The sequence below is a fragment of the Sporosarcina sp. 6E9 genome (genome assembly GCF_017921835.1).
Taxonomy (GTDB): domain Bacteria; phylum Bacillota; class Bacilli; order Bacillales_A; family Planococcaceae; genus Sporosarcina.
In genome coordinates, this window is the sequence record NZ_JAGEMN010000003.1 from 1 (window position 1) to 57,671 (window position 57,671).

At 40.7% G+C, this 57,671-nt stretch carries 61 protein-coding genes, 6 tRNA genes and 1 rRNA gene (1 of these 68 running past the window's edge); 10 read left to right on the top strand and 58 right to left on the bottom strand.

Annotated features, from left to right (window positions below; translation table 11 throughout):
- The 22 genes from J4G36_RS12975 to acpS form a co-directional block, all read right to left on the bottom strand.
- Positions 1-597, bottom strand: a 16S ribosomal RNA gene (locus J4G36_RS12975); the annotation flags it as partial.
- A gap of 225 nt (positions 598-822) precedes the next feature.
- A tRNA-Gly gene (locus tag J4G36_RS12980) sits at positions 823-896 on the bottom strand.
- 12 nt (positions 897-908) lie between these two features.
- Positions 909-982 (bottom strand) — tRNA-Arg (locus J4G36_RS12985).
- Positions 983-1,025: 43 nt separating this feature from the next.
- A tRNA-Leu gene (locus J4G36_RS12990) sits at positions 1,026-1,112 on the bottom strand.
- 73 nt (positions 1,113-1,185) lie between these two features.
- A tRNA-Lys gene (locus tag J4G36_RS12995) sits at positions 1,186-1,258 on the bottom strand.
- Positions 1,259-1,299: 41 nt separating this feature from the next.
- Positions 1,300-1,374, bottom strand: a tRNA-Gln gene (locus J4G36_RS13000).
- A 308-nt stretch (positions 1,375-1,682) separates the two neighbouring features.
- Positions 1,683-1,754: transfer RNA gene (locus J4G36_RS13005), tRNA-Glu, on the bottom strand.
- A 181-nt stretch (positions 1,755-1,935) separates the two neighbouring features.
- On the bottom strand, positions 1,936-2,394 hold the full coding sequence (locus J4G36_RS13010) for a SprT family protein (protein ID WP_210470835.1): 459 nt from the start codon (positions 2,392-2,394) through the stop codon (positions 1,936-1,938).
- Between the two features lie 14 nt (positions 2,395-2,408).
- Entirely contained in the window at positions 2,409-4,598 is a 2,190-nt protein-coding gene (locus J4G36_RS13015) for a Tex family protein (RefSeq protein WP_210470836.1), read from the bottom strand.
- A gap of 30 nt (positions 4,599-4,628) precedes the next feature.
- Positions 4,629-5,225, bottom strand: a complete 597-nt coding sequence (locus J4G36_RS13020; protein WP_210470837.1) for a PP2C family serine/threonine-protein phosphatase — start codon at positions 5,223-5,225, stop codon at positions 4,629-4,631.
- Complete coding sequence (sigB, locus tag J4G36_RS13025) at positions 5,225-6,013, bottom strand: RNA polymerase sigma factor SigB (protein ID WP_210470838.1); 789 nt, start codon at positions 6,011-6,013, stop codon at positions 5,225-5,227. The genes J4G36_RS13020 and sigB overlap by 1 nt, the downstream gene beginning before the upstream one ends.
- Positions 5,991-6,458: an anti-sigma B factor RsbW gene (gene rsbW, locus J4G36_RS13030; protein WP_210470839.1), complete on the bottom strand. Its 468-nt coding sequence runs from the start codon at positions 6,456-6,458 to the stop codon at positions 5,991-5,993. The genes sigB and rsbW overlap by 23 nt, the downstream gene beginning before the upstream one ends.
- Positions 6,445-6,786, bottom strand: a complete 342-nt coding sequence (locus J4G36_RS13035; RefSeq protein ID WP_210470840.1) for an anti-sigma factor antagonist — start codon at positions 6,784-6,786, stop codon at positions 6,445-6,447. The genes rsbW and J4G36_RS13035 overlap by 14 nt, the downstream gene beginning before the upstream one ends.
- Before the next feature lie 71 nt (positions 6,787-6,857).
- Entirely contained in the window at positions 6,858-7,865 is a 1,008-nt protein-coding gene (locus J4G36_RS13040; RefSeq protein WP_210470841.1) for a PP2C family protein-serine/threonine phosphatase, read from the bottom strand.
- Between the two features lie 14 nt (positions 7,866-7,879).
- Positions 7,880-8,281: an anti-sigma regulatory factor gene (locus J4G36_RS13045; protein WP_210470842.1), complete on the bottom strand. Its 402-nt coding sequence runs from the start codon at positions 8,279-8,281 to the stop codon at positions 7,880-7,882.
- Between the two features lie 2 nt (positions 8,282-8,283).
- Positions 8,284-8,646, bottom strand: coding sequence for an STAS domain-containing protein (locus J4G36_RS13050; protein WP_210470843.1), 363 nt, complete (start codon positions 8,644-8,646; stop codon positions 8,284-8,286).
- Positions 8,643-9,473 (bottom strand): RsbT co-antagonist protein RsbRA, encoded by an 831-nt coding sequence (locus J4G36_RS13055; protein ID WP_210470844.1) that lies wholly within the window; start codon positions 9,471-9,473, stop codon positions 8,643-8,645. Before J4G36_RS13055 ends, J4G36_RS13050 begins: the two co-directional genes overlap by 4 nt.
- A gap of 146 nt (positions 9,474-9,619) precedes the next feature.
- On the bottom strand, positions 9,620-9,970 hold the full coding sequence (locus J4G36_RS13060) for a type II toxin-antitoxin system PemK/MazF family toxin (RefSeq protein WP_210470845.1): 351 nt from the start codon (positions 9,968-9,970) through the stop codon (positions 9,620-9,622).
- Positions 9,971-9,974: 4 nt separating this feature from the next.
- Complete coding sequence (locus J4G36_RS13065; protein ID WP_246880624.1) at positions 9,975-10,274, bottom strand: transcriptional regulator; 300 nt, start codon at positions 10,272-10,274, stop codon at positions 9,975-9,977.
- Positions 10,275-10,415: 141 nt separating this feature from the next.
- Positions 10,416-11,531: an alanine racemase gene (gene alr / locus J4G36_RS13070; protein ID WP_210470846.1), complete on the bottom strand. Its 1,116-nt coding sequence runs from the start codon at positions 11,529-11,531 to the stop codon at positions 10,416-10,418.
- A 66-nt stretch (positions 11,532-11,597) separates the two neighbouring features.
- Positions 11,598-12,614: a LolA family protein gene (locus tag J4G36_RS13075; RefSeq protein WP_210470847.1), complete on the bottom strand. Its 1,017-nt coding sequence runs from the start codon at positions 12,612-12,614 to the stop codon at positions 11,598-11,600.
- 58 nt (positions 12,615-12,672) lie between these two features.
- Positions 12,673-13,026, bottom strand: a complete 354-nt coding sequence (gene acpS / locus J4G36_RS13080) for a holo-ACP synthase (RefSeq protein ID WP_210470848.1) — start codon at positions 13,024-13,026, stop codon at positions 12,673-12,675.
- A gap of 65 nt (positions 13,027-13,091) precedes the next feature.
- On the opposite strand from acpS, the gene J4G36_RS13085 reads away from it, so the two are divergent.
- Positions 13,092-13,697 (top strand): rhomboid family intramembrane serine protease, encoded by a 606-nt coding sequence (locus J4G36_RS13085; RefSeq protein ID WP_210470849.1) that lies wholly within the window; start codon positions 13,092-13,094, stop codon positions 13,695-13,697.
- A gap of 33 nt (positions 13,698-13,730) precedes the next feature.
- Here J4G36_RS13085 and J4G36_RS13090 read toward each other — a convergent pair whose 3' ends face one another.
- The 6 genes from J4G36_RS13090 to J4G36_RS13115 all read right to left on the bottom strand — a co-directional run bounded on the left by J4G36_RS13090 (position 13,731) and on the right by J4G36_RS13115 (position 20,859).
- Positions 13,731-15,248, bottom strand: coding sequence for a PH domain-containing protein (locus J4G36_RS13090; RefSeq protein ID WP_246880614.1), 1,518 nt, complete (start codon positions 15,246-15,248; stop codon positions 13,731-13,733).
- The gene (locus J4G36_RS13095; protein WP_210470850.1) at positions 15,241-15,720 is read right to left on the bottom strand and encodes a PH domain-containing protein; all 480 of its coding nucleotides are present in this window, start codon (positions 15,718-15,720) and stop codon (positions 15,241-15,243) included. Before J4G36_RS13095 ends, J4G36_RS13090 begins: the two co-directional genes overlap by 8 nt.
- A gap of 138 nt (positions 15,721-15,858) precedes the next feature.
- Positions 15,859-17,364 (bottom strand): degradosome RNA helicase CshA, encoded by a 1,506-nt coding sequence (gene cshA / locus J4G36_RS13100; RefSeq protein WP_210470851.1) that lies wholly within the window; start codon positions 17,362-17,364, stop codon positions 15,859-15,861.
- 319 nt (positions 17,365-17,683) lie between these two features.
- Entirely contained in the window at positions 17,684-18,397 is a 714-nt protein-coding gene (locus J4G36_RS13105; protein ID WP_210470852.1) for an alpha/beta hydrolase, read from the bottom strand.
- Complete coding sequence (locus tag J4G36_RS13110) at positions 18,394-19,776, bottom strand: UDP-N-acetylmuramoyl-tripeptide--D-alanyl-D-alanine ligase (RefSeq protein ID WP_210470853.1); 1,383 nt, start codon at positions 19,774-19,776, stop codon at positions 18,394-18,396. Before J4G36_RS13110 ends, J4G36_RS13105 begins: the two co-directional genes overlap by 4 nt.
- 12 nt (positions 19,777-19,788) lie before the next feature.
- Entirely contained in the window at positions 19,789-20,859 is a 1,071-nt protein-coding gene (locus tag J4G36_RS13115; RefSeq protein WP_210470854.1) for a D-alanine--D-alanine ligase, read from the bottom strand.
- A gap of 185 nt (positions 20,860-21,044) precedes the next feature.
- On the opposite strand from J4G36_RS13115, the gene J4G36_RS13120 reads away from it, so the two are divergent.
- Positions 21,045-22,232, top strand: a complete 1,188-nt coding sequence (locus tag J4G36_RS13120) for an FtsW/RodA/SpoVE family cell cycle protein (RefSeq protein ID WP_210470855.1) — start codon at positions 21,045-21,047, stop codon at positions 22,230-22,232.
- A gap of 57 nt (positions 22,233-22,289) precedes the next feature.
- Here J4G36_RS13120 and J4G36_RS13125 read toward each other — a convergent pair whose 3' ends face one another.
- Positions 22,290-22,430 carry an Lmo0850 family protein gene (locus tag J4G36_RS13125; protein WP_210470856.1) on the bottom strand — a complete coding sequence of 47 codons (141 nt, stop codon included), beginning with the start codon at positions 22,428-22,430 and terminating at the stop codon, positions 22,290-22,292.
- A gap of 294 nt (positions 22,431-22,724) precedes the next feature.
- Between J4G36_RS13125 and J4G36_RS13130 the strand changes: the two genes are divergently transcribed.
- Complete coding sequence (locus J4G36_RS13130) at positions 22,725-23,885, top strand: MFS transporter (RefSeq protein WP_210470857.1); 1,161 nt, start codon at positions 22,725-22,727, stop codon at positions 23,883-23,885.
- Between the two features lie 37 nt (positions 23,886-23,922).
- On the opposite strand, the gene J4G36_RS13135 is transcribed toward J4G36_RS13130, so the two are convergent.
- From J4G36_RS13135 to J4G36_RS13145, 3 genes are read right to left on the bottom strand one after another with little or no spacing between them, the layout of a single operon-like run.
- On the bottom strand, positions 23,923-24,759 hold the full coding sequence (locus tag J4G36_RS13135) for a hypothetical protein (RefSeq protein ID WP_210470858.1): 837 nt from the start codon (positions 24,757-24,759) through the stop codon (positions 23,923-23,925).
- 4 nt (positions 24,760-24,763) lie between these two features.
- Entirely contained in the window at positions 24,764-26,035 is a 1,272-nt protein-coding gene (locus J4G36_RS13140; protein ID WP_210470859.1) for a S41 family peptidase, read from the bottom strand.
- Between the two features lie 15 nt (positions 26,036-26,050).
- Positions 26,051-27,352 carry an MFS transporter gene (locus tag J4G36_RS13145; RefSeq protein ID WP_210470860.1) on the bottom strand — a complete coding sequence of 434 codons (1,302 nt, stop codon included), beginning with the start codon at positions 27,350-27,352 and terminating at the stop codon, positions 26,051-26,053.
- Positions 27,353-27,463: 111 nt separating this feature from the next.
- Between J4G36_RS13145 and J4G36_RS13150 the strand changes: the two genes are divergently transcribed.
- A complete protein-coding gene (locus J4G36_RS13150) occupies positions 27,464-28,708 on the top strand; it encodes a helix-turn-helix domain-containing protein (protein ID WP_210470861.1) in 1,245 nt (414 codons plus the stop codon).
- A 168-nt stretch (positions 28,709-28,876) separates the two neighbouring features.
- On the opposite strand, the gene J4G36_RS13155 is transcribed toward J4G36_RS13150, so the two are convergent.
- Positions 28,877-30,265 carry an L-cystine transporter gene (locus J4G36_RS13155; RefSeq protein ID WP_210470862.1) on the bottom strand — a complete coding sequence of 463 codons (1,389 nt, stop codon included), beginning with the start codon at positions 30,263-30,265 and terminating at the stop codon, positions 28,877-28,879.
- A gap of 182 nt (positions 30,266-30,447) precedes the next feature.
- Between J4G36_RS13155 and cls the strand changes: the two genes are divergently transcribed.
- The gene (cls, locus tag J4G36_RS13160; protein ID WP_210470863.1) at positions 30,448-31,899 is read left to right on the top strand and encodes a cardiolipin synthase; all 1,452 of its coding nucleotides are present in this window, start codon (positions 30,448-30,450) and stop codon (positions 31,897-31,899) included.
- A 45-nt stretch (positions 31,900-31,944) separates the two neighbouring features.
- On the opposite strand, the gene J4G36_RS13165 is transcribed toward cls, so the two are convergent.
- From J4G36_RS13165 to J4G36_RS13185, 5 genes are all read right to left on the bottom strand, one after another.
- Positions 31,945-32,826, bottom strand: coding sequence for a M15 family metallopeptidase (locus J4G36_RS13165; RefSeq protein WP_210470864.1), 882 nt, complete (start codon positions 32,824-32,826; stop codon positions 31,945-31,947).
- 90 nt (positions 32,827-32,916) lie between these two features.
- A complete protein-coding gene (locus J4G36_RS13170) occupies positions 32,917-33,165 on the bottom strand; it encodes a hypothetical protein (protein WP_210470865.1) in 249 nt (82 codons plus the stop codon).
- Between the two features lie 54 nt (positions 33,166-33,219).
- The gene (gene yidC / locus J4G36_RS13175) at positions 33,220-34,092 is read right to left on the bottom strand and encodes a membrane protein insertase YidC (protein WP_210470866.1); all 873 of its coding nucleotides are present in this window, start codon (positions 34,090-34,092) and stop codon (positions 33,220-33,222) included.
- Positions 34,093-34,173: 81 nt separating this feature from the next.
- Positions 34,174-34,965: a helix-turn-helix domain-containing protein gene (locus J4G36_RS13180; RefSeq protein ID WP_210470867.1), complete on the bottom strand. Its 792-nt coding sequence runs from the start codon at positions 34,963-34,965 to the stop codon at positions 34,174-34,176.
- Between the two features lie 109 nt (positions 34,966-35,074).
- Positions 35,075-35,422, bottom strand: a complete 348-nt coding sequence (locus tag J4G36_RS13185; protein WP_210470868.1) for a hypothetical protein — start codon at positions 35,420-35,422, stop codon at positions 35,075-35,077.
- A gap of 178 nt (positions 35,423-35,600) precedes the next feature.
- Between J4G36_RS13185 and J4G36_RS13190 the strand changes: the two genes are divergently transcribed.
- Positions 35,601-36,086, top strand: coding sequence for a GNAT family N-acetyltransferase (locus J4G36_RS13190; protein ID WP_210470869.1), 486 nt, complete (start codon positions 35,601-35,603; stop codon positions 36,084-36,086).
- 41 nt (positions 36,087-36,127) lie between these two features.
- On the opposite strand, the gene J4G36_RS13195 is transcribed toward J4G36_RS13190, so the two are convergent.
- The 6 genes from J4G36_RS13195 to mntR form a co-directional block, all read right to left on the bottom strand.
- Positions 36,128-36,601 carry a DUF4064 domain-containing protein gene (locus J4G36_RS13195; RefSeq protein WP_210470870.1) on the bottom strand — a complete coding sequence of 158 codons (474 nt, stop codon included), beginning with the start codon at positions 36,599-36,601 and terminating at the stop codon, positions 36,128-36,130.
- Positions 36,602-36,737: 136 nt separating this feature from the next.
- Entirely contained in the window at positions 36,738-37,019 is a 282-nt protein-coding gene (locus J4G36_RS13200; RefSeq protein ID WP_210470871.1) for a GNAT family N-acetyltransferase, read from the bottom strand.
- Between the two features lie 22 nt (positions 37,020-37,041).
- Positions 37,042-38,007, bottom strand: coding sequence for a ring-cleaving dioxygenase (locus tag J4G36_RS13205; RefSeq protein ID WP_210470872.1), 966 nt, complete (start codon positions 38,005-38,007; stop codon positions 37,042-37,044).
- 273 nt (positions 38,008-38,280) lie between these two features.
- On the bottom strand, positions 38,281-39,168 hold the full coding sequence (locus J4G36_RS13210) for a DUF1002 domain-containing protein (protein WP_210470873.1): 888 nt from the start codon (positions 39,166-39,168) through the stop codon (positions 38,281-38,283).
- 63 nt (positions 39,169-39,231) lie between these two features.
- Positions 39,232-40,092 carry a CvfB family protein gene (locus J4G36_RS13215; protein WP_210470874.1) on the bottom strand — a complete coding sequence of 287 codons (861 nt, stop codon included), beginning with the start codon at positions 40,090-40,092 and terminating at the stop codon, positions 39,232-39,234.
- Positions 40,093-40,109: 17 nt separating this feature from the next.
- Positions 40,110-40,517, bottom strand: a complete 408-nt coding sequence (mntR, locus tag J4G36_RS13220; RefSeq protein ID WP_210470875.1) for a transcriptional regulator MntR — start codon at positions 40,515-40,517, stop codon at positions 40,110-40,112.
- A gap of 115 nt (positions 40,518-40,632) precedes the next feature.
- Here mntR and J4G36_RS13225 point away from each other — a divergent pair, with 115 nt between their 5' ends.
- Positions 40,633-40,794: a lmo0937 family membrane protein gene (locus tag J4G36_RS13225; protein WP_483315904.1), complete on the top strand. Its 162-nt coding sequence runs from the start codon at positions 40,633-40,635 to the stop codon at positions 40,792-40,794.
- A gap of 89 nt (positions 40,795-40,883) precedes the next feature.
- Here the strand turns inward: J4G36_RS13225 and J4G36_RS13230 are convergent, their stop codons facing one another.
- Genes J4G36_RS13230 through J4G36_RS13240 form a run of 3 tightly spaced genes read right to left on the bottom strand, consistent with a single transcriptional unit; the run spans position 40,884 to position 44,490 of the window.
- Positions 40,884-42,002, bottom strand: coding sequence for a GNAT family N-acetyltransferase (locus J4G36_RS13230; RefSeq protein ID WP_210470877.1), 1,119 nt, complete (start codon positions 42,000-42,002; stop codon positions 40,884-40,886).
- Positions 42,003-42,026: 24 nt separating this feature from the next.
- Positions 42,027-44,141 carry a heavy metal translocating P-type ATPase gene (locus J4G36_RS13235; protein ID WP_305792227.1) on the bottom strand — a complete coding sequence of 705 codons (2,115 nt, stop codon included), beginning with the start codon at positions 44,139-44,141 and terminating at the stop codon, positions 42,027-42,029.
- Positions 44,122-44,490, bottom strand: coding sequence for an ArsR/SmtB family transcription factor (locus J4G36_RS13240; protein ID WP_210471090.1), 369 nt, complete (start codon positions 44,488-44,490; stop codon positions 44,122-44,124). The genes J4G36_RS13235 and J4G36_RS13240 overlap by 20 nt, the downstream gene beginning before the upstream one ends.
- Positions 44,491-44,712: 222 nt before the next feature.
- Here J4G36_RS13240 and J4G36_RS13245 point away from each other — a divergent pair, with 222 nt between their 5' ends.
- On the top strand, positions 44,713-45,132 hold the full coding sequence (locus tag J4G36_RS13245) for a universal stress protein (protein ID WP_210470879.1): 420 nt from the start codon (positions 44,713-44,715) through the stop codon (positions 45,130-45,132).
- A gap of 67 nt (positions 45,133-45,199) precedes the next feature.
- On the opposite strand, the gene J4G36_RS13250 is transcribed toward J4G36_RS13245, so the two are convergent.
- The 8 genes from J4G36_RS13250 to J4G36_RS13285 all read right to left on the bottom strand — a co-directional run bounded on the left by J4G36_RS13250 (position 45,200) and on the right by J4G36_RS13285 (position 53,434).
- Positions 45,200-47,548, bottom strand: coding sequence for a penicillin acylase family protein (locus tag J4G36_RS13250; protein ID WP_210471091.1), 2,349 nt, complete (start codon positions 47,546-47,548; stop codon positions 45,200-45,202).
- A gap of 115 nt (positions 47,549-47,663) precedes the next feature.
- Positions 47,664-48,023 carry a Na+/H+ antiporter subunit G gene (locus J4G36_RS13255; RefSeq protein ID WP_210470880.1) on the bottom strand — a complete coding sequence of 120 codons (360 nt, stop codon included), beginning with the start codon at positions 48,021-48,023 and terminating at the stop codon, positions 47,664-47,666.
- Positions 48,001-48,285 (bottom strand): Na(+)/H(+) antiporter subunit F1, encoded by a 285-nt coding sequence (locus J4G36_RS13260; RefSeq protein WP_210470881.1) that lies wholly within the window; start codon positions 48,283-48,285, stop codon positions 48,001-48,003. Before J4G36_RS13260 ends, J4G36_RS13255 begins: the two co-directional genes overlap by 23 nt.
- On the bottom strand, positions 48,285-48,767 hold the full coding sequence (locus tag J4G36_RS13265; RefSeq protein WP_210470882.1) for a Na+/H+ antiporter subunit E: 483 nt from the start codon (positions 48,765-48,767) through the stop codon (positions 48,285-48,287). The genes J4G36_RS13260 and J4G36_RS13265 overlap by 1 nt, the downstream gene beginning before the upstream one ends.
- Before the next feature lie 22 nt (positions 48,768-48,789).
- Positions 48,790-50,274 carry a Na+/H+ antiporter subunit D gene (locus J4G36_RS13270; protein WP_210470883.1) on the bottom strand — a complete coding sequence of 495 codons (1,485 nt, stop codon included), beginning with the start codon at positions 50,272-50,274 and terminating at the stop codon, positions 48,790-48,792.
- A complete protein-coding gene (locus J4G36_RS13275) occupies positions 50,267-50,605 on the bottom strand; it encodes a Na(+)/H(+) antiporter subunit C (protein WP_210470884.1) in 339 nt (112 codons plus the stop codon). Before J4G36_RS13275 ends, J4G36_RS13270 begins: the two co-directional genes overlap by 8 nt.
- Positions 50,606-50,607: 2 nt before the next feature.
- Positions 50,608-51,030 (bottom strand): Na(+)/H(+) antiporter subunit B, encoded by a 423-nt coding sequence (locus J4G36_RS13280; protein ID WP_210470885.1) that lies wholly within the window; start codon positions 51,028-51,030, stop codon positions 50,608-50,610.
- On the bottom strand, positions 51,020-53,434 hold the full coding sequence (locus tag J4G36_RS13285) for a Na+/H+ antiporter subunit A (RefSeq protein ID WP_210470886.1): 2,415 nt from the start codon (positions 53,432-53,434) through the stop codon (positions 51,020-51,022). Before J4G36_RS13285 ends, J4G36_RS13280 begins: the two co-directional genes overlap by 11 nt.
- A gap of 315 nt (positions 53,435-53,749) precedes the next feature.
- Between J4G36_RS13285 and J4G36_RS13290 the strand changes: the two genes are divergently transcribed.
- Complete coding sequence (locus J4G36_RS13290) at positions 53,750-54,427, top strand: universal stress protein (protein WP_210470887.1); 678 nt, start codon at positions 53,750-53,752, stop codon at positions 54,425-54,427.
- A gap of 166 nt (positions 54,428-54,593) precedes the next feature.
- Here J4G36_RS13290 and J4G36_RS13295 read toward each other — a convergent pair whose 3' ends face one another.
- The 3 genes from J4G36_RS13295 to J4G36_RS13305 form a co-directional block, all read right to left on the bottom strand.
- Entirely contained in the window at positions 54,594-55,307 is a 714-nt protein-coding gene (locus J4G36_RS13295; RefSeq protein ID WP_210470888.1) for a YjjG family noncanonical pyrimidine nucleotidase, read from the bottom strand.
- 98 nt (positions 55,308-55,405) lie between these two features.
- Complete coding sequence (gene murB / locus J4G36_RS13300) at positions 55,406-56,332, bottom strand: UDP-N-acetylmuramate dehydrogenase (protein ID WP_210471092.1); 927 nt, start codon at positions 56,330-56,332, stop codon at positions 55,406-55,408.
- 370 nt (positions 56,333-56,702) lie between these two features.
- Positions 56,703-57,347, bottom strand: a complete 645-nt coding sequence (locus J4G36_RS13305; protein ID WP_210470889.1) for a DsbA family oxidoreductase — start codon at positions 57,345-57,347, stop codon at positions 56,703-56,705.
- A 95-nt stretch (positions 57,348-57,442) separates the two neighbouring features.
- Between J4G36_RS13305 and J4G36_RS13310 the strand changes: the two genes are divergently transcribed.
- Positions 57,443-57,671, top strand: the 5' portion of a protein-coding gene (locus tag J4G36_RS13310) for an FAD-dependent oxidoreductase (RefSeq protein ID WP_210470890.1). The gene runs 1,145 nt beyond the window's last position; the window shows 229 of its 1,374 coding nt (coding positions 1-229); its start codon is at positions 57,443-57,445; its stop codon lies beyond the right edge, outside the window.

The window sequence follows — 57,671 nt, forward strand, 5'->3', positions numbered from 1 at the left end:
CGCCTGCGCGCGCTTTACGCCCAATAATTCCGGACAACGCTTGCCACCTACGTATTACCGCGGCTGCTGGCACGTAGTTAGCCGTGGCTTTCTAATGAGGTACCGTCAAGGTACGGGCAGTTACTCCCGTACTTGTTCTTCCCTCACAACAGAGTTTTACGATCCGAAAACCTTCTTCACTCACGCGGCATTGCTCCATCAGACTTTCGTCCATTGTGGAAGATTCCCTACTGCTGCCTCCCGTAGGAGTCTGGGCCGTGTCTCAGTCCCAGTGTGGCCGATCACCCTCTCAGGTCGGCTACGCATCGTCGCCTTGGTAGGCCGTTATCCCACCAACTAGCTAATGCGCCGCGGGCCCATCCTGCAGTGACAGCGTAAGCCGTCTTTCAGAGTTTGTTCATGCGAACAAACTGATTATTCGGTATTAGCCCCGGTTTCCCGGAGTTATCCCCATCTGCAGGGCAGGTTGCCCACGTGTTACTCACCCATCCGCCGCTAACGTTTTAAGAAGCAAGCTTCTTAAAACGTTCGCTCGACTTGCATGTATTAGGCATGCCGCCAGCGTTCGTCCTGAGCCAGGATCAAACTCTCCATAATAGAGAAACTTGAATAGCTCGAGTTTCATTTTGCTGACTTTGAATCCGAAGATTCGTTTTGTTTCGATTTAACGAAACGTTATATCTTGACGTTTTGCTGTTCAGTTTTCAAGGTTCATTCACAATTATTTCTTCGCTGCGTTTCAACAGCAACTTCTCTAATTTAACATCCACACATCATAATGTCAACAACTATTTTCGAAGTTTGTATTTCTTTAATAAAATTTGGAGCGAGTGAAGGGAATCGAACCCTCATCATCAGCTTGGAAGGCTGAGGTTTTGCCATTAAACTACACTCGCATTATAAGTTAACGCGCCCGGAAGAATTCGAATCCACAACCTTCTGATCCGTAGTCAGACGCTCTATCCAATTGAGCTACGGGCGCTCTGTTAGAATCCTTAGCAAGGAAATAATGCATTTTACAATATTGGTGCGGTAAAGAGGATTTGAACCTCCACAGGGTTAACCCCTACTAGGCCCTCAACCTAGCGCGTCTGCCGTTCCGCCACTACCGCATTATTTTTGCGACAAACTTTATTATATAGCATACTAGCATTTTGTCAACAATTTTTTTCATCATAAGTGTGATGAGCCATACAGGATTCGAACCTGTGACCCTCTGATTAAAAGTCAGATGCTCTACCAACTGAGCTAATGGCTCTCGATTATATAATTAAACTCTCCATTATCCATTTGAAAACTTGGCTGGGGTAGCTGGATTCGAACCAACGAATAACGGAGTCAAAGTCCGTTGCCTTACCGCTTGGCTATACCCCAATACTTTTACAACTAAACAACAATTCTTATTGTGGTATGTTATCTCATTTCTATACTATAAAATAAATCTTTACTTTTTTCAAGGTCTTTTTCTAACACCCTCGAAAATATACCTCAATGCCTAAACTTCTTTTTGAACAAGTGATTTAAGGTGGAAACTATGAACGCAAAGGCGCGTTCAAGCTTCTTTTCCGGCAAACCTTTTTTCGATAAGACCCTCGAAAATATGCCTCCATGTCAAAACTTCATTTTGCCAGGTGATTCAAGGTAGCATTTTGAAAGCGAAGTGCGCTTTCAAAACACCTTAATGACCCCTACGGGATTCGAACCCGTGATACCGCCGTGAAAGGGCGGTGTCTTAACCGCTTGACCAAGGGGCCTATGTTTAAATAAATATAAATTAAACAGCTAATTCATTCTTGTAATATATCGTCTTCCTGAGCCGACCTTTTTTATTATAGACAGGTTATCGAGTTTCGTCAACCCTTTATTTAATATTCTTTGTAAAATCTTAGGAAACAATAGTTAGACCGCGTTTTAGACGGCCTAACTCTTTTCCATTCACCCTTCAAGTTGAATTGAAATAGCCCCAGAACATTTTCCGCATCGATATTTCTGGACATTGATTCTTCTTTTCCTTTTATATTTCAGTTTGCATGATTCGCATTCGTATATATAGAAGGAAGTTGATTTCTTATTTTGTGCCGCAAGTGGTTTACAAAATCTAGGGGAGGATGTTTCATGTAATAATTTTCGAAAATCCTCATCACGATGTTTATATCCCTTTCCTTCTAAATGTAGGTGATAATGACAAAGTTCGTGTTTGATCACCCCAACAAGTTCATTCATTCCATGAACTTTAAAAACTAATGGGTTAATTTCGATTGAATGGTCTGCAAGCATATAGCGACCACCCGTTGTGCGTAAACGCGGATTATGTGCCGCCTGATGAAGAAATGGTTTTTTAAATACGTCATTGGAAATTATCTTGACGGGTGTTTGTAATTCCTCATTCGTCATTTCACCCCCCCCATTTAATCGGTAGTCTTTTTAGGCGGTATCATCGTTAAGGCTATTCTGCCTTTTTCCCGATCAACTGCATCTACCCAAACGGTCACAATATCTCCGGAGGCAACAACATCTAATGGATGTTTGACAAATCCCTTTTTCATTTTAGAAATATGAACAAGTCCATCTTCGGTAACGCCAATGTCAACAAATGCACCGAAATCAACGACGTTTCTCACAGTCCCTTGCATTTCCAGTCCTTCGTAAAGATCTTTTGCATCAAGAATATCCGCCTTCAATAATGGTTGTGGATAATCGTCACGCGGATCCCTATTCGGTCTTTGCAAGGTTTCAACAATATCTTTCAAAGTAACTTCTCCGACTTCAAGCTCGGTTGTCAGTTCCTTAATATTTAGGTTAGATAGTGCTTCAGAAGTTTCCTTTGTCCCTAATGATTCTTTCTTTACTTGCGCCTTTTCCAGAATGAGTTCTGCTATCTTATAACTTTCGGGGTGAATTCCAGTAGAATCGAATGGATCCTTCGCCTCTGGAACACGCAAGAAACCAATAGCTTGCTCGTATGTTTTCGCACCTAAACGGGGAACTTTTTTCAGTTCGTTTCTTTTCGTGTAGAGACCATTCTCTTCCCTCGATTTCACGATGTTTTCCGCGACTGTTTTTGAAAGGCCCGCTACATATTGGAGTAGTGATGAAGATGCTGTATTAACGTTCACGCCAACCCTGTTAACCGCTGTTTCAACGACAAAAGTTAGGGATTCAGATAGTTTTCTCTTCGCGACGTCATGCTGGTATTGACCTACACCAACAGAACCTGGATCAATTTTAACAAGCTCGGATAATGGATCTTGTAGTCTTCGCGCGATTGATACAGCGCTTCTCTCTTCGACTTGAAGATTCGGAAATTCTTCTCTCGCCTGTTCAGATGCTGAATATACACTTGCTCCCGCTTCGTTTACAATAACGTATGAAACGCCAGCTCGTCCTTCTTTTAAACAATCCGCTATGAACATCTCTGTTTCACGGGATGCCGTTCCATTCCCAATTGCTATAATCGAAATTGGATATTTCTCTAATATATTGATAATCGCACGTTTCGATTTTTCTTTGTCCGGTTTTGGCGGATGCGGATAAATAACAGAGACTTCAAGAAGCTTTCCTGTTTCATCTACAACAGCAAGTTTACACCCAGAACGAAACGCCGGATCTACTCCAAGTACATAATTCCCTTTTAAAGGCGGCTGGAGTAAAAGGCTTTTCAGGTTTTCAGAAAACACATGAATTGCTTGTTCTTCCGCTTTTTCTGTTAGCGTCGCCCGAATTTCACGTTCTATTGAAGGGGCAATTAAACGTTTAAATGAATCTTGAATCGCTTCCTCTACTTCTGCTGCAGAAGGAGAATGCGACTTGCGAATTAATTCACGGGCCATAACACCGATAATTCGCTCTTCTGGAAAGGATACTGATAGCCGCAGAACACCCTCTTTTTCACCGCGGTTAAGCGCAAGTGTGCGATGAGGAACGATTCGTTTTAACGGTTCATCATACTCATAGTAGTTCCCGAAGACTTTTCTTTGATCATCTGCATCTTTTCGAACTGAAGATACAATTGAAGCATCCAACCACGCGATTTTTCTAATGGATTCCCGAATCGCAGCATCGTCGGCGATGTTTTCAGCAATAATGTCACGCGCACCAGCTAATGCATCTTCGATTGTTTCCACTTCTTTTTCTTCGTTAATGAATTGTTTTGCGAGTTCGTTCGGCTCTGTATCCGAAAATTTTAATAGTGATTCTGCGAGCGGTTCGAGCCCTTTTTCTTTCGCCATAGCTGCTCGCGTTCTTCTCTTTTGCATGTATGGGCGGTATAAATCTTCCACTCGTTGAAGGACAGTCGCCCCCTCAATTTTCTTTTTCAATTCATCGTTGAGTTTGCCTTGTTCTTCAATAATGCGCAGTACTTCTTCTTTTCTTTGCTCCAGGCCCTTCACGTATCCATAGGAGTCTTCGATTGCCTTAATTTGAACTTCATCTAAAGATCCAGTTGCTTCTTTACGGTACCTAGCAATAAACGGAACTGTATTTCCTTCTTCCAATAGTGCAATTACCTTTTCAGTTTGACTCACTGGAACAGCTGCCCTTGTTGCGGTCAGTTTTAAAATATGATTCAATACATTTCCCACCTTTCCTGCTGTCATCTATTTTAACACAAAAAAGCCTGCTTCCGTTTAATGAAGCAGACTTCCCGCTATGAATGTTGCATCGTCATCATGATTTATTGTTTCTATAACGTTTCGACTAAGTTGAGTCAGGCAACTCGTATTCTTCAACAATGCCTTTGGACTTGGTAATTGAATGCCATCAGAATGGAGAAAAAAGACGTCCCCTATATGATAATCATATTCCTGTGTATTCAACTTCTGTGGTTTCCCTGACAAATACCCCATTACCGGAAGTGGATAAATCATTTTCTCTCCGTCCTGCAGCATATAAAATCTAACGTTGCCTACGCAACTATATTGAATAACCTGGCTTTTATAATCTATTTTCACGATTGCAACTGCAGCACCGCGTTTTTGAATCATATATTCATTACATCTGCTAAGCAATTCATCAAGTGATTCATCATGATGATCTTTAATGACATTTGGAATTACCTCTGCCGATTGACGTGCAATTGGTCCGCTACCAAGCCCGTCCGCAATTGCACAAATGAAGTAATCGTCATCCGAATGTACAAAGTATGCATCGCCGGATTCTCTATTTCCTGACTTGGCCCTTTGATATATATTCAGTTCAACATGGTCATTGACAACTGTCTCCACTAAGACACCCCATCAGAAGTAGCCGATGATATAGCTTCTTGTAATTTCTTAATCGCTTTTCTTTGTAATCTGGAAACATGCATTTGTGATATGCCTAGTCGTTCGCCTGCTTCCTTTTGGCTTAATTGTTCAATATATGTATATTGAACAATTTGTTTTTCTCGTTCTGATAGTACGACGAGGGCATCCAAAACAAGCATCCGTTGATCGGTCGCCTCATATCCGTCATCAGTAGACCCGATCAGGTCGAATAATGTCACCGTTCCACCTTCTGAATCCGCATCCAAAGTATGATCCATTGATAAGGCTTGGTAACTTCTTCCCATTTCCATCGCTTCCAAGACATCGTCTTCGTCTATATCAAGATACTCGGCAATCTCATGAATTTGCGGGGAGCGTTGTAATTCAGTCGTCAACTTTTCGACTGTCGCTCTAATTTTCGGTCCTAGTTCTTTAATGCGTCTTGGGACATGAATCGCCCAAGTCTTATCGCGCATAAATCTTTTTATTTCACCAATAATCGTCGGAACAGCAAAGGCTTCAAAGCTTCGTCCAAAATCAGGATCATATCGTCTAATGGCACCTAGTAAACCTAGCATCCCAACCTGCACTAAATCTTCATGATAGGATTTACCATTTGAATATTTGTGAGCGAGTGATTGCACTAATCTTTCATAATGAAGTACTAAATTCGTCTGTGCTTCTTCATCATTTGTTTCTTGGCACACCCTTATCCATTGTAGAACCTCATCTTTAGTATCTGATCTAGGAGGTGACTGTTTCGACATCCTTATCCACCTGCTCTTCACCGAGATATTTTGTCATAAAGACTGTCACGCCCTCCTCGTGGTGTACTTTTACTTCATCCATCAATGTTTCCATTAAATAAAGACCTAATCCACCCTCTCGAAGGAATTCGACTTCTTCCAGTTCGTTGTATGGGCCAATATCTTTTTTCGTTTCTTCATAATTAAAGCTTTCACCGTGATCAGCTATCATAATTTCAATTTTATCTTCAAATAAAGCACATCCTACTACGACTTCACCATCCTTATCTTGATACGCATGTTGGACTGCATTTGTCACAGCTTCACTTGTTGCGATTTTCAAGTCTTCAATTTCGTCGTAGTTAAATCCAAGTCGGCTCGCGAGGCCAGATATTGTCAGTCGGGCAATCCCGATATATTGCGCTTTAGCAGGCACTCTTATTTCGACATAGTCATAGGGTTGCATCGAGACTTTCACCTACTCCCTTCTCGATATCAATAACTTCATCGAGACCCGTAATTTCAAATAACCGTTTAATCCGATCACTTACGCCGGTAATTTTCACATATCCATCGTTCGCTTTTAATCTTTTATAAAATCCTACGAAAACACCTAGTCCAGTACTATCTATATATGTCACGTCTATTAGATTTAATTCAGCTTGCAAGCCTGGTATGTCTTGCACTGTTGCTAGTTTCTCCTTTAATAACGGAGCCGTAAATGCATCGATTTCACCTGTAATATGAAAATGTTGAACGTGATCTTCCTTAGACATTTCTACTTTTAAGTTCATTTTCAACCCCCCGGATTACTTTTTATTTTTTAACCTAAAGGTTCTTTACCCTACCTGATACTTACTTAAACCTATTTTATTTCTTTTTTGAATATCACGATTGAAAAGTCATCATGTAGTTGGAAATTCTGCATTTCCCCAAGTTGCTGATAAACCGTATCTGCAATTTTTTGGGCTGGCTCATCTTTTACGGATTTTAAAATCCCTTTAATAACTTCATCATCAATAAATCCGTCTTCAGTTCTCGTTTCGGTTACACCATCCGTCATCATAGCTATGAAGTCGCCTTCATCTAAAACGACACTTCGTTCTTCGTAAATAACATTTGGATGTACGCCGAGCAGCAGGCCTTTTGCATCTAGCATAATAAAAGAATCAGTAGCCGCTTTGTATAATAGAACAGGTTCGTGACCTGCGGATGCATAGGAAAATAAAGAGCCTTCTACTTCATACTTTCCGTAGAACATTGAAATAAACATTGAATCATCAACACTTTCTTCAACAATTCTATTTACAACATCAAGAACGACACGCGGACTTGAATTTTGTCCACGCATATTATCCATTCCAAATTTAATCATGGACATGCAAAGGGCGGCAGGAATTCCTTTCCCGATAACATCTGCAACGGCAACACTTGCGTAGTTAGAATCGTCACTTAGAAAGTAAATATAATCTCCGCTCATTTGTTTAGCAGGTACAGTTAAAAATCCAATATCCAGTTCGCTAAATGTCGGAACCTTCGTTTTCAATAATGTATTTTGAACTTTTTCTGCGATTTTCATTTCGAGGTTTAGTTCCTCTTGTTTGCGAACTAAACTTTGATGCTCTTGTAGTGCAAGTCCATAATGGATCATCATTTCAATCAGGAAATCAAATGAATGCCAAAAGTCTTCAGGTGCGTCTTTGAACAACTCCATTAACGCTGACTTATGAATTCCGATGACTTCTTCTGGCGATATTTCTTTTTCGATAAAGCGTCTACTAAATTTCTGCCCCGCATATAAATCATTTTCACTTTTCGTGTTGATATATCGATTGACGATTGCTTTATACTGTTTTTCTACTTCTTTTGGCATTTACCCTCACCCCTTTAACGAAGCCATTTCACCGTGGTGATGGTGGTTCCAACACCTTGTTCAGACTGGACATTAAATTCATCCATAAGTCTTCGGACTCCCGGCATTCCCGCGCCTAGTCCACCCGATGTCGAATAACCATCATTCATCACTTTCCGAAGATCGGCAATTCCAGGTCCTTCATCCGATGCGATAATCGTCATTCCAGATTGGCCATTTTTAAAAATTCGTTCAATCTTAATATTACCTTTACCTGCATATAAATAGATATTACGGGCCAGTTCGCTTATCGCCGTCGTTATCCTTGCTTGGTCAACGGTGCCAAAACCAATATTTTTCGCTTCGTCCCGCCCAAGCTGACGTGCAGCTACAATGTCCCACTCTGTATATATATCTACAGACGATCGGCACTCCATATTCAGGCCTCCAATTCTATCTGAAGTTTATCCAGTCCGTTTTCCAAGTCTAGTGCTGTCAGGACGTTTTCCAAACGTATCCCAAGCTCTATCAGTGTTATTGCAACAGCTGGTTGGATTCCGGTAATTACTACTTTTGCCCCCATCAGACTAGACATATTAATCACATCGCCAAGTACTTTTGCGATGAACGAATCAATAAAATCAATTGGAGTTAAATCTATTAAAACACCACGTGCATTTTTCGAGTGCAATTTGTCCAAAAGGTCTTCCTGAAATTGAATTGCATTCTGATCATCCAGTTCCCATTGAATGGAAACAATTAAAATATCACCTAGTTTTAAAATCGGTATTCGCATATTCATAAGCTTTCTACCTCCACTATTTTGCGATTCGTGAGTTTGAGGGCTTCCTGCATCCCACGTTGCAAAGTGCTTGTAGTTGTGAAATTATCCAATTCAATTCCAAGGGCGACAATTGTCTGAGCGATTTCTGGGCGTATTCCGACAAGCATGCATTTCGCGCCAATTAATCGGACGGCATCCGCAGCTTGTATGATATGATGAGCAACCATTGTATCAACAACGGGAACGCCTGTTATGTCGAGTAAAACAACCTCAGCACGCTGTTTCACCACACCTTCCAGAATGTTTTCCATGATTAATTTTGCGCGCTCAGTATCGATTGTGCCAACAAGCGGCATGACCGATATTTTTTCAAATACAGGAATCAGCGATGCAGAAAGTTCTTGTAGTGCAATTCTTTGTAATTTCACAGTACGTTCCCATTCAATAGCATAGGCATCGATAATACTATCGCGAAGGGGCGATATCCATTTGCTGAAAGTCCTCATATAATCTCTAGCATTTGACTCATCAATGACACCGTGTTCTTCCATCATCTCAAACGTAGCGTCTGAAAAGTTCTCGATAGATTTGTTGACAAATTTTATCGACCAACCAAAACGAACCACTTTCTCCGTGAAATCTACTAGTTTTTCAGAGTTAATCGATCCGGTATTTTGAAGATTAGAAGTCATTAATTCCGCAAATTCTTTGCTTGTCTTGTCAATTAGCTCGTCCGGCATAAAATGAAAAAAGCGTTCTTCCTCAACATCTTTCATACGACACGCCCATTTTTCAAGAATGCTATCAATATTTTCGTGAATGAAGTTTTCCATTATGTTATTCATGTTCAGTTATTGCTCCTCCCTTATCTCTTAAAAGTATTAATTTCTTCTATTGTAACGAATAAATAATGAAAACACACTCTTTTAGCCAACAATAAAAAACATCACAGACAGAGTCGCTGTGATGTTCTTGTTTACTATATGTATTGTTAAAATTTGACGAGGCCGAAGCTCACTTCTAGCGCTTCATCGACCTGTTCCATCAAAAATTCATCTAGATGTGTGATTCTATCGGTTAGCCTCGACTTGTCGATTGTACGGACTTGTTCGAGCAGGATCACCGAATCCCGCTCGAAATGATAGCGTTCCGCATCAATTTCAACATGTGTTGGCAATTTTGCTTTTTGGATTTGCGCTGTAATAGCCGCAATGATAACTGTCGGACTAAATCGGTTTCCAATATCATTTTGGATTACAAGTACAGGTCTTGTTCCACCCTGTTCTGAACCCACGACTGGCGACAGATCTGCAAAAAAGACGTCTCCACGTTTTATTGCCAACTTCTCATCCTCCGCTAACGAGACGTTCCATCGTATGCTGTGCTTCAAACTCAACATGCAAGCATTCTGTGGCAATTTTTAAGTTGATTTGCGACATTTCGACATAACCCTTTATCATCGCTTCGCGAATCGTATCCGGTTCGTAATCAGATTCATATCTTTTTGTCGAAATATAAACAAAACCACCACGCTCCGGCTCCTGATGGACGACCGTATGTTCATTTTCATTCAACATTCGTTTCGGAATCTTTACAATGACTTCTCTCATGCTCTTTTTTGCACGCAATGTCAGCACCTCCAACAACCCGTTCACTAGTTTACCTACCAATCCATCATAGCATCATTCGTCGACATTGAGAAGACATAGATACAAATAGATTGACAGGAAACTTCAAGTTTCGTGGTTTGTTGTCGAAAGCTGTCACTTATTATCGCGTTAAAGAGTTTAGTTATATACTCTTGGAATTCTTTTGGATAAGGAAACCGCTATTTCATATGGAATAGTGTCTAATCGTTCCGCCCACTCTTCCATGTTGATTTCCTCATTTCCTTGCTTACCAAGTAAAACAACTTTTTCACCAACCAGCATTTCTTCCGAAAGCTTCACCATACATTGATCCATGCAAATCGTTCCGACGATTGGTACTCGCTTGCCGCCAATCAATACTTCTTGGCCGCGGAGTCCTCGCCGTAATCCATCCGCATATCCAATCGGCAATGTACCGATCCATTCATCATCCAATGATTGATAAGTTGCACCGTAACTTACTGAAGCGCCTTTCTCCAATCGTTTCACATGAGCTAATTCAGTTTCCAGCGATAACGCTCGTTTAAGTGCAAAGGGTAACTTTTTCCCCACATATTCAGATGGTGCAATCCCGTATAAACCAATTCCAAAGCGAATTGCATCAAGCTTATAGTCAGGATAGAGCAAAGTAGCAGCACTATTTGATGCATGAACCAGACGAGGTTTTTTCGGGAACAACGCGACAAAGTTCATAAAGTTAGCATATTGTTCATCCGTCGTCTCACACTGATCCATATCCGCGCATGAATAATGTGTAAAAACACCATCCACTATCACTTGAGAAGACTCTTCTGCAAAATTAATAATTGCATTTAAGGACTCAACGTCGCGAACGCCATAGCGCCCCATGCCTGAATCAATTTTAATATGCACTTTTAAAGCATGGTCAAACTTTATTGATAAACAAGCTTTCTCCAACCACTCTACGCCTGCAACAGCGACCGTAATATTTAAATCGACTGCTGTTTTTGCAAAGCTAGCGGGGGTTGGGCCCATGACGAGAATATCTTCGCTTATCCCGAATTCACGAAGCCGCACTGCCTCTTCCGGCGTTGCAACTGAAACCATTTTCGCTCCAGCTTCAATTGTAGCTTGTGCAGTTTCAACATCGCCATGGCCATATCCATCCGCTTTAACAACCGCAATAATGGACGTCTCATTACCTAAATAGTCATTTAAAGCCTTTACATTATCCTTGATTGCGTCTAAGTTGATTATTGCTTTCGTGGGGCGAAATAACATCCTATCCGGCATATCCTTGACCTCATTTACGGTGTAGTTCTATCTATTATCAATCTACGCCGCTTTTTCGTCAACAACTTATTTCATCTCATCAGCCGACATTGACAAGGCTACCTCAATCATTTCGTCTTTCGTTAACGTCTCGGATGCGACGAAAAATGAAATACCATCATTTTCCCAACGTATCGACTTATCTGTAATAGCCGCTACAGTGAAACCTAAATCCACAGGATCCCCTTCTATCGAAACAGGCAACTTATGATCAGGTCGTTGTACACGCTCTTGAACAATCGTAAATTCTTTTTCACCGCCAAATGTCATAAATGAACGAGTCCCATTCTCAGTCTTTATCGCTTCTTCAATTTCAAGCGTGACCCCTTGCCAATTAACGGTAGGATAATACGTTTCAAACCCTTCCTCCTTGGCAGCCTCATCGTCATCCGCTTCGTCCTCTGCTGGTTTAGATTCTTCGTTGTTTAATTCAACTGCATACTCTTTTGCATCTCTTGCTGTACCCAGCGTGATTTTGTTAAACGTAATACGTATTTGCTCTTCTTTGTTTTCATCTAAAACAGAAACATAAATCGGCAACCACGTTTTTTTGTTAATATAGATTTTTTGAGTAGGCAAGACTTTCCTGTGATTATTTCTCGTTACTGTTTCAAAGACGAATGCATCGTCCTCTTCAGTCATCGTCGCATTTTTATCAGCAGTGATGTCTTCTGATAAAGCGCCAATTAAGTATGCTTGACTGTTTTGCGCTGGCCAATCACTTTGAAACTTGTACGTTTTGCCCAATGATGGAGTTACAACAAAAACACCATCTTCATTACGGACAATCATCTGGGATTCATCTTTACCGCTTTGCGATACATTCACGCGATAAAAATCGGGTTTTGTATGCCAGACGTCCACATCATACAACCTTGGTTCTGCTCCAGTCTTAATTTCCATCGTCGCTTGCAACTCATACCCTTTCGAGTCATTCCATTTGTCACTGAGCTTCTTCGTTACATTGTCTTTCGACGGTGTCCCACATGCTGTGAGGACAATTGCGATCACAACAACTAACAAGGAAAATATTCGGCTACGCATATCTTTCATCCTTTCTCATTTCAATCGGGTACGTCATCTTATGAGGAAGGATTCGTGATTATGCTTCTAGGATTACTTGAGCGGCAGCAATTTTCTTTGTATGCGTGATGGATATAAAACCAGAAACGGTTGAACCTTTGAAATAAAGGCGTGGTTTACCGCTAGGTTCTGGGATTATTTCAATATCAGTAAAGTTACAATCTGCACCAATTCCGGTTCCACGCGCTTTTGAAAATGCTTCTTTCCCTGCAAATCGTCCCGCTAAAAATTCAGTTCGACGGTGACCGCTTAATGACCGATAAATTGCAGTTTCTGAATGCGTCAAAACTCTAGCTGCAAACTTTCCGGATTTTTCTTCGAGCTTTGCAATTCGGTCTAGTTCAACAATGTCTAAACCGATTCCTGAAATCATCAAACTCTCCCCTTCCCTTTTCTAGACGAAAATATGTATAATGATAAATAGATTGAGGTGAAAAAATGTTTACGCGTACAGAAAGCTTTTCCGAATACATTCGATTTTATCCAATGGTAACGATTTTCTTGTTTATAAATATAGTTGTTTTCCTCATTACGTTACTTCCGGGCATCGGTTACATCGTATTGGATAGCGGTATGGGTATAAACTATCTGATTGCTGACGGCGAATGGTGGCGTTTTATCACGCCCATGTTTTTACACGGTGGATTTATGCATATTCTTTTTAATATGTTTTGTTTATTTGTATTTGGTCCTGAACTAGAAAAGTTAACAGGTAAAATGCGTTTTACGACGTTATTTATGCTTACCGGTATTTTCGCTAACGTAGCGACATACTTTTTTCAAGATCTCAGTTATGCACATCTAGGTGCGAGTGGCGCCATTTTTGGTATGTTCGGCGCATTTGGTGCGCTTGTTTATTATACGAAACACGCAATGCCACAACTTCGCCAAATCATTTTACCGATAATCGTGATTAGTGTTATCATGACGTTCGTTGGTCCGAATATAAACGTAACCGCTCATATAACCGGACTAGTTGTCGGATTTCTCATCGGGCTGAGCTACTTTAATCCGAAGAGAATTTTGAGTTGGAAGAATCGATAAGAAGACAGCCTAAGGAGAAATCCTTAGGCTTTTTTAATCCAAGTTATTTTCAACAATTACGTCTGTTTCTATCCCCTGCACTCGAACTGGTTCATACCAATCAAGAATTTGGTTTGCGTCTTCCTCTTCCATATAGCTCACTTGTGCATTAAACACCCCGACACCCGATTTGACACGTGCGGAAACGACCGCGACATTCTTTTTTCGATGAAAGTAATTTTGTTTCATTTCCATCGATTGGATTCGGTTTTTCATCATATAAGCTGTTTGTAAACTGATTCCTCGAAAGCGCATCGTTAGTTGGTTTCCAAACATCTCAAACGCTGCCGATCGATGTTGGAACAACCCCCATAATACGATGATGGGGATGATTGCGATTGAAAACAATCCGTATGGATAGAAATAATACGTTAGTGCAACGATAGCTGGAATCATCCATAGAAAATCGATTCGGTAGTAATAGCGTTTCCCGCGATCCGGTACTTTCCGAGTCGGTTCATCCACAATTAAATCCGGAAATATTTCTTTCAGCGGACCGTTTATGGCGGACTTTTTCAGTAATGGAAATAAATTAATGCGCGCACTATCTCCGAGACCCCCACCCGCATTGTCAATGACAACATTTGCATAACCAAAGAGCTGTCTGAATGGATTTTCAATAATACGGACACTTTGTACGCGGTTGAGCGGTACAGTTACTCGCTTTTTTTCGATTAATCCACGAGAAATCACCAGATCTTCTTTGTCGAGCTCCACTGTAAATCCGTAATAACCCAAATAAGTCATTAAAACGGAAATCCCCCAGATAACTAACAAAACCAGAAACACCGCGATGGCAACGATTAAGAGGCCATACTTGATAAACTCGGAAATTTCTATATACATTTTGTCAAATGGAATAAATTCCGCGAATTGGACGAGAAAGATTAATACCCCGGACAAGATTAAACCTATCCCACCCGATGTGGTCGCAAGAACAAGCAAATCTTTACTAGTCATTTTATAAACCAATTTCAATTTTGGCCTTGGTTCAACAACTGCTTCAAGTCCTTCAATATCATCCGGTTTGTGCACTATATTTTGTTTAGCTTCCGCCATCTTTTCTTCGATCCGCTTTGCTGCTTCTTTCGTAATCGCCGTCAATTCGGCATCTGATTTCATTATATCTGCGCCGCCTGCAGTTTCCACTTTGACCTTTACTAACTTAAGTGGGCGATGTAAAATCCCTTCCGTATAATCAAGACTTTGAATACGATGAAAGGGAATATACCGTTTCTTTTTTACAAATAACCCATATTCAATACGTAATTCATCGTCTTCGAACCAATAAACAAACCGTTTCCATTTAATAATTCCAGTTATGAAAAATACGATGATGAGTACACCGAAAATAATAAACGTCAAGTAATCCCAATACCATTTCCCCGTGCCAGAATCTTGCAGACCGTTTGCAAAGACAATTACGATTAACGGGAGAATCATTTCTTTCAACGTTTTTAATACTTCTATCAGCGCTGTAATCCAATGCAGTTTGTTACGCTCTTCAGACATCATCTTCCGCCACCCTTGCAAGCACGGAAATTCGGCTTCTTAACTCGTCCGCTTCTTCCATGACAAGTGCTGGAATTGTATGGTTCGTCGCCGCGGTTGAGATTGTTATCCCCGCCAAATTATAATTTCTAAGGATTGGACCCTGGGACGTATCGACATGTTGCACGCGCACCATAGGAATCAAAGTACGCTTTACGATAAATAGTCCGTGTTGCAATTCAATTTCCGATTCGCGCACTTCATAACGCCAACGCATCCAACGTATTTTGGGGAATAAAACAATAAACAAGTATGCATAGATGATGACAACGCCTGCCGCTAGCCCATATACCCACCACGGCCATTCGTATATGTATGTTAGAATCCCTGCTCCAACTGCCAAAAGAAACACTACAATTGTTTGCATGATTCCGTATAGGCGCCAAACACGCAAGCCTTTTTCTGAAATTCGATTTACTGGTTGTTTTCTCATTCGAATGCCCCCTTCCTCCTTCTAGTCTATACGAAAGTATCAAGAAAATGTTTCACTTTTTGAAAAGTTTTCCCAAGCGACCACAGAACAAAAAAATCCGGAAACGCATAAGCGATTCCGGATTTTTGATTAACTTTATTATTCAGGTTTACGTGAACGGCTTGCACCGCTACGGCTTCCAGACTCACGACCACGACGTGATCCGCCGCGTCCTCCTCCAGAAGATGAACGGCTGCCCCCACGGAATGGACGTCCGCTACCGCTACTGCTTCGTCCGCCGCTACGGTTTCCACGGTAGCCACCGCGTCCACCGCCACCTCTTGAAGGTAGTGGACGTTCTTCAGAAATTGTAACAGGTGCATCATTTGGTTCACGCGTTAGGTTTCTAAGCGCCGCTGCAACAATGTCTCTTGCTTCATATTTCTGAAGCATCTCAGAAGCTAGTTGTGTGTAATCAGCTAGTTCACTTTTCTCGATAATTTCAGAAAGTTGCTCAACAGCAAGACGTTGTTGACCGACTAGTGCTTCATCCGATGATGGTGGCACAAGTGGAGTCATAGCTTTTTTCGTAGTTTGCTCAACGATGCGAAGGTAACCCATCTCACGTGGCGTTACGAAAGTAACTGCAACTCCACTTTTCCCAGCGCGTCCTGTACGACCAATTCGGTGAACATAACTTTCTGGATCTTGTGGGATATCAAAATTGTATACATGTGTAACGCCTGAAATATCTAGTCCACGTGCCGCAACATCTGTTGCAACAAGAATATCGATTTTTCCTTCTTTAAATTGACGAAGAACCGACATCCGTTTTGCTTGCGTTAAGTCCCCATGAATTCCCTCTGCTAGGTATCCACGAATCGTTAATGCGTTAGAAAGTTCATCAACACGGCGTTTAGTACGACCGAAAACAATTGCCAACTCTGGCTGTTGAACGTTTAAAATACGGGACAATACATCGAACTTTTCGCGTTCATGCGCTTTAACGAAATATTGTTCGATATTTTCAACAGTCATGCCTTTTGATTTGATTGCAACGATTTCCGGGTTTTTCATGAATGTCTCTGCAATACGACGAATTGGTGCTGGCATCGTAGCCGAGAACAGTAGTGTTTGGCGCTCTGCAGGAACACTTGACATGATTTCATTTATGTCTTCGATAAAGCCCATGTTTAACATTTCATCCGCTTCATCAAGTACAAGCGTTTGAACGTTTTCAAGCTTTAATGTTTTACGTTTAATAAGATCAAGCAAACGTCCCGGAGTACCGACAATAATTTGTGGGTTGTTGCGTAGGGCACGAATTTGTCGGCCAATCTCTTGTCCACCGTATACGGATAGAACTTTAGCACGCTTGTCTTTACCGATTCGGTAAATCTCTTCTGATACTTGAATTGCCAATTCACGTGTTGGCGCGATAACAAGCGCTTGGACAGAACGATTGCTCGTGTCTATTTTCTCAATAATAGGAACGCCGAATGCTGTCGTTTTCCCTGTACCTGTTTGTGCTTGTCCGATAATGTCTTTACCTTCAAGTCCAAGTTTAATCGTACCTTCTTGGATTGGTGTTGCTTCTTCAAACCCCATGTTGCTTAAAGCGCGTTGTGTTGATTCGGTAATATTTAGTTCTGAAAATTTAGTCAAAATTTCAATCTCCTTTTTCTCCATTTGACAGTTGGTTACATTTGCAAATGAAAGCGCGGCAAATTCGAGCCTTTAAAGGGAACGTTTCCGATATTTTACATCCTCGTTTTTTTGAGGGTATGGTTGAAAGGGAAAGCCCGGTCCTTGCCGAGCGGTTCGGTCAACGGACGCGTGCCCGTAAGTAATGATCAAACCGTTTTATTCAAAAAAAAGTACTCTTCAAGCATGAAGAGTCCCAGTGAAATGTATCCAATGCTCATCAAAGTGTACCATGGGAAAACCTCTCCCGCAATCAAATTGCTCAAGTAGTATTAATCAGTTAACTTAAATTCTGTTTCTCGCAATCATTCCGCATGAACTCAAGCACCTTTGGAAACCATTCATGACAATCATCGCTATAACATATATGATGTTTTCCTTTTGGTGATTTAATGAGTATCTTTTTTTCCGAGCCGAGCGTTTTGTATAAATGTTCTACGGATGAAAAAGGTACGATTTCGTCTTTTTCACCTTGCACGAGGCATACGGGTATTTTTATTTGACTGTAATATGGCTCCACCATTTTTACGATCCTCAAAAATTCGAACATCGCGCGAATTGGCGTGTGCGTTAATTTATAGTCGTATAAATGATGAAAGGAATTTGGTGAGTAATTTTTCGTTATCGATTCCCGCAGCATCATTCGAACATCTTCAAGTAGAAATCGCGGACTAATATATTTCGCTGCAGCGCTTAACAATACGAGCTTAGACACTGGATAGCGAAGCGAAAGGTAAAGGGCGATTAAGCCGCCCATTGAAAAGCCGACGATGATCACACGATCCACTTTTTTCTGCAATCGCCTCATTGCAAGCTCTGCTTCCATCATCCAAGATTCCGCTGACACATTGGTCAAATTCAGCGTCACGCCATGTCCGGGCAAAGTTGGAACTTCCACTGACCAATCTGTATGTGATTTAACAAATGTGATTAGTGGTTGAACTTCATAAGTTCCACCTGTGAAGCCGTGGATGAATAAAACACCAGTCTTCATGTGTTTTTCTCTTGTATGAATGGCGTAAGAATATTTTCAAGTGCCATTCCTCTTGATCCCTTCAATAGGATAACCGAGTCTGCATCAGTATTATTTCTTAATTCAGTGACTAGCGGCTTATAATCATCCGCTGACCAAAGTAGTTTCACTTGTAATGACTCATTTTGCAATCGATCGAAAAGCCATTTCATTCGTGGTCCATAGAGCAAAATCCCTTTTAGATTCATGTCTATGAGATGAGTAGATAATGATTCGTGATAGGCTTTTTCATCATCCCCGAGCTCTAACATATCTCCGAGCACCACCCATTTTTCTTGGCGAAGTGATGTCTCTCTTAGAAATGATAGGGCAGCGCGCATTGATGTTGGTGCTGCATTGTACGCATCATTAATAAACAGTGCCTCATTATCAGCTGTAACTGGTTGCATGCGCATATCCGTTAGACTAGCTGCTGAAAGGGCTTCGCGTATATCTTCATTCGATAAACCAATCTCTTTTGCAATCAAGATTGCTGCAAGGGCATTTTTGACTTGGTGTGCACCGTAGACAGGTATCGTAAATTGACCTTCATAAAGTCCGACAACTGTAAAATCACTTCCTGCAGCTGTCGAATGAACATCTTTGAGCGCTAGATCATTGTTGGCATGATAACCGAATGATACTTTCTGGACGTTTTGTTGCTTTTCGACAAACGGATTTAATAAAGGCTCATCTCCGTCGTAAAATAACTTTCCATTTGAAGAAAGGCCGTCAATGATTTCAAACTTGGCTTTTGCAATCCCTTCGCGTGATCCTAAGTCTTGCATATGTGCTTCGCCAATATTTGTAATGATGACATAATCAGGTTTTGCTAACTTCGATAAAAATGAAATTTCGCCAAATCCGCTCATGCCCATTTCAAGAACCGCATATTCGGTTTCCTCTTCGAGCGATAAAAGCGTCAGTGGCAGACCTAGTTCATTATTAAAGTTTCCTTCTGTTTTCCGCACATTGTAATAAGGCGATAAAACACCAGCTACTAAATCTTTGGTGGACGTTTTCCCGTTAGAACCGGTAATTCCGATTACTGTGCAATCAAGTTGTTCTCGGTAAGACCGAGCCATTTCTTGCAATGCGATTTCAGGATCTTCCACAAAAATAAGCGGGATATCTTTTGGCGGATTAGGTTCATCTTTCATCCAAAGCGCGGCCGCCGCTCCTTTTTCAATTGCACTTTCCACATAACGGTGCCCATTGACTTGTTCCCCTCGAAACGGGATGAATAAATGACTTTCACCGACAGTACGGGAGTCAATGGAGACACCTTTAATTATTATGTCTTCAAGCTGTTGGCCATCTTCTTTCAGCCAGTCCGCAATAGTAGTTAATAGTTGTTTCAATGTAAATCACACTCAATCCATCGTATATTGTATTTTTGATTTTTCAGCATGACGTTCAAATGCTAATTCAATCAGTTCATCAATGAGTTCCGGATAGGTTACACCCGAGTTTTTCCATAATAACGGGAACATGCTCGTTGGAGTAAAACCAGGCATTGTATTGACTTCATTGATGAGAACCTCATCGTCTGCGGTAACGAAAAAATCAGCGCGGACCAATCCCGAACAATCGAGCACTTTAAATGCGCGAATTGCCATGTCTTCCATTTCCGCTTTCACTTCCGAAGTGACTTCTGCAGGAATGACCAGTTCCGTGTTGCCATCTTTATATTTTGCTTCATAATCATAAAAGTCCGTAACGGGTTTAATCTCTCCAGGTACTGAACACGTCGGATAATCATTCCCTTTTACGCTTAATTCTACTTCTCGAGCTGTGACACCTTGTTCGACAATTACACGACGATCGAATTTCAATGCGAATTCGACCGCTGCAATTAAGCTATCACAATCCGTCGCTTTGCTAATCCCAACGCTCGATCCCAAGTTTGCCGGTTTGACAAACATCGGCCAACCCAATTCTTGTTCCATTTGACCTAGTAGCTGGTCGCGATCTTGTTTCCAACCGCTACGAACAAAATGGACATATGGCACTTGGTTGAGACCTACTTGCGCGAATAATTGCTTCATAGAAACTTTGTCCATACCTGCCGAAGAGGCAAGCACACCGTTTCCGACGTACGGAATATTCATCACTTCGAAGAAACCTTGCACAGTTCCATCTTCTCCGTTTGTTCCGTGTAAAAGCGGAAAGATTACGTCGGGTAGTCCTGCTCCGCCATTTAAAAAGTCATGAATGCTGTCTGGTTTGCTTTCGCCGTTGCCTGCCAAACGCAGTTCTTCGATTGTTTCAACTGGACGCTCGAGTGGTTGCCCTTTTCTCCATTCGCCTTCATACGTAATATAAACCGGAATGACTTCATATCTTTCAAAATTAACCGCTTGAATGACTGCACGCGCAGTCGATAATGAAACTTCATGTTCTGCGGATTTTCCGCCGTATACTAAACCTAAACTTTTTTTCATAGTTTTTCCCTCGCCGTTCATTTGAATTTGTATCACTAGTTTACCATGTGTACCCATCAAGCATGAATGAATAACTAAAAATAAATACTAAGTCATATAAAACATTGGCAACTTCTCCCCATGCCGAAACGTCTATTTTACTGTATACTATAGAAAACTTCTTTTTATTAAAGGTGATTAAACGTATGAAACTATCAAACAAACCTGCTGAGCGTTTTGATTGGACGCTCGCTTTTATTTTATTGCTCTTTTGCATCGTGAGCTTAACAGCCATTGCTTCTGCACAAACAACCGGACAGTACGGGATTAACTTTGTCCCGATACAAATTCAATGGTATGTAATCGGCTCGATAATCGTTGCTGGCGTTATGTATTTTGAGCCTGACCAGTACAAGAAAATCGCTTGGTACGCCTATGGATTTGGTGTTTTTGTCCTGGCCTTCCTATATTTTGCGCCTGGCGGTGAAGGTCAAATTGCTGAAGTGCAAAATAATGTAAAAAGGTGGCTTAACCTGCCTGGTATCGGGAAAATCCAACCTTCGGAATTCATAAAAACTTTTTTCATTCTTGGAATGGCCCGGTTAGTAAGTTCGCATCACGAGAAGTTTGAAGATAAAACTTTAAAAACCGATTTCTTACTTCTAGGTAAAATTATGCTCGTATTAATTGCACCGCTTGGCTTCATCATGGAACAACCGGATTTAGGTACATCTATTGTATTTATTGCGATTACTGCCGCGATTATTCTCGTTGCGGGGATTTCATGGAAGATTATCCTTCCTGTATTTATCAGTGGTGCTGCGGGTGTAACTACTTTACTATGGGCAGCGATTTATGCGCAAGATTTTATGAGCGAAAAGCTCGGTTTTGACCTTTATCAGTTTAAAAGAATCTATTCTTGGTTAGATCCGTACTCTTTCCCTACCAGTGAAGGAATGCATCTTATCCAAGCGATTACTGCGATTGGTTCCGGCGGCATGTTCGGGAAAGGTTTCCAAGGCCGAGAAGCTTATGTGCCTGAAAATCATACAGACTTTATCTTCGCGGTCATCGGCGAAGAATACGGGTTTATCGGTTCTTGTATCGTCATCAGTCTATTTTTTGTTTTGATCTATCATTTAACAAAAATTGCGTTGGAACTTAAAGATCCGTTTAGCATGTACGTTTGCACAGGGATTATTGCCATGATTACTTTCCACGTCTTCGAAAACATCGGTATGAACATTCAAGTTCTTCCGATTACTGGAATTCCGCTTCCATTTATCAGTTATGGCGGAAGCTCCCTTATGAGTAATATGTTGGCCATCGGACTTGTTTTCAGCATGAAATTCCATCATCGAACTTATATGTTCGGTGCGGATGATGATGATTAATACAAATCGCAATATAAAAAGCTCCAGTGGAATGAATCCACTGGAGCTTTTATTGTGTTAGTTCGATTGAATTTGCGGATTTTGTACTGACGGTGCGAGGACTTTCAGCATTTCTAATCGGGATTTTGTTATCGTAGCCGAAACACCTAATTTCGCCAGATTGGAGATAATTTGTTTCAAATCCATTTCGTTAGCCATAATATCCACCTCGACCTTTCATGTATATTTACTAAGACGTTATTAAGTATTAAAAGTTGCATATTTTATAAGAAATATGGTATTCATGTCAGCATTAATTTGATTATACCACCTAAGCACCCCTTCAAGTTTTTCATTTGTGTTACAAAACATAGTTTAGGCTTAATTTTGTGGAGTTATACTTTGTTTTAAATACTTTCTCATCACCTCCAAATATTGAACCCTTTTCTTTGTATACCCATTTTTTGAAAGGTATAATTGCGGTATTGATTTTTACAGAAGGCGGTTGGCGTTATGAAAAAATCCATACTATTATTAATGTCTGTACAATTTTTTGTTTATCTTGGGTTTGGTATTATTATTCCGATACTGCCAGAAGTTATTATTCAGCAAAATCTGTCAGAGATACATGTCGGCGGGCTTCTAACGATTTATGCGCTTGCTTCATTTTTCACAGCGCCGCTTTGGGGTGCCTTGTCAGATCGAACGGGACGTAAAAAGTTGATATTAATTGGCCTACTTGGTTTTAGTCTCAGCTTCTTTTTATTCGCTTTCTTCATTGATAACATTTTCCTTCTTTATGCCTCGCGCGTAGTTGGCGGTGTATTCTCTGGTGCTTTATATACTGCGGTTACAGGTTTTGTTGGAGATATGACGACTGAAGAAAATCGCAACAAGTATATGGGTTTCCTAGGAATGTCAATTGGGCTAGGATTTATTTTCGGACCTGCGATTGGCGGCGTGCTTGGGGACATCAATCTTCAAGTGCCTTTCATTGCATCGGGCGTTCTGACCTTGCTCCTTCTTGTTTATGCGGGAATTATCTTGAAAGAACCAGAACGAGTTGGCGAAGCGAATAAGCGCCAATTATTGCCCAAAGGCGGCATGATGTTTTGGCAGTATCGTATTAGAAACTTGTTCTTACTGTCCTTCATGGTGACATTAATTCTTGCGGGGCTTGAATCGACATTTCAACTATTCCAGATTTCAAAAATTGAAATCACGCCAATCCAAATTGGGTATCTGTTTATGGTCAGTGGATTTGTTGACGCTGCGATTCAAGGCGGAGTTGTTCGTAGAATAAAAAACGGGATGGAGACTCAATGGATTTTAGGTGCTCAAATCGTAACGGCAATCGGACTTATTCTGATACCTTTTTCAACGAATCTTTTTTGGGCCGGATTTTCACTAAGCGTGTTCATCGCAGGAAACGCATTGGCACGGACCGCACTGGTTTCATTGACATCAAAAGAATCTGGTGGAAAATACGGAACGGCTGCGGGGATGACGTATTCGATGGATAATATGGGGCGTATAATCGGTCCTCTTTTATTTACATGGCTTTTCACAAAGATGAACGGCGACATCTATTATATTTCCGCGATTCTAGCTGTCATCTCGATTGTGTTAATCTTCCTTTATAGGAATTCGAAAAAATCACTGCGAAATGCGTAATTTAAAAAGGCGAAGTTCTTAATGAACTTCGCCTTTTTTATATGAGCTTTTCTAGATTCCGTCTGACATAGTTTGGCATCCGATCTTCTGGTATAGAGGCTATTTCTTGATATGAAACCCCTTCACTCAGGAGTGATTCTACAAGGACCCACCCAGCATAATAGGCTTCCCGCTCAATTCCAGTAGTACCTTTTCCAATTATGAATTGTTGGAGAGCTTCAGTTGATGAATCTGCTAAATGCGGTAGAATTCCGTTTAAGATTGCGGTTTCTTTTGATGCGGCAGTTTCCAACCAACCTGATTTATATTCTGCATAAGCTTTATCAGGATAACCCGGCATAATTTGCTGACTAGCCCGCATTGCTAATCCTTCCTGTAATACTGTTGATGCAATGGAGCGTTCCCATTCCATCGATAAGTTCGCCGTTTTCGAATGAACAATATGCGCCATTTCATGTGCCAATGCAATATCGGAACTGCCCGTTTCGATTGATAAGCAAAGCGCTAAACGGTTATCGCTATAGGGAGCCACGAATGCATTTCCTTCAAAGGCACCTACATAGTACAAAACGGCAATTGAAATGTTTTCATCACATCCAAATAGTCGTTTCAATTCTTTCATTGAATTAGAAACCGCTTGTTCATCAGGTTGGAATGCTTCTAGTTGCGGTATGGCTAATGCATATTGATTCCACGCGTCTTCAAGCATTTTTCGTGCCATCTCACTTCTCTCTTCAACGGGCGGAAGCGCAGCAAAATTATAGTTTTCTTCCCATAGCTTAAAGATTAAGTCCATATCGCCATTTGCCGCCTTTGCTTTCTCGTAAAAAGTTAAAAACTTAGGTACTAAATTTACGATCTCGATATTATCCATAAGCTTATTTTAAACCTACTTTCGTTTCTAATAGTTCAATGGCTTTCTCCATGTCTTTGTCTACGAAAATATGCTCAGGTGTCCAAGGTATATAGATTTCAGGTATAATGCCTACCTTGGTCATTCCCTTCCCTATGTCTATACGGGATAAGCGAGAGGTTGGGTACATCAGTTCAAATCCTTCAGGCCATTTCTTGCTCGCCAAATTTGCGTAATCATTCAGCCCCAATGTTGCACGACCGATAACCGTTATTTTGTTTGATTTCTTGGCTAGTTCCACGAAAGAGTCACCTGAACTCCCACATCGATTATCTGTCAAAACGATGATTGAAGCTGGATGTTTAGAACCTTTTATGAATGTATCTGGCACGATTTCTTCAAAATTAAATTGAACGAATCCTTTCCCCCTATTTCTCTCCCACTCTCGGCGGAAGACATTCAGGAATACTCGCGCTTGTTCATCTTCTACACCTTGTAAACCTTCGTCTATATCCGCAATAACGCGGGTTGCATTATCTTCTGTACAATTAAATAACATATCGTCATCTTCATCAGCTAGCTCGACACCTTCCGCGGGTAGCAAGTATTCAAATAATGGTTGATAACTAGAATCGCTTCCCCCGTTATTTACGCGCACGTCGATCATCCATTTATCCGTGGAATCAAGCAAAACTTTATTATCAGCGACCATTTTTACAATGGCGTCTGGATCCGCGAAGTCGGTCATTGTAATGACAACGATATCTTCGTTTATTTTCTTGACGGAATACTCGGGTATATAGGGCACTTTATCGTATAAATTGAACTTGATTGTTTTCCGGGTCCCTTTAGTATCCTCGACTTCGCCTTCCTCGTAGAGCGATAGAATCGGTAGCCAATTTTCTCTCTCTGCATGGTTTTCATTTAATAAACGATGATGCTTTTCTCTTAATTCTGGAATGGTGTGACCGCCTAACGAGACAAAACGCATACCCAGTTCTACTTGCGTTTCTGAATCCACTTCTGTCACATACAAACCATCTTCATATCTACGCACTCTGAATCCGCGACTTTTTGCCTTTTCGCTAGTTGAACTTTCCAAGAGAAAGTAGACGTGGCTATCATTGAAATCCAGTAAATAATCTTCAACGAGTTCCTTGAAGTCTTGTTTTGTCATTGAAGGATTGCCTTTAAATGTTTGAATGAAGTGCGCTGGTCGATCGCATCCTTTCTTGTCTTTCCATCCTGCATAATCATGATTCATAATGTGGACAATTTCATTGAATATATTTTCCATTTAAAACACCCCATTCTATTGTTCTTGTATCGCTTCTACTTTTACCACTCTAGATTTATCGAGTTCTGGATGCGCCATACGGACGACGGATGGTCTTGCAAGTACGAGAACGACCCCAATCAATAATATACTGGAGATGATGAGGATCCACTGCGCTGGAAATATATCATACAGAAACCCGTATATAACCATTCCAAGTGGCATCAGCCCAATCGCCATCGTTTCAAGAATTGAAAATACACGCCCTTTATAATCATCTTCAATCATCTTTTGCATCATAACTTGCATCGGTGTATTGGAGAGTATCATCGTCAACCCGAAAATGAACATAATCATGACATAATAGAAAAACATCCAATTATACGAAATTGTGAAGATTAAGGGGACTGATATCGAAGCCATAATCAAGCCCATTGTAATAATCCCCCACTTCCCTACTAAGAGAGGGTATTTCATCTCTTTTCTTACTGACAAATAAATCGACATCAGCAACATTCCGACTGCAAATGCACCTTCAGTAAGTCCGAAATGCTGTGCGACCATTTTCATTTTTTCGATTAGAATGAACGAATATCCCACCATGAATGCACCGAACAAGAAGTTAATAAAAAGTGACACCCAAATGATGGCCATTAAGATCGGTTGTAATCTTAAATACGCGAGACCAGCTTTCATGCTTTGTACCATCGTTTCTTTCGGTTCACCCTCAACCTTTTCTTTACGTTTAGCGTATAACTTAAAATCCATTGTCGACTCCAAAATGACTGCGAGGGTCGATGCTGACATGTACATGATCAGGAATACAGGCATTGAAACGGTTCCGTATAGAAGCCCTCCCACCGCTGGACTCCCGATTGCTGCAAAAGAAATCGACATTTGATTTAACGACATCGCTCTTTGAATTCTTGCTTCATCGACTAATCCTGTAATAGACGATGTAAAAGCGACGCCCGAAAATGTAGAGGTTATCGATAAAATAACCGTTGTACTATAAATAGCAATGAGTGAAAGACCAGAAGTTAACGTCACCGCTAATAGTCCTCCTATTGCCAACGTTGTCGCAATCTGAGCTAAAATTACAATCATTTTCCGCGAGTATCTATCTGCTACATAGCCGACAAACGGCGTAATTAATGCCCGTGGTAAGATATTACAAATTAGATTTGTCGCAAAGCTCGTTGCGGATCCAGTCAGTTGTAAAATATAAAAACTAATCGCAAATGCGTAAACTTGTGCGCCGAAGGAAGAAATTATTTTACTCGTCGTAAAGGTCCAAAGGTTATGCGTCGCACGTTTTAATTTTAAAGCTTCATTCATAAAATTCACTCCATTCTAAAATCAATTGTTTAATTAGATTAAACAAATAATAACACGCTTACCCTTTCATTTCAAGAGAAAGTTTAATATAATTAAACTATATTCAGATTCATGGAGGTGTGCCACATCGAAACATTAGGTGAACGGATTCGAAAGTTTAGAAAACAACAGAAATTCACATTGGAAGCATTAGCAGGAAGTGAGTTAACAAAAGGCATGCTCAGTTTGATTGAAAACAATAAGGCGAATCCTTCAATGGAGAGCCTTACCTATATAGCGAAGCGACTTGGCGTAGAAGTTTCTGAGTTGTTGGAGGAAGTAAGTAGTCAGGAACTACGTGAGGTTTTGGTAAAAGCTGAAAAGCTTTATTATATCAAGTTTGAGGATTTGTCGGACGAGCATGATCAACTGATTACTTTGATACAACCTTATCTTCCAAAATTGACTCACGGCTACGAAGCGGCTCGCCTATTGGAGTTATATAGCAGAACGCTTCATCATGAAAATATAGAGGGCTGGAAAATCTATTCGGATAGAGCCGCTCTTATGTATGAACAGATGAATATCATACCGAGACGAGCTAGCGTAGCTATATTCCATGCAAATGTTAAATTTACTGAACGTGATTACAGTGGCGCGCTCAAAATACTTTTATTGAAACGATCAGAAATTGAAGCTCAAAATTCATTTATTGACCCGACGACCCGATTGGATTTTGACTATACAGAAGCAGTCCTTCAATTTGCAGTAGGCAACTCAAAAGAAGCATTAAAAGTTATGGAAAGTGGGATTGCATTTTCAAGGGAAAAACAAGTTTTTTATCAGATAGATTATTTATATAAACTTGCAACTTACCACGCCATGATGATGCGCGATGAAGAAAAGATGAAATACTATGTTAAAAAGATTGCATTGTACGGGGAATTCGCTGACGACAAAGAAGCAATCTTGTTCACAAAATTCATCGAGATAGAATATCTAAATTCTTTTAAAAAAGACTATGAAAATGCTTTGCGATTATTGGAACTTTATTATGCTGAGTATCAATTAGGAAAAATACATTATTCGTTCTTCCATCTTGAGAAAGGGAAGGCCTTATTCGGATTAAAAAGTTATGAACTTGCACTTGTCGCGCTAAAAAAAGTGGACATTCCTTCCCCCCTTCATCATCCGTTCGATTTAGGCACTCTTTTTGAAGCGGATGCTTATATGGCACTATCTTATCTAGCGCTTGGTAATCAAGATAAAGCTCTAGAACACGCCAAGTTAGCTTACGACAATATTTCACCGATGCCTGATTCACCCTTTAAAGATTTCATTCATGAAACCTATGAAAAAATCCGCAGTCGACAATGATGTCGTCTGCGGATTTTTATTTAATGTGAATGATTTTGTGGCTTTGGTCGTTTGATTGGTTGCTATGGTCGCTTCGACAATGGGTTTAGTCGTTTCGATTGTTGCTTTAATCGTTTAGAACAAGCCTATGGTCGTTTCGACAGCTGCTTTGGTCGTTTTGCCGAATTCTTATGCTTCGACCGTTTGGCCGTCTACATTTCCATTATAAATATCTGTATCTAGTTCGCCTGACATGCGTGCTGTTGTGACGCCCGCTGTCATCGAACCACTTACGTTTACCGCTGTACGTCCCATATCAATTAGTGGTTCGACAGAAATCAGAAGTCCTGCAAGAGCGACAGGTAAGTTCAGTGCGGATAAGACGAGTATTGCAGCGAAGGTTGCTCCCCCACCTACACCGGCTACTCCGAACGAACTGATTGCGACGATAACTATTAACGTAACTAGAAATTGTGCATCGATTGGTTGACCGACTGAAGGCGCAATCATCACGGCAAGCATCGCCGGATAAATACCCGCACAACCGTTTTGGCCGATTGATAATCCGAATGCGCCGGAAAAGTTCGCTATGCCGTCTGGAACACCGAGACGGTTGGTTTGCGTGTTAATGTTTAGCGGTAATGTTCCCGCGCTTGAACGAGATGTGAAGGCGAATAGTAATGCGTCCCCGGCTTTCTTCACGTAAGTGATTGGGTTTAATCCTGAAAGCATGATAATAATCAAGTGGATTCCGAACATAACGCCTAACGCGGCGTATGAAGCCATTACGAATTTACCCAAACTGTAGATTGCGCCAAAATCGGATGTGGCTACTGTTCTGGCGATAATTGCTAATATCCCGTAAGGAGTTAAGCGTAATACGATTCGTACAATCCCCATGATTAGCGAATAGATGGCGTCTATACCTTTTTTGACAGTCGCTGCATTTTCAGGTTCTTTTCGTGAAACTGCCAAATAAGCAAATCCTAGAAACGCCGCGAAAATGACAACGCCAATTGTTGATGTCGGACGTGCGCCTGTGAAATCAAGGAATGGATTGGCTGGTAATAAATCAATCAGCTGCTCAGGTAGCGGACGATCAGCAACCTCACCAGCTCGTTCCTCTATTGAAACGCCGCGCGACAGTTCCGCTTCGCCTTGAACAATTTCAGATGCGTCAAGACCGAATAGAAGCGTTGCGGAGATACCGATAATTGCGGCAATCGCAGTCGTTCCAATCAGCATTCCTAAAACTCTTCCTGCCATTTTCCCAAAATCTTTCCCGATTGTCACTTTCGTAAAAGCAGCAAGTATCGAAATAAATACCAAAGGCATGACAATCATTTGAAGAAGCTTTACGTATCCGACACCGATTATATTAAACCAAGGCATCGATTCTTGTAGAACAGCAGAATCTGTTCCGTACGCAAAATGTAAAATAAGACCATAGGCAATCCCGAGGCCAAGCCCAGAAAATACGCGTTTGGAGAATGATACATGTTTACGTTGCATTGTATAAAGGAAACCAACTAATAGTAGAAGACCTACTATATTAATAATCAGAAATAGCGAAGACAATTTTTTTCCTCCTAAAATAGAATACTATAATCCACACTTTATACCAGTAATACATATCAGTCAAGTAGGGATTACAATTAATTTAAAATCAACGAAAATGTTAGGATGTCCTTCTTATTTTACAACTTTCCTTTTTCCATCGGGTATACTATAGAATGTAATCATTAAATGAGGAGGCGCTTATGACGAACTTCATAAGTTTTACGGTCACCGCAATACTTGTATTAAACATCTTTCTTGCAATCGCTCTTATTTTTCTCGAACGTCGTGACGCCACATCCACATGGGCTTGGTTAATGGTCTTGTTCTTTATTCCGTTTTTTGGATTCTTTATCTACCTAATGCTAGGACGACGCTTTCGAGATAAACACCTTTTTCGTTGGGAGGGTCGAAGTAAAATCGGCATCGACCAACTCATCAAATATCAAATTGAAGCCATTGAAGATAATACACTCGATTTCCGACATAAGGAAACTGAGAAGCATAAAGACATGATAAATCTTCATCTACGAAACAATGATGCCGTGTTAACACAAGATAACGACGTCCAAGTTTTCAACGACGGAGCAGCAAAATTTTCAGCACTTATTGATGACCTTGAAAATGCAAAGGACCATATTCATTTCCAATACTATATTGTTAGACTTGATAAATTGGGAAAACGACTATTGGATGTGCTTATTCAAAAAGCAAAACAAGGGGTTCAAGTGCGATTACTCTATGACGACATGGGCTCACGCGGCGTTCACAAACGACATTTCAGAGAATTGATCCGCCACGGCGGCCATGTCGAAGCTTTTTTCCCTTCAATTTTGCCGCTCATTAACCCACGTCTAAATTACCGAAATCACCGAAAAATTGTCGTGATCGACGGGCGTATTGGCTATATTGGCGGTTTTAACGTGGGTGATGAATATCTAGGACTAAAAAAGAAGTTTGGATATTGGAGAGATACGCATTTGCGAATTGAAGGAAGTGCGCTTCACCCACTTCAAACTAGATTCCTGCTAGATTGGAATCAAGCATCTGCGAATCAGGATATTGAATATAACGATACTTTCTTCCCAGCGATTCCTCAAAAAGGGTCTGTCAGCATGCAAATCGTTTCAAGTGGACCTGACTCTGAGTGGGAACAAATTAAAGATGGGTACTTAAAAATGATTTTCCGAGCCGAAAAGTATATTTATATTCAAACGCCCTATTTCATACCGGATATCAGTTTTGTGGATGCTCTTCGAATCGCTTGTTTGTCGGGAGTCGATGTACGAATTATGATTCCTAATAAACCTGACCACATGTTTGTTTATTGGGCAACATATGCCAACGTCGGGAATTTATTGAAAGCTGGCGCTAAGATTTACATTTATGAAAATGGTTTTCTTCATACAAAACAGATTGTGATTGATGATGAAGTTTCAACTGTCGGAACCGCAAATATTGATGTTCGAAGTTTCAAATTGAACTTTGAAGTGAATGCTTTCATCTATGATCGTGATAAATCACATGAACTTGCAGAACTATTTGAACAAGATATGTTGCTTTCCACGGAATTAACGTTAGATAAGTACAATGAAAGGTCAACAATGATAAAAATAAAAGAATCGATTGCGAATTTAATTTCTCCGATTTTATAAAACAAAGGACGCCCGATGAAGAAGGGGCGTCCTTTTTATTGTGTATTAAATTTCTAGATATTCCTCAAGCGTGATATTTTGCTTGTAGATTTCTTTTGCTATGTCGATTCCGACATAGCGGAAATGCCAGGATTCGTGCATGTAGCCAGTTATTTTTTCTTTGCCCTCTGGATATCGCATGATAAAACCGTAACGGTAGGCATTTGCGGCTACCCATTTACCGGCTTCTGTTTCGCCGAATTTTGCTGATGCAAAGTATTGTTCGTTATTCACTTCGCCGATGTCAAAAGCGAGACCTGTTTGATGTTCAGAGTAACCTGGTCGTGCACTGTAGCGGTCAGCAGCTTCACTTCCATCGCGTTCTACATAACGCTCGTATAAACCGGTCTGGTAATCATAGGAGCGATAGGTGCTAAATGCAATTAGCTCAAAGCCATCTAATTTAGCGGCTGCTGCCATTTCACTAAAAGCCTCTCTCGCCTCTTTACTTTCCCCGGGTGAATATGTGCTTGGGAGGGGGTATTGCTTATTTGCGATAAGTACGTCTTTTATATAAGTCGGTTCTTTCGGTAATTCTTGCCCTTCAATATAATTACGATTGTCTCTTTCAGGCGTTTCTGCCTCTGGTTTCTCAGCTTCTGGGGCTTCCTTTCCAGGTTTTTCAACTTCATTATTTTCATCTATAATTTCAGATTCAACGTTTTCTTCTGTATTTGCAGGCTTAGTTGTTTCATCTTCAGATTCATTCGCATCTTGATAGATTACTTGTTCAATTTTCTTATAGCTCTTTTCTAAATCCCAATCATTTAGGCCAATCCAACTAATTATCCCTGCTGCGATAATCCCTAGACTAATAAGGGTTACGGGTAACACTTTGCCTTTTTTATTCTTTTGTGATCTATATTGATAACTTTTTTTCCTCTTCATTTCATATAGCCTGCCTTTTCGCAATATCACCTAAGTTTACCATCATTTCTTAGCCAAGTCGCTCTTAAACTGATTTCTCAAGCACTCGAATTAGATAATTCTATAAACAATTATCAAAACGATAAAAGCAACGACAAAAAAGAGGGAAACCCATTTCATCCATTTCGATTCGCGTACTAGTCCTTGATCATGAAATGTTTTTGACCTCAACCCATTCGTTAATGCAAACAATGCTACCATTGAAAGAACTGCCATGTTCAAATTGAGCTGAACAATAAAGTAAAATGAAGCGATTATCGCGATACCAATTCCAATTCCAAACACCCTTTTAATATTCATTCGTAAAACCCCCAAAAAAGAAGCCGAAGATTCCTCTTCGGCCTCATTCATTATTTATTTCTCATCTTTTTTTGGTGCTTTTTCTTTTGGTTCGTCTTTTTTCGCTGGAGGGTTGGAATCTTTTTTTGAAGCTGATTTCTGTTCACTCTTATCCGAAGTTACAGCTGGTTGTACTGCTGGTTCTTTATAGTACAACTTTCGTCCAAGGTAAGTTTGGAAAATAAGTAAAACTCCCCCGACTGCCCAGTAGAGTGGAAGTGCAGCTACTGCCTTGAAAGAGATAAACATAATCATGATTGGTGATAAGTAGATGAACATTTTCATCTGCTGTTTTTGTTGATCAGGCATTGTCCATAGTGAAACGCGTGCTTGAACAAAATAAACTGCACCCGCAATGAGCATCATAATCATATCTGGACTGCCTAGGTTAAACCATAGAAACTTAGTCTCTTTTACTTCTGGTGAATATAGAATGGCGAAATACAGTCCCATAATGATTGGCATTTGAAGTATAAGCGGTAAACAACCCATATTGAGCGGATTTACCCCGTGCTTCGAATAAAGCCCCATCATTTCTTGCTGTAATCTTGCTTGATCTTCTTTATTACCTGTTTCTTTCGCTTCTTTTAATTGCTTTTGGATATCTTCCATCTCTGGTCGAAGCGCATCCATCTTTATTTTCATTTCTTGCTGTGACTTATAATTTCTAAGCATAAGTGGCATAAGAACTAGTCTTATCAATACGGTAATAACGACAATCGCTAAACCATAACTACCGCCAAATTGACCACTAAAAAAATGAAGTAACCATTCCATCGGTTTGACCAAAAGATCGTAAAACTTGCCTTCTTTGTTTTCGACTCCAGCACAACCACTTAAAAAAATAGCTGCAGTCATTAATATTGTTAATAATCCAAATCTCTTCATCAATAGATTCACCTTCACTAATTTCAAACTACTGAAAAGTATACAACAAATTGACGTAGGAATACAATTATTCTACGTCAATTATGATTTCTCTTCTAATGGAAGTGTGCAATGAAAATATTCTCCGGCTAAGTTGTTGCGAAATCTTCGTGGTGTTTCGCCAGTATACTTTTTGAATATACGCGTGAAGTAGCTTTGATTGCAAAAGTTAAATCTATCCGAGATATCCGAGATTTTCATATCTGAAAAACGCAGATAGTATTGTGACTTTTCAACTTTTCTTACATTGATATATTCAACAAGGGTAATTCCAGTGTGTTCACGAAAGATTCTTGATAAATGGCTTGTACTGACATCAAACATAGCGGATAGTCCTTCAACCGACATGGGTACTTCTACTTCACTGTCAATATATTGAACTACTTTGTTCACGGTATGGTGCAATAATAATGAGGGTTTTCTTTCCGCAACAATATAGATAAAAAACTCGATTAATTCATCCGCTAATTTTTCTGCATTATCCTTTGCCAATCGTTGTTCGATTAAGATTAAACTCGTCGAATTAAATGATAACGCTTTCTTTGGTGCTGAATACTCTTTACGAATATATCTTGCAATAATACCTGTTAGCGCGATTAAATAGTATTTTATTTCAATTTGCTCATGATCCTTCTCAGATGCTTTCTTAACAATTCCAATCATTTTTTTCGCAGCATGTTTAGCCTCTTGTTTTTCAAAACGATATAACTGTTTTAATAGTTTTTCTTCCGTTTCAAAAAAATCTTTTACAATTTCGAAATAACGACTTTGCCCGATTTCATCATGGAATTTAGTTACTGAAACAGGCATTTCACCCAGCATTACGCTCACCATTCTCACCTCTCGATAAAAGTTTTTCTTAACTTCGATTAACAATAGTTGTAATATTCAATCTGAACACTTTTTGAAAAAGCGCACCCCATGCAAGGCGCGCTCTTTTCACTTATTCTGGTTGTTTGTTATCTTGTTGTGGTTTATGGTTTTCAGTGTAAAGACCATCTAAATCTTCTGCTGATTCATGCTTATCCTGAACTTCTTGGTTGTAATAATGCACGCTCGTTTGCGCGCCTTCACTTACCATTTTGTTATCTTGCGTATCGTAAGGATCTGAATGACCAACTTTGGTATCTGTTGCACGGTTCATTTTTTGAGTCTCGATAAATGAATCCACTTTAGTTTTCATGTTATTAAATGCGACTTGTGCTTTATCACGATTTTCTTTTTTACTAAAATAAGCATAAGCACCCGCGGCAAGTGTCGCAAGTAGAAAAGTATTTTTTTTACGTGCCATATTAATCATTCCTCCTGAATTATCGAAAGTTTGTAATAAGGTTATATTATAAGTATACCCGAATCGATGTATTTAGAAACTTTTCTTGTACCTAATTGATACGCTTTGAATTTCTAAGGTAGTTTTTAGCGCGTTTATTTGTTATGATTACAAAAAGAAATACTGAGGTGACTAGGGTATGATTCGACCGATGACTTCTAACGATATCGAACATATACAACGAATTGTTCATGATACATGGCGTGAAACGTATTGCGGAATCATTCCCGAGGAGCTACAAACAAATTTTCTGGAACGTGCTTATTCGGATATGATGCTAATGATGCGAATGGAAAAAACAGCGATGCTGGTTGCCGAATGTGAAGGCGTTCCGATAGGCTTTGCAAATATAACAAAGGTTGACAATGATGGTGATGCTGAGTTGACGGCAATGTATATTTTACCAACCCATCAAAAATGCGGTTATGGCAAAAAGTTATTTCATAATGCCCTTACTACACTTAAATCTGCATCGCAAGTATTCGTGTATGTAGATGGCAATAACGAAAATGCACGCACATTTTATGAAAAGCAGGGCTTTCAATTACTAGACGTTTTCGATGAAACTTTTGAGGGGCATCCGGTGGAAACTGCTCAATATGTGTATTCGTGCAAAAATTATTAAGAAAAACCGCTCCCTTAGGGATGCGGTTTTAATTTTATCTGTTATAACGGGCGTAATGTATCATCATATTGATTTTCAACAAATGTTGTCTCATCAGTAAGTGGCGCTTTTCTTGTAAAACATAAGATCCCAGCTATATATAGTAGGATAGATGTTGGCGATAAAACAAATGTAAACAATCCTGCAAGTATGAACATGGTACCTGCTAGTTTTGGATTTTTATTATTCCAAATGAATATGATTCCCACAATCGTAGCGATAAAGCTAATCACTAATACGATTACAAAAAGCCAGCTAAAGTCCGCAAACGTTTTGATCATGTCTATCATTATCGCAACATCTTCCGTACCTATAGTCGGATCTGCTTCTAATAATTGCGCTTCCATCTCACTTCTAAGTGATCCATCTGATAGTGCTACATTAATAAATGCTGCAAAAACAAAAAATCCAATGATACCTAGCAATGTAAACACTGCACTAATAATCGATAATACTTTCTCCGCCGTACGCTTCATTATAAAACCTCCTATTATTCTAGTTCTTTAATCTATACGAATCTACTATTAAATAGTTTCATCTTTTATCATTTTCGTGCGGATAGTTTACTTATAAGAAAGAAAGGCAATCCGTTTTATGACGGATTGCCTTTGTTTAGACTTTTAAATCATTGTAATCGTCATAGCGCTCGAAAGCTGTGACGACATACGAACAAATCGGTTCCATCTGGAAATTTTTCTCTCGTGCATATTCTGCCGCACGGTCGAGTAGTTTTTTTGCAACGCCTTGTCCGCGCAATTCGGGTGATACAAAAGTATGATCTATAACCATGACGTCACTCAACATTGTCCATGATATTTCAGCGATCACTTTACCTTCTTGTGTATTGCGAAATGCATATGCGTCTCCATCTAATTCTACTAATTCAAATTCCATGCGATAAAACCCCTTTCTATTCTCAGTTCGTATTAATCGGGCGTAAGGAAGCTTCAATTTCCGCCCTGCGCGGCTCTAAAAATGGTGGTAATGCCAACGTTTCTCCTAGTTTATCAATGGGTTCGTCACTTGTAAACCCTGGTTCATCGGTCGCCAGTTCGTAAAGAATCCCATTCGGCTCTCTGAAATAAATCGATTTGAAATAATAACGATCGACTAAGCCGCTCGTCATAAAACCATTTTTTCGTAAATGGTTTTCCCACTCTTCGTATTCCTCCATTGTTTTCACACGGAATGCAACGTGGTGCACACTGCCGCGCCCCGGTCTTTCCACGGGTAAATCCGTTCTAGTTTCCAGGTGTATTTCCGATGCAGGACCGCCTTCCCCAGTTGAAAATACTCGAATCTCAGGCATACCGTTCACTGTTGACGGATAAGAACCTATTTCTGTGAAATTGAGTACTTCAACAAGAACTCTGGCAGTCGATTCCGGCTCTCGCACGGTTAACGACACGGGTCCAAGTCCAACAATCGAAAATGCTTCTGGAATATCTTCTTTCACCCATGGCGTGCCATACGCAACACCTTCTCCATTATCGACGACGAGCATGAGCCGTGAACCTTCATGATCTATAAATGATAATGTTTTACGACCAAATCTTTCTCTGACTTCATCGTGTTGGATTTGATATTTTTCAAATCTTTGTTTCCAAAAATCTAACGCTTCTATGGACATGACACGAAATCCGGTATTACTAATACTCGAAACACCAGGATAGGTCCTTCCGGCATTTGGAATATCAAAATAAGTCATATCCGTGCCTGGCGTCCCCTCTGCATCTGCATAAAACAGATGGTACGAAGACGTTGAGTCCTGATTAACCGTTTTTTTGACAAGTCTCATACCTAGAATAAGCGTAAAAAAGTCGTGGTTTTTTTCTGCGTCAGCGGTTATGGCTGACACATGATGGATGCCTGCAAGTTTCATAATTAATTTCCTCCTTAACATGTCTCGAATTCAAGATAACTTAAGTTTATCATGGTAAACGTTAGTTCACAATAAGTTTGTTTTGCTAATGGACTCTATAGTTTATGATTACCTTTTTGGGGCTGGGACAAACAATTTAATGGCGGCTATGGTCGTTTGCTTGGTTACTTTAGTCGTTTGAGTAGAATCTTTAGTCGTTTGGGTTTATTTTTGTTTTTCTAAATTGAAAATAAAAAAACAAGCCTGGAAATAAGGCTTGTTTGGAAAATCATATTATTCAAACCAAGTTTTAACTGAATCAACTAGTTTCGAAAAGAACTCTTTTACTTTATCCCAAAATCCAGGATCAATTTCACCGATTTTTTCTTTGATTGTTTTGCTCATATCCTCAAGTTGGGAGGATAATTTGCTGAAATCGATATCTAGACTACGAATCTTATCCATTAAATCGATAAGAAGTTGACGATCGGCTTCACTTAATTCAATGTTCAATTTTTTAAGTTGCTCATTGACAATTCGCTCTACATCTTCTTTTGTTGCAGGGTTTTGTTCCGAAATTTGTTTTTTAAGTTCAGTTAACAGTTCCGAAACCTTATCTTTATCAATCCCTGATCCCTCTGAAAACTTTGTGGCCAAATTCAATTCATCATTGGCGACATCGGTACGATCTGTATCGAGCGTTTCTCCGCTAACTTCATATGCTTTGTAAATGCCCACAAGTGCTGAGTGGCCTGTTACTGGTTTCGGCGACGCAACTTCAACAATTGCATCTTCGATTCCAGCTGTCAGCATTGCATTCGCATACATATCAGCTGTTACTTGCGTGATGTTATTCTGCGTCACGATTGTAATGACGAGTCCTTTTCCAGCATCTCGTCTAGTGATTTTCGCTGATGAATACATGCGCGCATTTTTATTGCCATCTTTTATATAAGTCGTCAGGTCATTGCCATCGACGGTTACCTCTTCAACTTCCGCTTCATTAGCTACGTCTAGACTTTCCTCCACGCTTTCTCTTTCAGCTGCAGATAAATCCGCGCCGTAAACAACGATTGGCACGCCTAGCTTTTCGTCAATAACCTTGTCTGCATAAGTTGTATCTGGTAGAACAAATGCAACGACTAGAGCTAGTGATGCAATAAACATCAAAATCCTTTTCATAAATAAACCTCCTTTATCTACTATCTACCTATTAGTACGTTTCGACTAAAAAAAGGTTCCTACCTATTCGGATATTTGAGTCCAACCATCTTCTTGTGTCACTTTTCGTTCCCTCATCAGTCGGCCAAGTGCTCGTTTAAAAGCGCCTTTACTCATGCGGAACATCTCTTGAATTTCATCCGGCGTAGATTTGTCTGTAAATGGCATTTTTCCACCGACTTTTTGTAAATAGTCGAATAATATTTCAGCATCACCTGTTAAACGCTCCTCGACACGCGGGAGCATTGAACCGTTCATCGTCCCATCATCATGTACTTCAACTATACGAACATCGACTTCTTGTCCAAGACGCGGCTCGCCTTCTTGCTCCGTGTTATGAACAAAGATCCGATAATTTTCAGGAATGCTCAACATAAATGAACCTACCGGTAATAAACGGTATGCTCTCGCTTTCAAATTCATGTTAAAAAGAGATGGTTCTGCTTTCGCGTATTGCTCCATCACTCGTTCTTCTGTTGCAAGCCTACCGAAAATCTCGCCGCCTAAATCCATTCGCAGTGTCATGTACAATTCATCGCCTGGTCTTGGCCACAACGAACGAATTCTTGGCATATCAGCGCCATTTACAAGAACTTCAAAAGAAGAACCTATATCTACATAGACACCTTCACGTTCATCGATGCGGATTACTGTTGCCCACCCGAATGTATCTGCTGTCATATTGGGCATTTTCATCGTAGCTGTTAATTCACCACGGCGGTTCGCATATAAAAATACAAGCACGAAGTCTCCAACTTCCACGCCTTCTTCTGAATCTGAAACGTTTAACATGATATCATCTTCGTCGCCCCGAAGAACCCATCTCGAACCTTCTTGACCGATTATTTCTAACTCTGCTGTCTTTCCCGACTGTAATTGCTCCATATACAACCATCCTTTGTCTATTGTTTCTTATCTGTTAACTTTTTAACAAATTGCGTATCCTGTTCCAATGTTTCTACTAAATCGGTGATGCGGTCAATCGCATTCCAGCTCAAATGATGTTCAATTCCTTCAACATCACCGTAGATATTTTCTTCATTCACACCGATTATTCGGAGGAAATCCTCGAGAATATCATGGCGTTTCACTAGTTTCTTACCGAATGCGAGACCTTTTTCCGTTAATTCAAGCCCTTTGTAACGCTCATAATACACATAGCCTTCTCTGTCTAATCGTTGAACCATTTTCGTTACTGATGATGGTAGCACGTCTAGCGATTCCGCTATGTCCGAAGCACGCGCAATACCATTTCTTTCAATGTGTAAATAAATTTGTTCTAGGTAGTCTTCCATACCTGGTGTAGCCAATTTAGATCGCCTCCAGTATGTATTCACCGAACACCCTTCATACCTCTCCTATTATTTTTTCTGTGTTTAGCATTTTGTCAACGGGGTAAATCTAAAGTACAACAGAAAAGGAGTGATGATTGTGGGTCGAATTCTTTGGTTTATTATAGTAGCACTCATCGTATTTTGGTTATTAGGACTAATCTTTAAAATCGGCGGAGGGCTAATTCATATTATCCTAGTCGTTGCAGGAATTATTTTCATCCTACAACTTTTAACCGGCAAACGAGCCGCATGACGAAAGGGATGTTGACTTCATATTTGTTGAAGCTCAGCATCCCTTTTTCATTTATGCAGACTTTGATAATCCACGCTTACGCAATTGTCCTATTCAATTTTCGCATAGATGCATGTGTTTCGTAAACTATTTCCATCTATTGCCACAGAATCTTGTTTTAAAATACCTTCCAGTTCAAAATCAACCCGCTCGGCCAACAACCGGCTTTTATGATTTTCTTCATCACAACGAATTTCAACGCGTCGAGCCCCTAATTCATCGAATGCAAATCTGGTAATTCTTTCAACCGCCTCTGTCATATACCCTTGACCTTCAAATTTAGTATCCAGCCAGTAACCAATTTCAAACTTTGGTATGCGCCAATCAATTCGATGAAGCCCCGATGAACCGATAAACTCTCCCGTTTCTTTTAAATAAAGATGAAGCCGAAGATCTTTGCGCGTTATAAAATCGGCAATAGATTGTCTCAAGCTTTCTTCGGTTTCATGCAATTTAAGTTCAGGCGTTGCCCATGGCATCCACAAACGAAGTGAATTCATCGATTGCTGAACAGAATTCCAGACATCGAGCCCGTCTTCAATTTTCGGCGCACGAATAATAAGTCGTTCGGATTCAAATGCTTCCGGAAAGTTGGGTATTTGAGAAGACGATAGCGAGGTATCTATCCCAGCTTTATCCCCATCTTCCCACACAACAGGCGTTGTCGTACCTTCATCGAAGTCTTCCCGTGTAATGCCGTACGTCACTGCATCATAATACGAATTTTCCTTCGGGGAAAACCAAGCGTTTCGTAAATGCGCCTCTTTAACAAAGCCGGCACGTTCGAATGTTTTCCGCATGGCAAGATTATCTTGTCTCGTATGGCCCTCGAGTCTAATTTTCCGCTCTTTCAAATTAAAAACATATTTTGCAACCAGACGAAGTGCTCGCGGACCGTAGCCAAAACCCCGCGACTGATCTGCAATCCGTAGATCGAAGAGTGGAATTTCATCTTGTAAATCGTAAATTTTCACGATGCCTACTTTTTCGTCGTCTTCATTTTCCACCCAAAATGTTTTGACTTCATCGGATTCGTACCCGCCTTCTTCAATCGCTTTTTCAATGATATCACGACCTTGATGAGAATGGCCGTGGTAAGGCCATGTATTTGTCGTCATAAAATGAATCAGCTGCTCTTGCTCTTCCATCGTCCATTCTTGTAAATGCATCGACATCCGTCCCCCATTTTCGAACTATCTATTTATGCGTATTAATCGTAGTGAATTCAGGACAACTAGGATTGTCGCGCCCATATCCGCGAAAATTGCAATCCACAATGTGAGCCATCCTGGAATGATTAGTAACAGGGCTATTAATTTTAGGCCTAATGCAAACATAATGTTTTCTTTTATGATTCGCAATGTTTTTCGGCTTAATGTTATCGTGTAGGGCAATTTTTCTAGATCGTCGGCCATCAATGCGATGTCTGCTGTTTCCAATGCAGCGTCAGTTCCTGCCCCACCCATTGCGATACCGATTGAAGATGCCGCTAATGCAGGCGCGTCATTAATACCGTCTCCGACCATGCCAACGCGACCGTACTCCTCTTCCAATTGCTTGATGGCAGTTAGTTTGTCTTCAGGCATGAGTCCCGCACGAACATCTGTCATGCCTAGTCTTTCTGCAATGGCATCAGCTGTTGCTTTGTGGTCGCCAGTCAACATGACCGTATGACGAATGCCAATTTCCTTTAACTTTTGAAGAATTGATTGACTCTCTTCACGAATGGTATCAGCTACTGCGATTAAGCCGCTGTATTCCGTTCCGGTGGCAATCGCCATCACTGATTTTCCTTCGCGCTGAAGGGTAGTGATTTTTTGTAACGCTTCGGATGGAACAGAAGAAATCTCTCGAATCCAATCGATACTGCCGACGTAAACGGGACGCTCACCGACAATAGCAAATGCGCCTTTTCCGGTGACCGATTGAAATTCAACGGATTCAATTGTTTTTACCTCTTGTTTAAGCGCGTAATTGACGATTGCCTTTGCAAGCGGATGTTGGGATAGCGACTCAACAGCGGCAATCTCACTCAGAAGTTGTTCTTTTTCGACACCTGCATTCGGGATGAAATCAACCACTTCAGGATATCCCTTTGTTAATGTCCCAGTTTTATCAAATGCAATCACGTTCAAATGTCCTGTTTCCTCAAGATGCACGCCGCCTTTAATTAAAACACCTTGGCGCGCGGCATTCCCAATCGCTGTGACAATCGCGACGGGGGTTGAAATCACGAGCGCACAAGGACAGCCTACGACAAGTACAGCAAGGCCTTGGTAAATCCACAGATTCCAGTCCGCGCCTAATAAAGGCGGTACAATTGCCACAAGGAGCGCTAATATCATAATAGCCGGCGTATAGTATTTTGCAAAGCGATCGACAAACTTTTGAGAGGGTGCTTTTTCAGCTTGTGCTTCTTCGACTAAATGAATAATTTTTGCGATGGTTGTATCGCCAACCAATTTCGTCACGTCTATTTCCAAAGCGCCTTCTTCATTTAATGTTCCCGCGAAAACATCATCGTCTTTTTCTTTCAATACAGGCATTGATTCACCTGTAATGGCAGCTTGGTTGATGGTCGATGAACCCGATAGCACTCTACCATCCATCGCGATTTTTTCGCCCGGTTTCACGATGAGTACATCGCCGATTCGGATATCTTCAGTCGCCAATTCAACAAAATGACCGCCTCTTTTTACAGTTGCCGTAGGTGGTGCAATATCCATCAGAAGCCGTATGGACTGTCTCGCTTTATTCATGGAATAGGCTTCTAATGCCTCGCTCACCGCGAAAAGGAATACGATAATGGCACCTTCTCGCCACTCACCGATGATGGTTGCACCGATAATCGCGATTGTCATGAGTGTTTTCATATCAAAATCTAAGCGAAATAGATTTTGAATGCCGATTTTGAACATGCCTGCTCCGCCAACAGCGATTGAAATAGCAAAAAATAAAATCGCAGGGAGATACTTTTCGGAATGATTCATTGATAGCACAAAACCAATAGCTAAGAAAAATAAAGATAAAGCTGAAATAATATTTTCTTTACGTTTATAAAAAGGAATGATTGGTTCAAGTTTTCGTTCAGTGGCGGATTTGACTTTTATACCGTCAAAAGCGCCCGCTTCTTCCAGTTCTTCAATCGTGGTATTTCCTACAATCGATAATTTTGAAGCACCGAAGTTTACATTCGCTTCGTCAACTGATGGGAGATTTTTTACGTTATTCTCGAATTTCATAGCACAACTTGCACAGGTCAAATTTTCAAGCCGATACTCTTTTTTCTCAGTTGTTGACAATGTCATCACCTTCCGTTGCGTGGTCATAAGCGATTTTAACAAGTTGATGTATGTGATTATCGGCTAATGAATAATAAACCATTCTTCCTTTTCGCTGTGATTTCGCCAGGGAATGGTCACGTAAATAACGTAAATGATGAGAAGCAGTTGCATCTGAAGAATTGATAACTGCAGCTACATCACACACGCACATTTCTTCTTCCAAGGTCAGGGAATAAGCGATTTTTAGTCTTGTATCGTCCGCAAGCGCTTTGAAAATTTGCACCATGCCGTTTAGGTTCGGAAGCATCCCTTGAACGCGCTGAACAACATCTTCATGTACACTTTTCACTTCGCATATATCTTTAATCGTCATCATTTTCACCTCATTCAAATGGTCGTTTGATTATAGATTAGTATATGCAAGTTTTTTTGATGTTGCAAGGATTATCAAACGAATGTTTGAATATATATTTCTGAAGGGTTTTCACAGTATTTTAGCGTAATGCTGTAGGGCGTTGTAAGTGACCATCGACCGATTATCATGTAGACTTTTATATATCGCTATCTTTTATAATAAGTGAAGGAAGTGTATTTAATGTATAAACGAATTCTAGTTGCAGTCGATGGTTCAGAAAACTCCAAACGAGCAGCGCAACATGCCGCTAAACTAGCAACCTTGGGAAAAGAGACGCATGTCGAAATTTTATACGTCCAAGATTTTGAAAAAATACCATCCGACGCTAAACAAAAAGCAAGAACAGCTACGATTGATAGTGAAAGACGAAAACGAATTGCTCCGATTAAAGGTGTCTTTGAACAGCCGCGCGTAAGTCACGAGTTAATCGTGAAGCAAGGAGAACCGGGTTCGACAATTGTCAGTTTCGCCAATCGCGGCGGATTTGATCTTGTTGTCATCGGTAGCCGCGGTTTAAATTCATTTCAAGAAATGGTAATCGGTAGCGTGAGTCAAAAAGTAGCCAAACGAGTTAATGCACCGGTCCTAATTGTTAAATAATATAAAAACGGAGCCCAATTCGCTTATGAATTGGGCTCTTTTTGTTCATGAAGGAAGATTTTATCAGTTAATCCCCTGCCTTTAACGTTAAGGTATAACCATTTTCCACATCACCATCGAGAACTGTTTCGTGGTAAACACCGTTCAGCCAGTTGTCGACTTGGCTATGGAACCACTTTGACTTCATATGCCCACTTTGTCCGGGTCCGACAATTTGATACGATGTCGATAAATCGGATAGATCTGCAACAAACCGCCAAGGCGCGCCGTGATCAACAGTTCCATCTGTTTTAAATGCCGCAGCTTGAACGGTAACATTCGAACCGCCAATTGGTTGTTTCTTCGGATTTAAGAAATGCTCAAAGATCGGTGATGCTCCAGAGAGTGCATGAGGAAATGATAATTGATGAAAATCTCCCCACTTCCATTTTGACACATTGTCTCCAAACGACTCATTAATTTCGGCGATGGATTGTTCAAATGAATTATAAACCCAGTTATCAACACCACCGTAAGTGTTCACCCAGATACCAGGTTTGCCCGCGTAGCTATCACGAAGCATTTGGTCTGTAATATGGCCTTTACCGGGTAGCATTTTGTATACATCATCAGGCATATCTTTTTTCAACATGGTGATTGGTAGTTGTTTGATCCATTTATGAAATATGAGCGGAGCCGATGCATCCACGGCATCAACTTGATCCCAATCACGCAATACCTTCACAACGTCATCGTATTTGCCTTCTACATCTTTCGCTTCTAGCGACTTGATCATCTGATTCAAAAATTCCGCCGCATATAAGTTTTTCTGGTCCATCTGCAACTCCATCATGTCGTCGGGTGTAAAATTGTTTCCACTTTCTAGTACTTGTGCAATTCGTTCATAGCGATACGGTTGCGCCCAGTATTTTGTAATATGATACGGATAAGAATCGTCAACGACTTCATTATTCGCTGTCGCTATGAATCCCTCAGGCGGATTAACGACGCTCGGCAATTCATCATACGGTATATAGCCTGTCCATCCATAATCCGATGAATCCCCAGGAACCGGTAATTGTCCTTCCCCTATTTTACGAATTGGAATACGGCCATTTGCTTTATAAGCAATCGTTCCATCTTTAGCCGCGAACACAAAGTTTTGTGCGGGGGCGTGAAAATCTTCTAGCGCTTTCTCAAAACTTTCCCAGTCCGTTGATTTATTCATTTTAAGTACAGCTTCAAGTTCTTTTGTCGGTTCAAGCGCGGTCCAATGCATCGAAAATAAAGCACCTGGTTCTTCTTTGTCGTAAAGAATCTCCGACATAATCGGACCGTGTCTTGTGACGATGACTTCGAATGGGACATCTTCTGCGTCTTTCACTTTAATTGTTTCGTCCCGCACCTCGGCTTGTTCCCATTTCCCGTCGTACAAAAACTGCGTAGGATTTTTAGGGTTTGGTTTTTCAATATATAAGTCCTGTACATCTGGCCCAACATTCGTCACACCCCATGCCACATTTTCGTTATGTCCGAGAATGATTCCGGGAACACCTGCGAATATGACCCCGCCGACATTTTGCTTTGGGGATTGCAAATGCATTTGATACCAAATGGACGGCGTATCGAGTCCAAGATGCGGGTCATCCGCTAGCAACGGCATGCCGCTTTCGGTTTTATCCCCAGATACGACCCAATTATTGCTCCCATTAAACTCATGCGGCAGTAAATCGGTATTAAACTGTCCTGCAACTTGAACTGGATTTGCGAGATTCGCTTCGATGATTGACGGCGCATTGTCCGGATATTCGATGAATAATTCCTTTGCTTTTTCTTCAGGGAATTGATTGAGCGCCCAGTGTCGTACTGCCAGCGTGTCCCAGTTGCCTCCGAGGTCATAGGCCATATACTTTCCGATGGTCAATGAATCGACCGCTGTCCACGGCTCTGGCGTGTACCCCAAGATTTTGAACTCATAGGACAACTTGCTTTCGTCGATAAAAGCGTTAACGCCTTCCGCATACCAATTCAGTACTTGTTTAGCTTCCGCGCCATACCCTTCATAGGAAGCTTCCGCAGCAACCCTTAAACTGAATGTACGGTAGTGCTTATCTGTTCCGATAGCCGCTTCCCCAACCACTTCTGATAATCTGCCGCTCGCTTGCCTGCGTGCCAGATCCATCTGAAATAACCGGTCTTGAGCTTGAACATACCCTTGTGCACGGTAAAGATCTGCATCTGACTTCGCTGTTATATGAGGCACGCCGTTTTCATCCCTAACGACTGTTACATCGTCATCTAAAAACGCCGCCATCACCTCACCTTCAATAACGGGTTTGGACTTGCCGATATAAACGTTCACAAAAATAAGTGCAGAAACAGCAATGACCGCGATCACACCAAACACCCACAGAACAAGCTTTACCCATAAACGCATGCGACTTCTTTCATTCTCCACATAATCCCCCCTTCTTTTATCTATTACTATTCTAGTATTTTTCTGATTACCCTTTAATCCAAAAAAGTAGAACTGAGGTCAACTCGACCTAGTTCTACTTTTCTTCTTTATGCAAAACATCATGCAAGTCATCTGTACCGGAAATATCCGCCAACTTCACATTTGACCGATATGCTGCCCGAACCAGTAAATGACCCGCTACAGGCGCTGTCAAAAAGACAAACACGATTCCTAACAGTAAACGGACACTGATAAAGTGAGACGTTGACCAAAAGTAAATAAAAGCACCTAATAATGTCAACAACACAGCTAGTGTCGAACTTTTCGTCGCCGCATGGGATCTTGTGTAAACATCCGGTAAACGTAGCAATCCGAAGACGCTAATGACACTCATAATTCCACCCATCAATATAAACAACGCACCTACAAATTCACCGATCTCGCTTACGTTCAACGACAACACCCCTTTCGATAAACTTCGAATAGGCAATTGTTCCGATGAATGATAAAATCCCTAAAATTAGAATTACTTCTAGAAAAGCTTTCGTATTCATCAAGACGGAAATGACAGCAATTGAAGCGATTAAATTCACGCCGATGACATCGAGCGCTAACACACGATCTGGCATCGATGGCCCGAGAATAATACGCAGAACAGCCATTCCGATGGCGATTGCAAACAAAATAAGCGCAATTGTGATCATCATTTGTATCATTAGCGGGTCACCTCCATGATTGCTTTCTCAAAGTTTTTCAATTGACTCAAAATCGCTCCACGCTCATTTTCCACATCCATCGCATGGACGTAAAGAACATTGCCCTCTGGGGAAACCTCCATGACGACAGAGCCCGGTGTCAAAGTGAGCAATAGTGAAATCATCGTAATCTCAAGGTCACTGCGCAACACTGTTTCATGTCTGAATATGCCGGGTTGGATTTTCAATCTTGGACTTAAGATTTGTTTCAAAACGAGCACGCTCGATTGAATTAGTTCCGAATTGAAAATCAAGAGCAACTTAAATGTAGCGAAGACTCGTCGCAAATAAAATCGTGTACCGAAAAAGCGGTGCATGAGAAAGATAACGCCGATTCCAACGAGAAATCCTGCGAAAAAGGTCTCCAAGATGAATTTATCTTCGTCGATTAGTAGCATCCATAGAAATGCAATCACGATATTTAATAACAACTGGGCTAGCATGACTCGTCCACCTCACTTTCCATTACCGATTTCCATTCATGACCGCGTCTATGTAAATCTGAGGATTCATCAATGTTTTTGCTGCATCGCTTACATATCCAGCAATGCTTTCTGCGCCGATTCCGAGTGCAATCGTCGCAACACCCAAAATGATACACGGTACTAACAATCTATTCTTTAAAGGCGTTTCCTCGTCCTCACTAATAATGGTTTCACCCCAAAAGGCATTCATGAATATTTGTAGAAGTGAATACAGGACGAACATGCTCGAAAGAAATGCGATTGCCAAAAGCGTATAAGATCCCGCTTCCACAGCGCCTTGACCCACATATAACTTTCCGATAAACCCACTGAGAGGCGGAATGCCAGCAAGCGATAAGGTCGTTAGGAAAAACAACCAACCCAACACTGGATAATTTCGGATTAAACCGCTCATATCTTCAATGCGCGAAGTTCCTGTCAAATAAATCATCGTTCCGGCAAGTAAAAACAATAAAGCTTTTATAATCATATCGTGAACGAGGTAATAGATTGAACCCATTATCGCTACTTCAGTAGAAACTGCTAATCCAACCAAAATAAAACCAATTGTAATGACAACATTATAAGTCACGATTTGACGAACATCTTTATAGGCAATCGCGCCGATACTTCCGCCTATCATCGTAATCGCCGCCATGATACCAATCAGTGTATGTGTAATCGATGGTTCATGGTAAAAAATAAGCGTGAACGTCCGGAACATTGCATAAATGCCTACCTTTGTCAGGAGTGCGCCAAATAGCGCAGCAATCGCTGTTGGAGGAACACTATATGAACCCGGCAACCAAAAATAAAGAAGAAGGCCCGATTTCAAACTAAAGACGACCAAAAAGATTAGACTAATGGTTGTCAATAGAGGCCCTTGCCCCACTTCAGCAATCCGTTCAGACAAATGCGCCATATTGAGCGTTCCCACAGAGCCATATAAATAAGCAATACCTAGCAGGAAAAACCAAGATGATAAGATATTTATCACGACATATTTAATCGATTCGACGAGTTGAACTTTACGTCCCCCGAGGGTGATCAGCACATATGAAGCCAATAGCATAACCTCAAAACAGACAAACAAGTTGAAAAGATCGCCCGTTAAGAAAGAACCGTTCACGCCGGCTATTAAAAACAACACGAATGAGTAAAAGTACATATTTTCACGCACCGCGCCAATTGTGGAAAACGCATAAAGCAAAATAATCGTCGATACAATCGCTGTCGTCAAAACTAACAGAACAGAAAAAGAATCCGCGACGAACAAAATTCCATACGGAGGCAACCAACCACCGAAATCGAGGCGCAAAATGCCTTCCGACTGAATGACATTCAAAATATATATACTGACAATCCCTGTTGCGATAACAGCGATAAGACTTAACACACGCTGAACTTTTACATAGGATCGTAGAAAAATCAGGATAATACCCACTAACAAAGGAATAACCATTGGAAGAACTACGATATTATTCATCTGTAAACCCTCGCAGTTCCTTGGAATCGTCCAAACCGGTTTCTTGATACGTTCGGTATCCAAGCACCAGCAAAAATGCGGTCACCGCGAAACTGATGACAATCGCTGTCAAAATGAGCGCTTGCGGAAGCGGATCCGTATAACTCGTCGCATTTTCACCTAATAGCGGTGCGCTTCCTTTTTTCAATCCGCCCATCACCATTAATAAAAGATGGACCGCATGGGATAACACGGCAGTTCCTATTATAATTCGTATCAAACTTCGGGACAGTAGCAAGTAGACAGCTACGGTCACGAGTATTCCAACTAGGATCGTTATTAACGTTTCCACTGCTACACATCCTCACTAATACTTAATATGATTGTTACCACCGTACCAACAACGGTTAACGCAACCCCCACTTCAAATAAAACAACGGTTGCTAATTCTGTATCTCCAAATACCGGCAAATGAAACATGCCAAATGTCTGGGTTAAAAAAGCTGCGCCGAATAAAACTGCGCCTACACCGGTTCCGACTGCGAAAATAACGCCGACAGCCGCAACCTTCTTAAAATCTACAGGAATACCTTGTTGCACCGTTTCGATATCATACACCAAAAATAATAAGACTAAGGCAGATGAAAGAACAAGACCGCCGATAAAGCCGCCGCCAGGGCTATTATGTCCCGCAAAAAAGAGCTCTACGCCAAATGTTAAAATGATGAACACGACAGCCTTTGTTACTGTCCTTAAAATTACATCATTAGTCTTCAACGTCTCGTTCCCCCTTTCTCGCCTTGAGTTTAATCAATGTATACACACCAATTCCAGCGATGAAAAGAACGACGACTTCCAGCATCGTATCAAAAGCACGGAAATCCCCTAAAATCGTATTGACGATATTTTTACCGCCTGTTAACTCATACGCATTTTCAAAGTAAATCGAGACAGAATCGAAAAGTTTATTGCCCTGAACCGAAAGTGCAATTACCGTGACAATCACTCCTGCAGAAATTGCGATAATTCCATTGAAGATTTTTGATGAGCGAACCGATGTTTCTCGTTTTAATTCCGGTAAGAAATGAAAACATAACAGGAATAAGGCAGTCGTCACTGTTTCGACGACAATTTGCGTCAAAGCCAGATCAGGCGCGCGGAATATTACGAAAAACAAGGCAATTGAATAGCCCAAAACGCCGTTCAATAAAATGGCGGTGACGCGCGATGGAACAAAGATGATGCTAATCGCAGCGATTGCCATGACTAATACAAGAATCACTTCATTGATCAAAATGGGTGCATCGTTGGACACATCAAATGATAATCCGCCGAATAACACGAGACTTCCACCTATCGCAAGAAGGAAGAATCCGAATATATATGTAAGATAGTCACGAAGATGCCCTGACATATAATAATCCGTTAGTGCGGTTGAGCTACTTTCCATTTGCTTCAGTGACCAATTATAAAGCGTGTCCAAATTCCAAAGCATCGGCCCCACTGAATACAGCGAACGCCAACGATGCAAGGTAATGTACAATAAATATCCGATAATCACAACGCCGATTGTCATGAACAATGGCATATTATTTTTCAAACCATGCCAGGCACTAATATGGGGTGTTAACTGATTAACACCCGAAAATGTTGGATAGATTGCAGCCATTGCAGGTCGCAATAAATAATTTCCGATGATATTCGGGAAAAAGAAAATGCCAACGACAAGTACAGCTAAAACAGAAGGTGCGATCAGCATTCCCTTAGAAGCTTCATGTGCTTTTCTATCTAGCCTATCCGGCTGATGTTCACCGAAAAACGTTTGGAAAACAATGATCATACTGTAGACAAACGTAAAAATGCTCGCGATCCACGCAACAATCGGGAAAATGGTTCCCCATGAACCGACAGACATAACATCTACATTACGCATCATTAACATCGCTTCAAAAAACATTTCTTTACTTAAGAAACCATTAAATGGCGGCAACCCTGCCATTGAGAAGCTACCGATAAGCGCGATTGAAAATGTCACAGGCATTAAAGACATAAGTCCGCCGAGCCTTCGAACGTCACGTGTCCCGACGTTATGGTCAACAATTCCGACGACCATGAAAAGCGCACCTTTGAACGTTGAATGGTTAATCAGATGAAATAAAGCGGCGAAAGTGGCTTGCGTATATAGCACGGAATTCGAGGATGCGCCCGTATGAAGCGCCACAGATCCTAATCCAAACAAACTCATCACTAACCCGAGTTGACTAATTGTCGAATAGGCTAATAACGCTTTTAGATCGGTTTGTCTGATTGCGTTTAATGAACCCCAAAACAGCGTGAGCAGTCCGATTCCACTGACGGCATAAAACCACACTTCTTCACCGCCGAATATGGGTGTAAATCGTGCGACTATATAGATGCCCGCCTTTACCATTGTTGCTGAGTGTAAATACGCACTAACTGGTGTCGGCGCTTCCATCGCGTCAGGCAACCAGATATGGAAAGGAAATTGTGCGGATTTTGTAAACGCACCAAGTAAAACAAGTACTAATGCAGGAATAAATAATGGGTGACTCGTAAATTCTCCTATCGCTGCAATGTTTTCTCTAATACTGAAAGATCCAGTCATCGCATACAACATGACAAACCCGATAAGCATTGCCAATCCACCTGTAACAGTAATGAGTAAGGACTTTTGAGCGCCGTATCTAGATTGTTTTCGGTGGTACCAAAATGCGATGAGTAAGAATGACGAAATGCTCGTTAATTCCCAAAAGACATAGAGGACCATCATATTATCCGAAAATACTACGCCGAGCATCGAGCCCATGAACATGAGTAAATACACATAGAAATGCCCCAAAGACTCTCTATCGGATAAATAATAAATCGAATATAAAATTACAAGACTTCCCACTCCCGTTATTAAGAGCGCGAATATTAAACTAAGACCATCCAAATATGTAGTGAAATTAATACCTGCGGAAGGAATCCAAGAAATTGTTTTTATGTATGTTTTTCCTGCGGCAACAGAGGGGACGTATCTGACCAACCCTATAAATAGGATAATAGGAACAACAAGTACGAACCAACCAATATTAATACGTGGGATGAATTTATAGATGAATGGAATGAAGATAGCAGCAATAAAGGGTATAAGTATTGCCATCAATATTGTTAACAAATGCTTACCTCCAATCAAAAACTTGTGAATAACTCATGATAAAGAAAGCTTGACTCATACAGTGTCTGAGCGCATAATAGTATGCCATAGAGGACTTCGATTGCGACACATCTTTTAAGTGGATTTTTGCCTAGGTTTCTTCATGGTACAGTTGGAATTATACACTAAAATCAGGTTTTTCGCACTTAGAAGCATTTAGTCAATCAACTTGTCCGTTTCGGCAATATCATATATACTAGTTAAGTTTTCATATACGAGTATATTATCGTTTATGACTATGGAAAGACTATAATTAAACAAGAGGTGAATCCCACCATGGGCAAGGTAAAAGGTCGTATGGACGAGGCTATACTCGTTTGTGTCTACTACGGTCCAAATGGTGAACGTCTCATTAGACGAGGACATAAAATGGCAAGTATCATGGATTGTCCGATTTATATTTTAACCGTGGATCCGCTTCCTTTCGACGAGTTTGATGCTGAGAAGTCTGATTACGTTGAACGCTGGCAAGCACTTGCGGAGGAATTGGATATTGAAGAATTTATTATTCGCGACAACGAAAAACGTCCGTCTGCTAAAGTGATTGCGGAAGTTGCGCATGAGCATAATATAACGCAAATTATTATTGGACAAACTGCCCAGAGCAGATGGGAAGAAATCACAAAGGGCTCCTTCATGAATGTGTTGTTGCGTGAAATTACATTTGTCGATTTCCATGTTGTTTCTGTTGATCGTTCTATAAAAGATGAGATTGAAGGGATGTTCGAGAAGGGCGTCCGTGCATATTTAGTTAAGGAAGGCGAAGGTTATCGCGTTAAGTTCACCTTATCTAAAGATGCTTGCCATAAAGGGATTTTCTTTAAGGAGATTGGCACTGATTTCAACAATGGGATTTTTAAGTTTTTCAGTAACCATAAGATGTGCCAGGTTCATATTACAGATGATCATGTTGCCAATCCTGATTTGATTCAGGAGAATAAAAAGAAAATATAAATTTTGCGAGTACTTGAACTTTTCATCAAGTACTCGCTTTTTTTAATTGGACCGTTGATTTCCGTTCCGGGCGGCGCTTTCCTGTGGGGCGGACGGTGAGCCCACGGGAGTCGCCGCCCTCCACTACAATCAGCTATGCTCATTAAAATTATTCATGCATGATTGATTATATGATACCAATCCTAGTTTCCTTTTCTAATAAAATCCGATAGAGTTCCTCAAGTTTTTGAATCTCATGGGTTGGAACTATATTTGTGTTATTGGGTTTCATTTCAGGGTTAAACCAACATGTGTCTATTTCAGCTAGCTGTCCGCCTTTGATATCCGCACTTAGAGAATCTCCGATGATTAATGCTTGGTTTGCATCAAAATTAGCAATTCTTGCAAATACATAATCAAAATACGCCTTCATCGGCTTCTGAAAGCCCGTGTCCTCTGACACGAAAACACCTTTAAATAATTGATATAATCCTGAATCACGTAATCGTTTATACTGAGTCTTGGAAACACCGTTCGTGACAATATATAAGTCATATTGATCCTGTAAGTCCGTTATTAATTCGAATGCGCCATCCACAAGTTGTTTACCCTCTTCTAAGTAGCTGCGATAGCTCTTTTCAAGTAAAGCGCCATCAACTTCTTGATTATATGCCTTGAATAAAATAGAAAAACGAGTATTCAGGACCTCATCGCGATTTATTTTTCCTTCTTCAAAGGACTTCCAGAGTTCTTGATTTATTTTTTTATAGTTGGCTTTCATTTCAGCGGTCAAGGAAATGTTTTGTTCCTTAAATAACGAGCGTAATGCTTCTCTTTCAGCAGCTCCAAAATCCAATAATGTATCATCTACATCAAATAATAACGTTTTATATTTTTTCAAGATTACGCTCCGCTTCCTGTTTAGTATTGTGTTTTTTATAAATCTAAAACTGCCCGAATTCTTATGCGAATTCGGGCTTTGTTTTTAATTTTTTCTAGTTAGTCATTTGTTTCTTTTTCTTCTCCGACGATTTTCACTTCGAGTTCGAGGTCTACGCCGAAGTTCTTTTTAACTTCAGATTTCACCATTTCGATGGTTTGGATATAATCTGTAGCAGTTGCGTTGTTTTTATTGACGATGAATCCCGCATGTTTGACGGATACTTCTGCACCGCCAAATCCTTTTCCTTGGAGTCCGCTGTCTTGAATGAGTTTCCCAGCGTAATAGCCAGGTGGCCGTTTGAAAACACTTCCGGCAGATGGGAATTCAAGGGGTTGTTTGGATTCTCTTTGGTAAGTTAGGTCGGCCATTTTCGCGTTGATTTCTTCTTGGCTGCCGATTTGGAGATTAAAGTCTGCCGATAAAACATAATAGCCTTTTTTCGTAATGATGCTTTGGCGATAGCCAAGTTCGAGTTCATCTTTGGAAAGGACGATACGCTTCCCTTCCTTTGTGAGCACGGTGACTTGGACGATAATATCTTTAATTTCCCCGCCGTACGCCCCAGCATTCATCGCCATAGCGCCGCCTACTGATCCCGGAATGCCGCAAGCAAATTCAAATCCAGTTAATGATTTTGCCCCAGAAAGTCGGGAAACATCGAATATATTCGCGCCGCCTTCCGCATGAACTGAAGTGCCTTCGATTTTGATTTGATTTAGTTTTGATAAATGTAGAACGATACCTCTGACTCCGCCGTCCCGTACAACCATATTGGATCCATTTCCCAGTAGCAGTAGCGGAATATCATGTTCATATGCATAGCGAACGGTGGCTTCTGTTTCATCTATTGTAGTAGGGATGACAAGAATATCGGCAGAACCGCCTAGCTTCGTCATCGTATATTTGCATAATGGTTCATCGATTCGGAGTACACCATGTTTAATTTTTCTTTGTAAATCTTTATACCACTGATGCTTTGACATCAACATACAGTCCTTTCAAATTAGCCTTTCACCTCTATTAGTATGCTTGGAAATTGTATATTTGACAAGGATTGTTTATTGAAAGAACGAGAACACTTCTTTCTAACTATCTTGGGATGACGAATTTTTGAGTGTTGGCTTGTTTTGAGTGGTAATTTCCAGCGAACGTTTCTTTGTTCGGGCAAAACGTTTCCTTCTTTCGTGGAAACGTTGCTTACTTTTGTAAAAACGTTGCTTTGTTTGACGAAAATCCTTCCTTCTTCCGATAACGTTGCTTTGTTTGACGAACAAGTGAACCCTGAACAATAAATAAGATTATAAAACGGACATGTGGCTTACAAACCACATGTCCGTTTTTTATATGTCGTAATTATCGAATGCCCTCTTCTTCGGCAACCTTTTGAAGCGCCTCCGCGAAAGTTTCAGCGGGTTGGGCCCCGGATATCGCATATTTACGATTAATAACGAAGAACGGCACGCCTTGAACGCCTATTTGCCCTGCTTCGGTAATATCTGCCTTCACTTCTTCTGCAAAAGCCTCGGATTTAATGACCTCATCTGCCCGTTCTTTTGAAATACCGACCTTTTCACAAACGTCGATGAGTACTTCGTCTAATCCTATTCTTTTTGATTCAATAAAATATGCATGGAGCAATTGTTCAGTCATTTCTTCTCCAAGACCCTCTTGTTCTGCAAGTTTTGCGAGACGATGGGCATTGAATGTGTTTGCTGGATGCATCGTATCAAAATTATACTTTAGACCAATAGACTCCGCTTGAACGACAACATTATCGGTCATTCCTTTCGCTTCATCTATACTAATACTATATTTTTCAGCAAGGGATTCTGCCATGGTTTCATCTGATGTTGCCGGAGCATTTGGACCGAGTTCGTACGCTTTGTAAACAACTTCCACATTATCTCCTAAGCCCGTTTTCTCCAAGGCTTCTTCAAATCTGCGTTTGCCAATATAACAAAAAGGACAAACGTAATCGGACCATATTTCAATTTTCATTTTGAACACCTCTCCTTTTATGTATCATAAATTCTTTGAAATTAGGTAACAATGTATATGCCTACACTAAAAGTTCAAAAAGGAGGCTTTTCTGGATGGCCCAATCATTATGGCTTCGAACTGCTTATCCCCGCGACCATTATCCATCACTGAAGGAAGATCGACATTGCGATGTTTGTATTGTTGGTGGTGGTTTAAGTGGAATTGCGAATGCCTATTTTCTTGCAAAGGAAGGAAAAGATGTCGTTCTTCTAGAGAAAAACCGGATTTTGGAAGGCGCCACGGGAAATTCTACAGGCAAGTTGACTGTACAACATAATCTCA

Excerpts from the sequence above, each read along its gene's own strand:
- murB (WP_210471092.1), bottom strand. The coding sequence starts at position 56,332 with ATGTCAAAGCATCAGTGGTATAAAGATTTACAAAGAAAAATTAAACAT.
- J4G36_RS13015 (WP_210470836.1), bottom strand. The coding sequence starts at position 4,598 with ATGACAGCAGGAAAGGTGGGAAATGTATTGAATCATATTTTAAAACTG.
- J4G36_RS13270 (WP_210470883.1), bottom strand. The coding sequence starts at position 50,274 with ATGAATAATATCGTAGTTCTTCCAATGGTTATTCCTTTGTTAGTGGGT.
- J4G36_RS13105 (WP_210470852.1), bottom strand. The coding sequence starts at position 18,397 with ATGAAGACTGGTGTTTTATTCATCCACGGCTTCACAGGTGGAACTTAT.
- J4G36_RS13045 (WP_210470842.1), bottom strand. The coding sequence starts at position 8,281 with ATGGAGTGCCGATCGTCTGTAGATATATATACAGAGTGGGACATTGTA.
- acpS (WP_210470848.1), bottom strand. The coding sequence starts at position 13,026 with ATGATTTCAGGAATCGGTTTAGACATTGTTGAACTAGACCGAATTGCA.
- J4G36_RS13170 (WP_210470865.1), bottom strand. The coding sequence starts at position 33,165 with ATGAATATTAAAAGGGTGTTTGGAATTGGAATTGGTATCGCGATAATC.
- J4G36_RS13260 (WP_210470881.1), bottom strand. The coding sequence starts at position 48,285 with ATGATACAAATGATGATCACAATTGCGCTTATTTTGTTTGCAATCGCC.
- J4G36_RS13035 (WP_210470840.1), bottom strand. The coding sequence starts at position 6,786 with ATGAACTTAAAAGTAGAAATGTCTAAGGAAGATCACGTTCAACATTTT.
- alr (WP_210470846.1), bottom strand. The coding sequence starts at position 11,531 with ATGCCGGATAGGATGTTATTTCGCCCCACGAAAGCAATAATCAACTTA.
- J4G36_RS13225 (WP_483315904.1), top strand. The coding sequence starts at position 40,633 with ATGATTGTGGGTCGAATTCTTTGGTTTATTATAGTAGCACTCATCGTA.
- J4G36_RS13245 (WP_210470879.1), top strand. The coding sequence starts at position 44,713 with ATGTATAAACGAATTCTAGTTGCAGTCGATGGTTCAGAAAACTCCAAA.
- yidC (WP_210470866.1), bottom strand. The coding sequence starts at position 34,092 with ATGAAGAGATTTGGATTATTAACAATATTAATGACTGCAGCTATTTTT.
- J4G36_RS13085 (WP_210470849.1), top strand. The coding sequence starts at position 13,092 with ATGTTTACGCGTACAGAAAGCTTTTCCGAATACATTCGATTTTATCCA.
- J4G36_RS13210 (WP_210470873.1), bottom strand. The coding sequence starts at position 39,168 with ATGAAAAGGATTTTGATGTTTATTGCATCACTAGCTCTAGTCGTTGCA.
- J4G36_RS13055 (WP_210470844.1), bottom strand. The coding sequence starts at position 9,473 with ATGAATAACATAATGGAAAACTTCATTCACGAAAATATTGATAGCATT.
- J4G36_RS13050 (WP_210470843.1), bottom strand. The coding sequence starts at position 8,646 with ATGAATATGCGAATACCGATTTTAAAACTAGGTGATATTTTAATTGTT.
- J4G36_RS13305 (WP_210470889.1), bottom strand. The coding sequence starts at position 57,347 with ATGAAAATTGAAATATGGTCCGATTACGTTTGTCCTTTTTGTTATATT.
- J4G36_RS13180 (WP_210470867.1), bottom strand. The coding sequence starts at position 34,965 with ATGGTGAGCGTAATGCTGGGTGAAATGCCTGTTTCAGTAACTAAATTC.
- J4G36_RS13190 (WP_210470869.1), top strand. The coding sequence starts at position 35,601 with ATGATTCGACCGATGACTTCTAACGATATCGAACATATACAACGAATT.
- J4G36_RS13265 (WP_210470882.1), bottom strand. The coding sequence starts at position 48,767 with ATGCTAGCCCAGTTGTTATTAAATATCGTGATTGCATTTCTATGGATG.
- J4G36_RS13185 (WP_210470868.1), bottom strand. The coding sequence starts at position 35,422 with ATGGCACGTAAAAAAAATACTTTTCTACTTGCGACACTTGCCGCGGGT.
- J4G36_RS13130 (WP_210470857.1), top strand. The coding sequence starts at position 22,725 with ATGAAAAAATCCATACTATTATTAATGTCTGTACAATTTTTTGTTTAT.
- J4G36_RS13240 (WP_210471090.1), bottom strand. The coding sequence starts at position 44,490 with ATGACGATTAAAGATATATGCGAAGTGAAAAGTGTACATGAAGATGTT.
- J4G36_RS13290 (WP_210470887.1), top strand. The coding sequence starts at position 53,750 with ATGGGCAAGGTAAAAGGTCGTATGGACGAGGCTATACTCGTTTGTGTC.
- J4G36_RS13165 (WP_210470864.1), bottom strand. The coding sequence starts at position 32,826 with ATGAAGAGGAAAAAAAGTTATCAATATAGATCACAAAAGAATAAAAAA.
- J4G36_RS13135 (WP_210470858.1), bottom strand. The coding sequence starts at position 24,759 with ATGGATAATATCGAGATCGTAAATTTAGTACCTAAGTTTTTAACTTTT.
- rsbW (WP_210470839.1), bottom strand. The coding sequence starts at position 6,458 with ATGCAACCCTATGACTATGTCGAAATAAGAGTGCCTGCTAAAGCGCAA.
- J4G36_RS13075 (WP_210470847.1), bottom strand. The coding sequence starts at position 12,614 with ATGCGTAGCCGAATATTTTCCTTGTTAGTTGTTGTGATCGCAATTGTC.
- J4G36_RS13090 (WP_246880614.1), bottom strand. The coding sequence starts at position 15,248 with ATGTCTGAAGAGCGTAACAAACTGCATTGGATTACAGCGCTGATAGAA.
- J4G36_RS13145 (WP_210470860.1), bottom strand. The coding sequence starts at position 27,352 with ATGAATGAAGCTTTAAAATTAAAACGTGCGACGCATAACCTTTGGACC.
- J4G36_RS13200 (WP_210470871.1), bottom strand. The coding sequence starts at position 37,019 with ATGGAATTTGAATTAGTAGAATTAGATGGAGACGCATATGCATTTCGC.
- J4G36_RS13010 (WP_210470835.1), bottom strand. The coding sequence starts at position 2,394 with ATGACGAATGAGGAATTACAAACACCCGTCAAGATAATTTCCAATGAC.
- J4G36_RS13125 (WP_210470856.1), bottom strand. The coding sequence starts at position 22,430 with ATGGCTAACGAAATGGATTTGAAACAAATTATCTCCAATCTGGCGAAA.
- J4G36_RS13115 (WP_210470854.1), bottom strand. The coding sequence starts at position 20,859 with ATGAAAAAAAGTTTAGGTTTAGTATACGGCGGAAAATCCGCAGAACAT.
- J4G36_RS13205 (WP_210470872.1), bottom strand. The coding sequence starts at position 38,007 with ATGAAACTTGCAGGCATCCATCATGTGTCAGCCATAACCGCTGACGCA.
- J4G36_RS13040 (WP_210470841.1), bottom strand. The coding sequence starts at position 7,865 with ATGCCAAAAGAAGTAGAAAAACAGTATAAAGCAATCGTCAATCGATAT.
- J4G36_RS13095 (WP_210470850.1), bottom strand. The coding sequence starts at position 15,720 with ATGAGAAAACAACCAGTAAATCGAATTTCAGAAAAAGGCTTGCGTGTT.
- J4G36_RS13195 (WP_210470870.1), bottom strand. The coding sequence starts at position 36,601 with ATGAAGCGTACGGCGGAGAAAGTATTATCGATTATTAGTGCAGTGTTT.
- sigB (WP_210470838.1), bottom strand. The coding sequence starts at position 6,013 with ATGTCGAAACAGTCACCTCCTAGATCAGATACTAAAGATGAGGTTCTA.
- J4G36_RS13250 (WP_210471091.1), bottom strand. The coding sequence starts at position 47,548 with ATGCGTTTATGGGTAAAGCTTGTTCTGTGGGTGTTTGGTGTGATCGCG.
- cls (WP_210470863.1), top strand. The coding sequence starts at position 30,448 with ATGACGAACTTCATAAGTTTTACGGTCACCGCAATACTTGTATTAAAC.
- J4G36_RS13120 (WP_210470855.1), top strand. The coding sequence starts at position 21,045 with ATGAAACTATCAAACAAACCTGCTGAGCGTTTTGATTGGACGCTCGCT.
- J4G36_RS13215 (WP_210470874.1), bottom strand. The coding sequence starts at position 40,092 with ATGGAGCAATTACAGTCGGGAAAGACAGCAGAGTTAGAAATAATCGGT.
- J4G36_RS13235 (WP_305792227.1), bottom strand. The coding sequence starts at position 44,141 with ATGACATTGTCAACAACTGAGAAAAAAGAGTATCGGCTTGAAAATTTG.
- J4G36_RS13230 (WP_210470877.1), bottom strand. The coding sequence starts at position 42,002 with ATGCATTTACAAGAATGGACGATGGAAGAGCAAGAGCAGCTGATTCAT.
- J4G36_RS13140 (WP_210470859.1), bottom strand. The coding sequence starts at position 26,035 with ATGGAAAATATATTCAATGAAATTGTCCACATTATGAATCATGATTAT.
- J4G36_RS13150 (WP_210470861.1), top strand. The coding sequence starts at position 27,464 with ATGGAGGTGTGCCACATCGAAACATTAGGTGAACGGATTCGAAAGTTT.